We start from the raw sequence: 45,007 nt of genomic DNA on the forward strand, positions 1-45,007 counted from the left end.
CGTGTCGCGCTGCGCGGCCTGAAGGCCCGTGGGCACCACGGCGTGTTCCCCAGGGAGCGCGAAGAGGGCCAGACCTTCATCGTGGACCTCGTCCTCGGCCTGGACACCCGGCCGGCCGCGGCCGACGACGACCTGGCGAAGACCGCGCACTACGGCCTGGTCGCCGAGGAGGTCGTGGCCGTCGTCGAGGGCGAGCCGGTGAACCTCATCGAGACCCTCGCCGAGCGGATCGCCCAGACCTGCCTGAAGCACGACGCGGTGCGGGAGGTCGAGGTGTGCGTCCACAAGCCGGACGCGCCGATCACCGTGCCCTTCGACGACGTGACCGTCACCATCCTCCGGAGCCGAGCATGACCCGACCTTTCGCCAAGGGTCAGAGCGACCCGACCGTCCAGCCGGTCCCCGCGTCCGTCGTCGAGAAGGTCGACGAGGCCGACTCGACCCTGCACAACCCCCAGTGGGCGGTGCTCTCCTTCGGCGCCAACCTTGGCAACCGCCTGGAGACCCTCCAGGCCGCCGTGGACGCCTTCGAGGACACCCCGGGCGTGCGCGTGAAGGCCGTCTCCCCGGTCTACGAGACGGAGCCGTGGGGCGTCGAGCCCGGCAGCCAGCCCGCCTACTTCAACGCGGTCGTCCTGCTGAAGACCACCCTGCCCCCGTCCTCCCTGCTGGAGCGGGCGCACGCCGTCGAGGAAGCCTTCCACCGGGTCCGCGACGAGCGCTGGGGCCCGCGCACCCTGGACGTGGACATCGTCTCCTACGCCGGTGTCACCTCCGACGACCCCGAGCTGACGCTCCCCCACCCGCGCGCCCACGAGCGCGCCTTCGTCCTCGCCCCCTGGCACGACGTGGACCCCGGCGCCGAACTGCCGGGCCGGGGCGCGGTGGCGGAGCTGCTGTCGGCGGTCACCCGCGAGGGCGTCGCCCCGCGCGCGGATCTGGAACTCCGACTGCCCGAGTAGTCGTTAAGGTCAGGACGACCACGGCCGGGACCGGACCGGTCCGGGGGGAGCTGAAGGGACACCGTGAAAGAGCTGCGCATCAGGGTGCTGGCCGGCGTGTTCGTCGTGGCCGGCGTCCTGTCCTGGGCGGGCGCCCGCCTGTGGAACTCGCTCGGGACGCTGCCCGGCGTGCCGCTCGCCGCGCCCATCGTCCTCGCGCTGATCGCCGTGGTGCTCTTCGCCACGGCGCTCTCGCTGCGCGGCCGCTTCAAGGCCCAGCGCGAACGCCGCCCCGGCGCCAAGGGCGTGGACCCGATGATGGCCGCCCGCGCGGTCGTCTTCGGTCACGCCAGCGCCCTGGTCGCCGCCCTCGTCTGCGGCATCTACGGCGGCACGGGCGTCTTCCTCCTGGAGCTGCTCGACCTCCCGCCCCGCCGCGACCAGGCCATCTACGCCGGTTTCTCGGTCCTCGCGGGCATCGCCGTCATAGCGGCCGCCATCTTCCTGGAGCGCGTCTGCCGCCTCCCGGAGGACGAGGACGAGAACAACGGCCGCCCGCACCCGGCGGCCTGACGGCGCGCCGGGCCGGGCTGCTCCTGATCCGCTACCGACTCAGCATCCGCTGCGGACTCAGCTTCCGCTGCGTGCTCAGCGCGCCATGATGAGGCTCATCGCCTCGTTGCGGGTCGCCGCGTCCCGCAACTGCCCGCGCACCGCCGAGGTGAGGGTCTTCGCGCCCGGCTTGCGGATGCCCCGCATCGACATGCACATGTGCTCGCACTCCACGACCACGATGACGCCCCGGGGCTCGAGTATCTCCATCAGGGAGTCCGCGATCTGCGTGGTGAGTCGTTCCTGCACCTGGGGACGGCGGGCGTAGACGTCCACCAGGCGGGCCAGCTTCGACAGACCGGTGATCTTCCCGGAGACCGACGGGATGTAGCCGACGTGGGCCACGCCGCGGAACGGCACCAGATGGTGCTCACAGGTGGAGTAGACCTCGATGTCCTTCACCAGGACCATCTCGTCGTGCCCCAGGTCGAACGTCGTCGTCAGCACGTCCTCGGGCTTCTGCCACAGCCCCGCGAAGATCTCCCGGTACGCCCGCGCCACCCGACCCGGGGTCTCCCGCAGCCCCTCGCGGTCCGGGTCCTCGCCGATCGCCATCAGCAGCTCGCGGACCGCGTTCTCGGCGCGCTTCTCGTCGAACTCGCCGACGGTGCCCTCACCGGCCAGCGTCACGGGGTCGGTCATCTGTTGCCTCGTTCCTGTACGTCTCGCCGCGCGGACATGGCGAAATGCCGCGCCCCCCAGGCTAGAACCCGGGGGGCGCGGCATACATTCCGGCCAGGTGGCCGAAGGATCAGCTATCGGTGCGGTCCTCGGGGGACTGCTCCGTGGCCGGGGCCGGCTCGGCGGCCGTGGACTTGATCGTGCTGATCGCGGCCGTGGAGCCGTTCGCACCGTTGGTCAGTGCCAGCTCCTTGGGGGAGAGCACCGGCGGACGGGTCGAGGGCGTACGACGGGAGGAACCGGTCCACGCGGGCCGCGGCGGGCGCTTGTGGATCGTCGCGAAGATCTCGGCGATCTCCTCCTTGCCCAGGGTCTCCTTCTCCAGGAGCGCCAGGACCAGGTTGTCGAGGACGTCGCGGTTCTCGACCAGGATCTCCCACGCCTCGTTGTGCGCGGTCTCGATGAGCTTCTTGACCTCTTCGTCCACCAGCGCGGCGACCTCTTCCGAGTAGTCGCGCTGGTGAGCCATCTCACGGCCCAGGAACGGCTCGCTGTTGTCGCCACCGAACTTGATGGCGCCGAGCCGCTCGGTCATGCCGTACTGGGTGACCATCGCGCGGGCCACGTTGGTGGCCTTCTCGATGTCGTTCGCGGCGCCGGTGGTCGGGTCGTGGAAGACCAGTTCCTCCGCCGCGCGTCCGCCCAGCATGTAGGCGAGCTGGTCGAGCATCTCGTTGCGCGTGGTCGAGTACTTGTCCTCGTCCGGGAGCACCATCGTGTAGCCCAGGGCACGCCCACGGGACAGGATGGTGATCTTGTGGACGGGGTCGGAGTTCGGCGAGGCAGCCGCGACCAGGGCGTGTCCGCCCTCGTGGTACGCGGTGATCTTCTTCTCCTTGTCCGACATGATCCGGGTCCGCTTCTGCGGGCCCGCGACCACACGGTCGATCGCCTCGTCCAGCGCCTTGTTGTCGATCAGCTTCTGGTCGCTGCGCGCGGTGAGCAGCGCGGCCTCGTTGAGCACGTTGGCCAGGTCGGCGCCCGTCATGCCGGGGGTACGGCGGGCGACGGCGGCCAGGTCGACGTCGGGCGCGACCGGCTTGCCCTTCTGGTGGACCTTGAGGATCTCCAGGCGGCCCTGGAGGTCCGGCGGGTCGACCGCGATCTGCCGGTCGAAACGACCGGGACGCAGCAGCGCCGGGTCCAGGATGTCGGGCCGGTTCGTGGCGGCGATCAGGATGACGCCGCCCTTCACGTCGAAGCCGTCCATCTCGACCAGGAGCTGGTTCAGCGTCTGCTCGCGCTCGTCGTGACCACCGCCGAGGCCGGCGCCGCGGTGGCGGCCGACCGCGTCGATCTCGTCGACGAAGACGATCGCCGGGGCGTTCGCCTTGGCCTGCTCGAACAGGTCGCGGACGCGGGAGGCGCCCACACCGACGAACATCTCGACGAAGTCGGAGCCGGAGATCGAGTAGAACGGCACCCCGGCCTCACCGGCGACGGCACGCGCGAGAAGCGTCTTGCCGGTACCGGGACGGCCGTACAGCAGCACGCCCTTGGGGATCTTGGCGCCGACGGCCTGGAACTTGGCCGGCTCCTGGAGGAACTCCTTGATCTCCTGGAGCTCCTCGACCGCCTCGTCGCAGCCCGCGACGTCGGAGAAGGTCGTCTTCGGCGTGTCCTTGGTGATGAGCTTCGCCTTGGACTTGCCGAAGTTCATGACCCGGGAGCCGCCGCCCTGCATCTGATTCATCAGGAACAGGAACACGACGACGATCAGGACGAAGGGCAGCAACGAGAGCAGGACACCGACGAACGGGTTCTGCTTCGAGGGCGAGACGGTGTACCCGTCCGCGATCTGCTTGTCCTGGTACTTGTTCTGCAGCGTCTGGGCGATCGCCACGCCCTGGTCGCCGATGTAGCTCGCCTGGATCTTCGAGCTGCCCTCGACCTTGACGCCGTCCTTCAGCGTGACCTTGATGGTCTGCTCGTCACCGGTGGTGACCTTGGCCGACTGGACCTTGTTGTCGTTGATCGCGGCGACGACCTGGCCTGTGTCCACCGTCTTGTAGCCGCCGGACTGGCCGACGACCGTCATCAACACGACCACGGCAAGGACGGCCAGCACGATCCACATGACCGGCCCACGGAAGTATCGCTTCACGTCCATCCATACGGAGCGGTGCCGCCCCGTCCCTCCTGCCATAGTGAGTTTGATAAGACAGTTCTTCTGACGGTACCCCAGCATGGGTGCCCGCAGCCGCACGGAGCGGTGCGGACGGACTGTGGTCCGCCTCTCCCTTGCTCCAACGGCGCGAGCCCCGCCGGGGTTCCCGATCTCCGGACGGGCTGATCCGCTCGGGTCAGCCGCCGTAGACGTGGGGCGCGAGCGTACCGACGAACGGCAGGTTGCGGTACTTCTCGGCGTAGTCGAGGCCGTAGCCCACGACGAACTCGTTGGGGATGTCGAAGCCGACCCACTCCACGTCGATCGCGACCTTGGCCGCCTCCGGCTTGCGCAGCAGCGTGCACACCTTGAGGGAGGCGGGCTCGCGCGAGCCGAGGTTCGAGATCAGCCAGGACAGGGTCAGCCCGGAGTCGATGATGTCCTCGACGATCAGGACGTGACGGCCCTTGATGTCGGTGTCGAGGTCCTTGAGGATGCGGACCACACCGGAGGACTGGGTGCCCGCGCCGTAGGAGGACACGGCCATCCAGTCCATGGTGACGGGGGTGGACAGCGCCCGGGCGAGGTCCGCCATCACCATCACCGCGCCCTTGAGGACGCCGACGATGAGCAGGTCCTTGCCCGCGTACTCCGCGTCGATCTTCGCGGCCAGCTCCGCCAGCTTCGCGTCGATCTCTTCCTTGGTGATGAGCACCGACTTGAGGTCCGCACCCATGTCTTTCGCGTCCACCCGCATCACTTTCGGTCGTCCCGCACTTACGGCCGCACTGTGGCGGCCGGCGGCCCCGGCCGCCTGGGAGGGTCGCTCCCGGGGCCGGAACTTTAGCCTTGCCGAATCACCAGTCTGCCACCCTGACGCTGGGCGACGACCTTGCCGGGCAGGTTGATGGCCCCCTGACCACGCCAGCCGGTGATCAGACGGTCGACTTCCTCGATGTGCCGGGCGAAGAGGGAACCGGCCGGAGCGCCCGCCTCGATGGCCGCCCGGCGCAGCACGCGGCGGCGCACGGCGGGGGGCAGCGCGTAGAGCTTGGCGCACTCCAGCAGCCCCGCGTCGTCCCGTACGGAGGACTCCGCCTGACCCGCCCAGGCGTCCAGGGCGTCGGCGTCGTCGCGGGAGAGCTGGGCGGTGCGGGCGAGTGCCTCCACGACGCCCTTGCCGAGCGCCTTCTCCAGCGCGGGCAGTCCCTCGTGGCGCAGCCGGGAGCGGGTGTAGGCGGGGTCGGTGTTGTGCGGGTCGTCCCAGACCGGCAGCGACTGGACCAGGCATGCCTTGCGGGCGGTCTGCCGGTCGAGCTGGAGGAAGGGACGCCGGTAACGGCCGCCGGCCCCCGAGACCGCGGCCATTCCGGACAGGGAGCGGATGCCGGAGCCGCGGGCGAGGCCCAGCAGGACGGTCTCGGCCTGGTCGTCGCGGGTGTGGCCGAGCAGGACGGCGGCGGCGCCGTGGCGTTCGGCGACGGCGTCAAGGGCGGCGTACCGGGCGTCGCGGGCGGCTGCCTCGGGTCCGCCCTCGCGGCCGACGCTGACGGCGACGGTCTCGACGGGGGCGAGGCCCAGCTCGCGCAGCCGGAGGGCGACCTCCGCGGCGCGCAGGGCGGAGCCCTCCTGGAGTCCGTGGTCCACGGTGACGCCACCGGCGCGCACGCCGAGGCGGGGTGCCTCGAAGGCGAGGGCGGAGGCGAGCGCCATGGAGTCGGCGCCGCCGGAGCAGGCGACGAGCACGAGGGGGGCGACCGGGTCGGCGGGCGGGCCCTGGTCGCGGGCGGTCCGGCCGGCCGGCGCGAGGGCGGTGGCCGCCTCGGGGCGGCGGCTGTGTTCGGTGATGACGTCGTGCAGTACGCGGCGGACCGCCAGGCGTATCGCCGCGACCGCGGGGTGGGGCCCCATGTCCGGTTCCCTTCATGGAGTTTCGGGAGTGAGCCCGGGTTCGGTCACTCAGAGTGCGTCGATGGTGACAGAAGCGGGCCCTTCCCCGAGCATCGCACGCCTACGCATGGCTGACGGTCCCTCGGACGGGTGATAGGAGCGGCGTCCGCCTGCCGTCTTCCTGCCGTCCGTTCGAGGGAGTTCATGGGGGTGTGCTTGCTTGTGGTGAGCGGGGTCGGCGCTTACCCGGCTACTCGGTCCTGCCGTGGACGCGGGCGACCCAGTCGGCGGGTTTGGCGATCTCGGACTTCGTGGGCAGCGTGTTGGGCGAGGTCCAGACGCGGTTGAAGCCGTCCATGCCGACCTCGCCGACGACGGCGCGCACGAAGCGTTCGCCGTCGCGGTACTGGCGCAGCTTGGCGTCCAGACCGAGGAGTTTGCGCAGGGCGAGGTCGAGGCGGGAGGCGCCCTTGGCGCGGCGCTGCTGGAACTTCTCGCGGATCTCGGCGACGGACGGCACGACGTCGGGTCCGACGCCGTCCATGACGAAGTCGGCGTGGCCCTCCAGGAGGGACATCACGGCGGTGAGGCGGGCGAGGATCTCGCGCTGGGCGGGGGTCTGCACGAGGTCCACCAGGGAGCGTCCGCCGTCGTCCTCCTCACCCTCGGGGCGGCCGCCCGCGAGGGACTGGGCGGCGTCGCGGACGCGCTCCAGGAAGGTCACCGGGTCGACGTCGGTCTCCGCGAGGAAGGACTGGATCTCGCCCTCCAGGTGGTCGCGGAGCCAGGGCACCGCCGTGAACTGGGTGCGGTGGGTCTCCTCGTGCAGGCACACCCAGAGCCTGAAGTCGTGCGGCTCGACGTCGAGTTCGCGCTCGACGTGGACGATGTTCGGCGCGACGAGCAGCAGCCGTCCCCCGCCGGGGGCGCCCGCGGCGGGGAGGTCGGTGGTGGCGGGGGCGAAGGTCTCGTACTGCCCGAGGACGCGCGAGGACAGGAACGACAGCAGCATCCCCAGCTCGACGCCGGTCACCTTGCCGCCGACGGCACCGAGGACGGCGTTGCCCGCGCTGCTGCCGCGCCGCTCCTGCATCTTCTCCAGCAGGGGGCGCAGGATCTCCCGGAACCCGGCGACGTTGGCGCGCACCCAGCCCGGACGGTCGACCACGAGCACCGGGGTGTCGTGCACGTCCTCGGTCCCCAGACGAGTGAAGCCCCGGACGTGCGCCTCCGAGGCTTTGGCGTGCCGCCTGAGTTCCGCGACGACGGCGCGCGCCTCGTCCCGGCTCACCTCCGGCCCCGGCCGCACGAGCCGAGTCGCGGTCGCCACCGCGAGGTTCCAGTCGACCATCCCGGAAGATGCGGTCCCACCGAAGCTCGTCATGCGTCAACGGTACGCGAGCGGACGCCCTCCGGGCAGGCTGTACGGGGGCTCTGCGTGGGGCACGCGGGGAGGCTGGGGCAGGTGCGCGGGGCGCGTGTCCTGGGGCACGTGGGCACGGGGGCGCGCGGCACGGCCGCGCACCCCGGCGAGCGGGCGGGGGTACCGGACTGCCGACCCGTACCCCCGCCCGCGCGGAGCGCTAACCGCAGCCGCAGGCCGACAGCGCCGACGCCGTGTGGTCCAGGGCCGACTGCGCCGCCTCGGGGTCGGTGGTGTCGGAGGCGAGGAAGGCGAAGGAGAGGAGGCGGCCGTCGGCGTCGACGACCGTGCCGGCGAGGGTGTTGACGCCGGTCAGGGTGCCGGTCTTGGCGCGGACGACGCCTGCGGCGCCGTCGGTGTAGCGCTCGGCGAGGGTGCCGGTGAAGCCGCCGACGGGGAGCCCGGTGAGGACGGGGCGCAGGCCGGGGCGGGACGGGTCGGCGGCCTTGGCGAGCAGGGAGGTCAGGAGGTCGGCTGTCAGGCGGTCGTCGCGGTTGAGACCGCTGCCGTCGTGGAAGGCGGCGCCCTTCATGGGGAGCCCGAGCTTGGTGAGCCGGGCGGCGATCGCCTGGGCGCCGCCCGCGAAGCTGCCCGGGCGCCCGGAGGCGAGGGCGGTCTGGCGGGCCAGTGCCTCGGCGATGTCGTTGTCGCTGTTGGTCAGCATCCGCTCGACCAGGTCGGACAGCGGCGGCGAGGAGACGCTCGCGAGGGTCTGCGCGCGCCCGGTCGCCTTGGAGGGGCCGGGCGGGGTCGCGGTGACCCCGGCGTCCTTCAGGAACCCGGCGAAGGCGCGCGCGGTCTCGGCGGCGGGGTCGGCCACCCGGGTCACGGGTCCGTGGTCGGAGCCGTCGGTGCGGCCCTCGTCGGCGGTGAGCGCGGTGACGGGGGCGAGGTTGTCGTTGACGCCGATGGGGTGCAGGGCGGGACCGGAGAAGAGCGTCGTGTCGTAGGAGAGCGTGATCTTGCGGATGCCTCGCTTCTCCAGGGCGAGGGCGGTGTCCCGGGCCAGGGTGCGCAGGCTCGCCCACTCGCCGGGCGACTTGTGCGCGGTGAGGGTGGGGTCGCCGCCGCCGACCAGGACCAGTTCCCGCGTGTCGGGTTCGAGCGCGGTGCGCGTGGTGAGCCGGTGGTCGGGGCCCAGCGCGGACAGCGCGGCCACGGCGGTCGCGATCTTCGTGGTGGAGGCGGGCGTGAACGCCTTGCCGCTGTCGGCGCCGTAGAGCCGCTTGCCGGTGCTCATGTCGACGACGGCCGCCGCGTGCCCGGCGGAGAGCGCGGAGGCGTCCAGGAGGGGCTCCAGGACCTCCGCGAGCGGCTTGCCGCCCTTCGCCGGGTCCTTCCCTGGGACCTTGCCGGTGTGCGCGCCCGCCGCGGCGCCGCCCAGCGCGCTCAGCACCGGCGGAGCGCTCGGCGCGACGTTCGCGCCGCCCGCCGAGACGTCCTTGCCACCGTGATCTGCGCCACCCGGCAGCTCCAGGGCGACAGCCCGGTCCCGCTCGGCCGTACGCTGACCGGTGGCGTCCCAGGGACCGGCGAGGGCCACCGCTCCGGCGGCCACCGCGAGTCCCGCGGTGGCGGCGCCCGCGGTGTACCGCAGGGTCCGGGCGTTGGGCGTCCGGGCGGTGCGGGGCTTCGCGGTCCGTACGGCGTCCGTCAACCGCGCGATCCGCGGTCGTGCGGCCGCCGTCGCGCGCGCCAGAGGGGCCCGCAGGGTGTTCGCGAGCCGTGCCACCTGCGGTCCTACGGCTCGCCAAGGTCTCAGCTCCGGCACGACCACCAGCCCCTTTCGCGATCACACTCCTGCGTGAGGGACACTTAATCACCAGAACTATGTCCTGATCATGGAGGAGCCACCGGTGGAGTTCGACGTCACGATCGAGATCCCGAAGGGTTCGCGGAACAAGTACGAGGTGGACCACGAGACCGGTCGGATCCGCCTGGACCGTCGCCTCTTCACCTCGACCGCCTACCCGACCGACTACGGCTTCGTCGAGAACACTCTCGGCGAGGACGGCGACCCGCTGGACGCGCTGGTCATTCTTGACGAGCCGACCTTCCCGGGCTGCCTCATCAAGTGCCGCGCGATCGGCATGTTCCGGATGACGGACGAGGCGGGCGGCGACGACAAGCTGCTGTGCGTCCCGGCGACCGACCCGCGGGTGGAGCACCTGCGCGACATCCACCACGTGTCGGAGTTCGACCGCCTGGAGATCCAGCACTTCTTCGAGGTCTACAAGGACCTGGAGCCCGGCAAGTCGGTCGAGGGTGCCAACTGGGTGGGCCGCACGGACGCCGAGGCGGAGATCGAGCGCTCGTACAAGCGTTTCAAGGAGACCGGCGGCCACTGACCTGGCCGGTCTTTCCGCGAGCGGGCCGCGTCACCCCGGCAGGGGGCGACGCGGCCCGCTCGCGTGATCATGCGCATACTGAAGCTAACGGAATGCGTCGTTCAGGAAGCGGTGTGAGGTGTCGGAGGCGGAGGACCGCAAGCCCCGGTCGGACGAGGCGCGGTACGACCCGGAGATCACGTCCGAGTTCGCCATTCCGGAGGGGCTCGACCTGGATCGGGGCGGCGAGTCCGAGACGACCTCGGAGTTCTCCCTGCCCAAGGGCCTTGGGACCCCGCAGACGCCCGCGCCGGAGCCGGAGGGCTCGGCGTTCAACACGCCGCACACCTACAGCGCGAAGCACGCCCCGCCCGCCTTCACCCCGGCGACCGGCGTCCCGATGCTCACCCTGATCACGGACGCCCCGTGGCAGGACCGGATGCGCACCATGCTGCGGATGCCGGTGGCCGACCGCCCCGCCCTGGAGCCGATGGCGCGCGCCGAGGAGGACGGTCCCGCGGTCCCGCGCGTGCTCGACCTGACCCTGCGCATCGGTGAGCTGCTGCTCGCGGGCGGCGAGGGCGCCGAGGACGTGGAAGCCGCGATGTTCGCGGTGTGCCGCTCCTACGGGCTGGACCGCTGCGAGCCCACCGTCACCTTCACCCTGCTGTCGATCTCCTACCAGCCGTCCCTCGTCGAGGACCCGGTCACCGCCTCGCGCACGGTCCGCAGGCGCGGCACCGACTACACGCGGCTCGCGGCGGTGTTCCGTCTGGTGGACGACCTGACGGACGCCGAGGCGCACGTCTCCCTTGAGGAGGCGTACGGCCGTCTGGCGGAGATACGGCGCAACCGGCACCCCTACCCCGGCTGGGCGCTGACCCTGGCCAGCGGACTGCTCGCGGGCGCCGCCTCGGTGCTGGTCGGCGGTGACGTCATCGTGTTCATCGCGGCGGCGGTCGGCGCCATGCTCGGCGACCGGCTGGCGTGGCTGTGCGCGGGGCGCGGGCTGCCGGAGTTCTACCAGTTCACGGTGGCCGCGATGCCGCCCGCCGCGATCGGGGTGGCGTTCGCGCTGGCGCACGTGGATCTGAAGGCGTCGGCGGTGGTCACCGGTGGACTCTTCGCCCTGCTGCCCGGGCGCGCCCTGGTGGCGGGCGTGCAGGACGGTCTGACGGGCTTCTACATCACCGCGTCCGCGCGCCTGCTTGAGGTCATGTACTTCTTCGTCGGCATCGTCATCGGCGTGCTGACCGTCCTGTACTTCGGCGTCCAGGTCGGCGGCAGGCTCAACCCGGACACCGCGCTGCACATCTCGCAGCGACCGCTGCTGCAGATCGCCGCCTCCATGGTGCTGTCGTTCACCTTCGCGATCCTGCTCCAGCAGGAGCGCGCGACGGTCCTGTGGGTGACGCTCAACGGCGGTGTCGCCTGGTCGGTGTACGGCGCGATGCACGTCGCCGGGGGCTTCTCGCCGGTGGCGTCGACGGCTGTGGCGGCGGGTCTGGTGGGGCTGTTCGGACAGCTCATGTCGCGCTATCAGTTCGCGTCCGCGCTGCCGTTCACCACGGCGGCGATCGGTCCGCTGCTGCCCGGTTCGGCGACCTACTTCGGGCTGCTGTCCATCGCGCAGAACGAGATCGACAAGGGGCTGGTGTCGCTGGCCAAGGCGGTCTCGCTCGCCATGGCCATCGCGATCGGCGTCAACCTCGGTTCGGAACTCTTCCGGCTGTTCCTGCGGGTCGGCTCGGCGGGCAAGCGCCGGGCGGCGAAGCGGACCAGGGGCTTCTGAGCCCCGGGTCCGCCGCGCGTCACCGGTCAGGGGGCGCGGTGGCCGCCCTGGTCGTAGCCGTAGGGGTACTGCTGCTGGGGGTCGCCGTAGCCCTGACCGTCGTACTGGGGCTGGTGGTGCTGCGGCTGCTGGTGCTGGTGCGGCTGCTGACCGCCGTAGTACGGGTCCTGGCCGCCCTGCTGTCCGTAGCCGCCCTGGTCGGGGTAACCGCCGTTGCCGTAGGGCTGGTTGGGCTGGTTGCCGTACACGGGCCGGGGCTGCTGGGGCTGCTGGCCGTAGTCCTGCGGCCAGTACTGCTGCTCGGGGTGACCGGGCTGCTCGTAGGGCTGCTCGTGCGGCTCGGGCTCGATACGGCGCAGGCGGGTGGTGGCGTCGTCCATGGCGGGGGGCTGCGGGTACGACTGCTGGGCGGTCCGGACCGGCTCGGGCTGCCCGGGCTCCTCGGCGCGCGCCTTCCTCTCCTTGGAGCGGGCGCGCAGGAACTCGATGGCGATCGGCACGACCGAGATGAGGACGATGAGGATGAGCATCGCCTCGATGTTGTTCCGGACGACCGGGATGTTGCCGAGCCAGGAGCCCAGCAGGGTGACGCCCGCGCCCCACAGGACTCCGCCGAGGACGTTGAAGACCAGGAACGAGCGGTACTTCATGCCGCTGACGCCCGCGATGATCGGCGTGAACGTGCGCACCACGGGCACGAAGCGGGCCAGCACCAGGGACTTGGGACCGTGCTTCTCGAAGAACTCGTGCGCCTTGACGACGTTCTCCTGCTTGAACAGGCGGGAGTCCGGGCGGTTGAAGAGGGACGGTCCGACCTTCTTGCCGAACATGTAGCCCGCCTGGTCGCCGAGGATCGCGGCGACGCAGATCAGCGCGATGGCGCCCCACAGCGGGAAGTCCATGTCCCCGGAGGTGATGAGCAGCCCGCAGGTGAACAGCAGCGAGTCACCGGGCAGGAAGAACCCGATCAGCAGCCCCGACTCCGCGAAGACGACGAGCAGCAGGCCCCAGATGCCGTACGTGTTGAGCAGATTGCCGGGATCGAGCCAGCTCGGGCCCAGTGCAAGAGTCATAACGGTCCGGGCTCCCGAGGGGTGAGGGCGGCTGTGGCGTCATGTGCGGCCGCACAAAACTATCAACGCGTCGTGACCGGCTCAGGTTCCACCGGTGGTTCCAGAATGCACTGTGGGGAGACTGGGGCAAAGCTGTGGGTCATGGGACTCGATGACTACGGCGGCGGCCAGGGGCCCGAGCCGGACGTACTGGTCGTGACGGCGAACGACGTGCCCGGACGCCGGGTGGAGCGCGTGCTCGGCGAGGTCTTCGGCCTCACCGTCAGGTCGCGCCATCTGGGCAGCCAGATCGGCGCCGGGCTGAAGTCGATGATCGGCGGCGAGCTGAAGGGGCTCACCAAGACGCTGGTGCAGACCCGCAACCAGGCCATGGAGCGGCTCGTCGAGCAGGCACGCGCACGGGGTGCCAACGCGGTCGTGGCGTTCCGCTTCGACGTCACGGAAGCCGCCGACCTCGGCACCGAGGTGTGCGCGTACGGGACGGCGGTGGTCCTGGCCCGGGAGTGAGCCAGGACCTGTGCGGCTAGGCGGAGTGCCGGTCGGCGTTGGCGGCAATGGCCGCGTTCAGATGCGCGGCGACACCGGGGCCGAGGGCGTCGTAGTACGCGGTGAAGCGGTCGTCGGCGACGTACATCTCACCCAGACAGCGGTGCATCGGGTACGGACAGTCGTAGAACCAGCGGCCGATGTGGTCGCGGTGTTCCTCCGCGAGGTCCATCGCCGCCGCGTCGGACGGCGGGACGCCGTCGGCCACCAGGGCGGCGTAACGGTGGTTCCAGTCCTCCGACTCGGCGCGCATCCGCTGCCAGTCCGCCTTGGTGTAGCGGGCGGCGCGGCGCTGTGACTCGGCGTACGCCTCGGTGCCGCCCCAGCGCTGTTCCGCCTCCTCCGCGTACTGCTCGGGGTCCTTGTCCCCGAACACCTCGAACCGTTCCTCCGGGGTGAGGTCGATGCCCATCCTGCGTGCCTCCATGGCGTGTTCCACGGCGGCGGCCATCTGCCGCAGCCTCTCGATGCGGGCGGTGAGCAGCTCGTGCCGACGGCGCAGATGCGTGCGCGGGTCCGCGTCGGGGTCGTCGAGCAGGACGGCGACCTCGTCGAGGGGGAAGCCGAGTTCCCGGTAGAAGAGGACCTGCTGGAGCCGGTCGAGGTCGGCGTCGGTGTAGCGCCGGTGGCCCGCGTGGGTGCGCTCCCCGGGGACCAGCAGTCCGATCTCGTCCCAGTGGTGCAGGGCACGCACCGTGACCCCCGCGAACCCCGCGACCTGTCCCACGGAGTACCCCACGTCCCGCTCCCGTCGTCGTACGTCTCCGCCCGGGGACCACGCTCGTCCCTCACGTCGCGTGAGGTGCAAGCCGGATTCCGTTCGGGATGTTGTGTCCGCTTGATCCGCTTATGGTGTGCCCGTGGCCCAGGACACCGCGCGGCAGCCGCGCCCGACCCCACCGGCTCCGGCGCGTGCCCTGCTCCCGCTGATCCTGCCCGCCGTGCTGGTGGGGGTGGTCACGAGCCTGGTCTTCGTCGGCGTGAGCGCGGCGGCGGAGCGGCTCCAGCACGTGCTGTGGGGACCGCTGCCGGACGCGCTGGGGATCGGCCGGTACTCGGTGGCGTGGATGTTCGTCATGCCGGTCGCCACGGGCGTCGCGGTGGGGCTGGTGGTCTGGCTGGTGCCGGGGCACGCCGGTCCCGATCCGGCGACGCTCGGTCTCGACGCCCCCGTACTGCCCCCGGTGGTGCTGCCCGGTCTGGTGGTGGCGACCGCGCTGATGCTGGCCGGTGGTCCGAGCCTCGGTCCGGAGAACCCGATCATCGCCGTGAACGTCGGGCTCACCATGTGGCTGGGCAGCCGGTTCCTGCCGAGGGCGCCGGGTGCGCTGTGGCCGACGCTGGCCGAGGCGGGCACGATCGGGGCGCTGTTCGGCACGCCGGTGGCGGCGGCGCTGGTCATCTCCGAGGCGCTGACCACGCGCCCGCTGCCCGGACGGCTCTGGGACAACCTGTTCGCGCCGCTGACCGCCGCCGCGTTCGGCGCCATGACGACGACCCTGGTGGCCAAGCCGACCTTCGACCTCGGTCTGCCGCCCTTCGGGCGCCCAGGCTGGGCCGACGTGCCCGCCGCCATGGCGGTCGCCTCGGCGGCGGCGCTGCTCGGACTGTGCGCGGTGTACGTCTTCCCGTACGTCCACCGCGCCTTCCGGCGGCTGCGGCACCCGATGCTGATGCTTCCGGCGGGCGGCGTGGTGCTCGGGGCGCTCGCGGCGGCGGGCGGTCATCTGACGCTGTTCAAGGGGCTGACCGAGGTCGCGGAGCTGGCGCGTGACCCGGACGGCCGTACGGCGGGGCAGTACGCCGTACTGGCGGTGGTGAAGGCGGCGGCGCTGGTCGTCGCCGCGTCCTCCGGCTTCCGGGGCGGGCGGATCTTCCCGTCCGTGTTCGTGGGGGCGGCGCTGGGGCTGTGCGCGCACGCGCTGGTCCCGGCGGTGCAGCCCTCGCTGGGCGTGGCGTCGGGCGTGCTGGGCATGCTCCTGGCGATCACCCGGCAGGGCTGGGTGAGCCTGTTCACCGCCGCCGTCCTGGTGTCCTCGCCGGCCATCCTCGCCCTGCTGTGCGTCGCCTCGCTGCCCGCCTGGCTGCTGGTGACCGGACGGCCGCAGATGCAGCTCCACGCGGACGGCACCCCGGTCCGCTGAATCCCCCGTATGGAGGCACGTCGATGGCTCTGCACAAAGGTTCCGGCAAACGCGACGAGCGGAAGGTGTCGGTCAACCCGTTCTTCGGCGAGGCGAACCCCGTCAGCGGGATGACCGAGGCGCCGCCCACGCACCGCCTGCCGGACACCCCGCTGCCGCCCACCACCGCCTATCAGCTCGTGCACGACGAGCTGATGCTCGACGGCAACGCGCGGCTGAACCTCGCCACCTTCGTCACCACCTGGATGGAGCCGCAGGCCGGGGTGCTGATGGCGGAGTGCGCCGACAAGAACATGATCGACAAGGACGAGTACCCGCGCACCGCCGAGCTGGAGCGGCGCTGTGTGGCCATGCTGGCCGAGCTGTGGAACGCGCCCGACCCCTCGTCCGTCATCGGCTGCTCCACCACCGGCTCCAGCGAGGCGTGCATGCTCGCCGGACTCGCCCTCAAGCGGCGCTGGTCCAAGAAGAACGCCGACCGCTATCCGGGCGCGCGCCCCAATCTCGTCATGGGCGTCAACGTCCAGGTGTGCTGGGACAAGTTCTGCGACTTCTGGGAGGTCGAGGCGCGCACCGTCCCCATGGAGGGCGACCGCTTCCATCTCTCCCCGCGCGAGGCGGCGGCGCTGTGCGACGAGAACACCATCGGGGTCGTGGGCGTCCTCGGCTCCACCTTCGACGGCTCCTACGAACCGATCGCCGAGCTGTGCGCCGAACTGGACGCCCTCCAGGAGCGCACCGGGCTCGACGTCCCGGTCCACGTCGACGGCGCCTCCGGCGCCATGATCGCCCCGTTCCTCGACCCCGACCTGGAGTGGGACTTCCGGCTGCCGCGCGTCGCCTCCATCAACACCTCCGGCCACAAGTACGGACTCGTCTACCCCGGGGTCGGCTGGGCCCTGTGGCGCGATGCCGAGGCGCTGCCGGAGGAGCTGGTCTTCCGGGTGAACTACCTCGGCGGCGACATGCCCACCTTCGCCCTCAACTTCTCCCGGCCCGGCGCGCAGGTGGTCGCGCAGTACTACATGTTCCTGCGCCTGGGTCGCGAGGGCTATCGCGCGGTCCAGCAGTCCACCCGCGACGTCGCCCGCCATCTGGCGGACCGCGTCGAGGCGTTGGGCGACTTCCGGCTCCTCACCCGGGGCGACCAGCTTCCCGTGTTCGCGTTCACCACCGCCGACCACATCACGTCGTACGACGTGTTCGACGTCTCCCGGCGGATGCGCGAGCACGGCTGGCTGGTCCCGGCGTACACCTTCCCGCCCGACCGGGAGGACCTGTCGGTGCTGCGGGTGGTCTGCCGCAACGGCTTCTCCCACGACCTCGCGGACCTGTTCCTGGCGGACCTGGCGCGCGAACTGCCCGGACTGCGGCGGCAGGAGCGCCCCTCGACGCGGGACAAGGGGGCGGCGACGGGGTTCCATCACTGACGGGGGGTCCGTCGCTGCGGGTCCCGTCAGGGGCGGCGGGGTCGGGACGGGTGCCGTCCGGCGGTCACCCGGTCGCCTGTTCCGCCTGCTGCCGCTCCAGGGCGACCAGTTCGAAGGCCGTCTGGCCGTCGAGGGACTCGCGGACGATGTCGGCGTGGCCCGCGTGCCGGGCCGTCTCGCGGATCAGGTGCAGACACACCCAGCGCAGCGAGACGCGCTCGTCCGGCGGGAACCAGGGCGCCTCGGGCAGCGGGAAGGTGTCGTCCAGGCTCGGTGCGGAGCGGATCAGCTTCTCCGTGTCGGCGGCGACCTCCTCCCAGTACGCGAGCCGGGAGGCGACCGTCTCGCCCTCCAGCAACTGGAAGCACTCGTGCCAGTTGGACTCGTCCCGGTGGATCGCGGGCGGCTCCTGGCGGGCCCGGGCGATCCAGCTCTGCTCGACCTCCACGACGTGCTTGAGCAGCCCGCCGAGCGACAGCTCGCTCGCGCTCGGCCGGGAGCGCGCCTGCTCCTCGGTCAGCCCCAGCACCGCCCGGCGGATGCCGCCGCGCTGCTCCTCCAGGAACGCGAGGAGTGCCCCGCGCTCGTCGCCCGCCGCTTCGGCTCGTACGTGCGTGACCATGGTCGTCCGCCCTTCTCCGGGTCTGTTGCCCTGACACGGAAGACGCTACGGACCATCGAGGTCAGATCCTGTCCTCGATGGTCCGTGGCGTGGTGTCGTATCGGCGTCGTGTCGTATCGGCCGGAGGTGCCGGTTCGTATCGGCCGGAGGTGCCGGTCGGCTCAGAACGGGAAGCCGCTGCGCCCGTGCTGGACCGAGATCCACTTGGTGGTGGTGAACGCCTCCAGGGTGGTCTCGCCGTTGAGCCGTCCGAGACCCGAGTGCTTCTCGCCGCCGAAGGGCACCAGCGGCTCGTCGTGCACGGTGCCGTCGTTCACGTGGAACATCCCGGTGTCGATGCGCCGCGCGAAGGCCACGCCGCGCTCGATGTCCCCGGTGTGGACCGCGCCGCTGAGCCCGTACGGCGTGTGGTTGACGAGGCGGACCGCCTCCTCCTCGCCGTCGAACGGCACCAGGAAGACGACCGGACCGAAGACCTCCTGCCGCAGCAGGGGCGAGCCTTCGGGCAGACCGGTGAGGACGCTGGGCGCGACCAGGTTGCCCTCGACGGTGCCGCGCACGAGAGCCGTGCCGCCCTCGGCGAGAGCCTGCTCGACCACCTGGGAAAGGGAGTTCGCCTGGGCGGAGTTGATGACCGGACCGATGACGGTGCCGGGGTCGCGCGGGTCGCCCACCGGCAGCGAACGGACCTTGGCGACGAACTTCTCGGTGAACTCCTCGGCCACCGAGCGGTCCACGAGCACCCGGTTGGCCGCCATGCAGACCTGGCCCTGGTGCACGAACCGGCTGAAGACCGCCGCGTCCACCGCGTAGTCGAGGTCGGCGTCGTCCAGGACCACCAGGGCGCTGTTGCCGCCGAGTTCGAGCACCGCGCGCTTGAAGTGGGCGGCGCAGACGGTCGCCACGTGACGCCCTGTCTTGTCGGAGCCGGTGAAGGAGATGACCCGGGGCACGGGGTGCTCGATGAAGGCGTCCCCGATCTCCGCGATGTCGGTGACGACGACGTTGAGCAGTCCGCCGGGCAGCCCCGCGTCCTCGAAGAGCTTCGCGATCAGGGTGCCGCCCGCGACGGGGGTGTTCTGGTGCGGCTTGAGGACGACGCCGTTGCCGAGCGCGAGCGCGGGGGCGACCGACTTGATCGACAGCAGGAAGGGGAAGTTGAAGGGGCTGATCACGCCCACGACGCCCACCGGCTCCCGGTAGACGCGGTTCTCCTTGCCGTCCGCCGGGGAGGGCAGGATCTTCCCCTCGGGGCGCAGCGCCAGGTGGATCGACTCGCGCAGGAACTCCTTGGCGAGGTGCAGCTCGAAGCCCGCCTTCACCCGGGTGCCGCCGAGTTCCGCGACGATCAGCTCGGCGATCTCCTCCTCGCGCTCCTCGATCAGCGCGAGCGCCCGCTCGAACACCGCGCGGCGGGTGTAGGCGTTGGTCGCCGCCCACTTCTTCTGCGCGCGTTCGGCGGCGCGGTAGGCGTCGTCGACCTCCTCGACGGTGGCGACCGTGATCGACGCCAGCTTCTCGTCGTCGTAGGGGTTGAAGTCGATGACGTCCCAGGAGCCGCTCCCCGTACGCCATTCACCGTCGATGTACTGCTGGGCCAGTTCCTCGAAATAGGACGCCATGTGATCCCTCACTCGCTAGCGGACGACACTGCCACGCCGGGTTCTGATCACAGGCAATCGTACTGACGCGGCACGCGGCACGGAGACCCGCGGGTGCCTCAACAGCCGCTTTCCGTCAGGTGAGTTGAAGGATTCCCCGGAGGATGTCACGGCTCTCCGCCGGTCCGGGGCTGTCCTGCTGGAGCTCCTTGAGCGCCTGCTCGTACTGGATGACGTCCTCGCGCTTGTCGAGATAGAGCGCGCTGGTGAGCTGCTCGACGTAGACCACGTCGGACAGGTCGGACTCGGGGAAGCTGAGGAGGGTGAAGGCGCCGCTCTCCCCGGAGTGCCCGCCGAGACCGAACGGCATGACCTGGAGCCGTACGTTGGGGCGCTCGGAGACCTCGATCAGGTGCTTCAACTGCCCGCGCATGACCTCGCGGTCGCCGTACGGGCGGCGCAGCGCCGCCTCGTCCAGGACGATGTGGAACTCGGGGGCGCCGTCCGGGTCGTCGGCGAGCAGATGCTTCTGCCGCTCCAGGCGCAGGGCGACCCGGCGCTCCACGTCGGCGGTGCTCGCGCCCTTCATGCCGCGCCGGACCACCGCGCGCGCGTACTCCTCGGTCTGGAGCAGACCGTGCACGAACTGGACCTCGTAGACCCGGATGAGGTGGGCGGCGCCCTCCAGACCGACGTAGGTGGGGAACCAACTGGGCAGCACGTCGGTGTAACTGTGCCACCAGCCCGCCACGTTGGCCTCCCGGGCGAGGGAGAGCAGCGATTCGCGCTCCGCCTCTTCGTCGACGCCGTAGAGCGTCAACAGGTCTTCGACGTCCCTGGTCTTGAAGCTCACGCGGCCGAGCTCCATCCGGCTGATCTTGGACTCGGAGGCGCGGATCGAGTACCCCGCCGCCTCGCGCGTGATGCCCCGCGCCTCCCGCAGCCGCCTGAGTTGCGAGCCGAGCAGCATCCGCCGCACCACCGATCCGGGCTCTCCCGCGCTCACTTCGCCAGCCTCCCCAACCGTCTTCAGATGCCGCAGTCTGCCACTAAAACACTTCGAGCAGTACTCGTTCGGTTACAGAAACGGAAAGAGGTCAACCGTTTCTCCTATGCCAGGGTCACGGTCCTGGACCGAAGTTGGGCCCAAGATGGCGGAAAAAATGGCCAAGAAGCGGTACGCGCGGGCGCAATTCGGCCGCGTGCACGTGCATCTGCCCTTGCATCTGCTGTGCGCATCCGAAACCATGGGGCCGCGCCACCGCTGCATCGCAACGACCGCGAATTCCCGGGAGTGCCTCGCATGGGAACGAATGGATCGACCATGCTCAAGCCGTTACGGCAGGGCCTTCCCCCACTGGACCCCGGCGCCGTCTCCGAGGCAGCCTCCTGCGCCCTGCCCGCCCGCTACGAAGCGGTGCGCGAGGCGCGGCGCTTCACCCGGGCCACCCTGGAGCCCTGGGACGTGGGCGAGCGCTCCGAGGACATCGCGCTCGTCGTCTCCGAACTCGTCACCAACGCGCTGCGGCACGCCCTGCCCGGCGAGGGCGTGGACGGGAGCGCGGACGGCGCCGCCGGTGCCTCGCCGGTGCGGCTGCATCTGATGCGCTGGCCGGGGCGGCTGGTGTGCGCGGTGCGCGACCCCAGCCACGACACCCCGGTACCCCGCGAGTCCGACGACTTCTCCGCCGAGTCGGGGCGGGGGCTGTTCCTCGTGGACTCCTTCGCGGACGGCTGGGGCTGGCATCCGCTGGCGGGCGCGCTGAACGGCAAGATGGTGTGGGCGCTGTTCCTGCTGCACGCGGGTGAGCCGGCGGACTGAGCGGGACCTCCGCACGCGCGCCGTCCCCGACATCGTTGCCAACGCCCGTGCCGTACGGCTGTGTTGTCAGCTCGCCGTCAGATGGTCGAACTCGCCGTCCTTGATGCCGAGGAGCATCGCCTCGATCTCGGCACGCGTGTAGACCAGCGCGGGTCCGTCGGGAAAGCGGGAGTTGCGGACGGCCACCTCGCCGCCGGGCAGGCGCGCGAACTCCACGCAGGATCCCTGGGAGTTGCTGTGCCTGCTCTTCTGCCAGGCCACGCCGACCAGCAGCGTGGCAGCCATGCCGTTGTACACGTCGTACCCGTACACGCTGTCAACGTAGTGGTCCACAGGTCGCTCCCCGGTGGTGCACTGTCTGATGTGGCACAAAGGCCGTGGTCATTGGTGCTGTGGTCAGTAGATGCTGCGGTCAACCGACCCGGATCATAACCCTGTTCACATGCAGATGAATGAGCAGATGCACGTGCGCGCGGGGTGTTCCCGCGATTACAGCTTTGACGACCGCTTTACCGAAGCCCTTCCCCGCCTGCCCGGGATACGACGGCACATGCCGCCCTGTTCACGCACCAGGAAGAGACGCACCCGGGGCCGTTCCTGTTCCGCGCCGAACCGGCCAATTCCGGCCGCGTGCGCAGGGGTAACGGCTGGTAACTTGCTGCGCGGTCCGCGGGCTCCCGCCCCGGGCGACCCGCTACGGCTTGGGAGCGTGACGTGACTGGGGCTACGGCTACGGCGAGGGGCAAGGGTACGGGCAGGCGCGCGGCGCGCGTGCGGTGCGGTGCGGCGGCGGCCGGGGTGATCGGCGCGCTGGTGCTGAGCGGGTGCGGCGGGGGTGACGGGGGCGACGGCTCCTCGGACGGCTCTTCCACGGCGAGCGCGGCGCCCACGGCTTCGGGTTCCGCGACCGACGGCGGCTCCGGGGGCGGTACGGGCGGTACCGGTGGTGCCGTCTCGGAGATCCAGGGCAGTTGGATCACCACCAGCGGCGGCAAGATCGTGGCGCTGGTGATCACGGGCAAGCAGGCGGGGCTCTTCGCGACCGGCGGCGCGGTGTGCAGCGGCACGGCGGGCGAGGAGTCGGACATGCGGATGATCCGCCTCACCTGCAAGGGCGACTCCGAGCACCGGACCACGGGGATGGTCGACTCGGCGAACAAGAACTCCCTGAAGATCACCTGGTCGGGGCGGCCGGGGAAGGAGACGTACACGAAGGCGGAGGGCGGGACGCTGCCGTCGGGACTGCCGTCGGGGCTGCCTTCGGGACTGGGGCAGTAGGGCTGCGGGGCTGAGGCAGGAAGCCTTCGGAGCGGGAGTGGCAGGGGGGCGCCTGCCGGGTGCGGGCGCCTTCCCGGCGCCCGGCCATACGCGGTCCGGGCACCCCGCGCCCGGCGCGGACCCGAATCCTGCCTGAAGCGGTGAATCCGCCGGGGGCGCGTACTCGGGGTGCGCGCGCAGGGGCGATGATGCGGGGAGACCGTCACGACCCTCGATGGGACCAGTTCATGCGCGCCATTCCGCTCACCCTCACCGCCCTCGCCGCCGCTCTCGCCCTGACCGCCTGCGACAACGGCGGCGGCAGCGGGACGGGCGGCTCCGAGAGCAAGGCAGGCGCGGCCTGCGCGGCCGGTTCGGTCTCGCTCCAGGTCGGCTCCGCGAGCGTCGCCCCCGCCGCCGGGGACAGCGGCCAGGTGCCGGTGAGCATCACCAACCAGAGCGCGCCCTGCGTCCTGGACCACTTCCCCGGCGTCACCCTCCACCAGGGCGGTCGCACGGAGAAGCTGCCCGTCCAGGAGGGCGCCACCGCGCAGAAGCTGAAGCTCGCCAAGGGCGACTCCGCGAGCTTCACCATCAGCTACGTGCGCGGCGCGGACGCCGGTGCCAAGGACGCGAAGGGCGCCACCGTGGAGATCACGCTGCCGGGCGGCGGCGAGCCGCAGAGCTTCCCGTGGAAGTACGGCCCGGTCGCGGCCAAGGCGGGCAAGACCACTCCGGACGCGTCGGTCAGCGCCTTCCAGCAGGTGGGCGACTGACGAAGCCCTCCCGGACGGGCTCCGGGTCGTCAGTCCAGTCGGCGCCGGGCCCGTACCTGCGCCTCGTCCGCCGCGCGGGCGCCCTCCGTCCACCCGGCGGCGTCGCTTACGCCGCGCAGCCGGGTCGTGGTGGTCTCGGGGAACAGCCGCTCCATCCGGTCGGTGACGGCTATGTCCCGGGTGGCCAGGACCGGCAGCAGGTTCTGGGTCACCTGGGTCCCGGCCGCGGCGGCGAGCCGGTCACCGACGCGGTGCGCGTAAGCCGCGAGGAACGACTGCCGGAAGGTCTTGGTGCGCTTGCGTCCGCCCGCCCGCTGCGCTGCCTCCGCCTTGGCCATCGCGTGCGTGGCCTGTACCAGCAGCGAGGTGTACAGCAGCTCGACCGCCTCCAGGTCCGCCTCGAAACCGACGACCGTGGAGAAGGCGAACGGTTCGTTCCACACCGCGCGGCAGTGGTTGGCGCGGGCGACCGCGTCGAGCAGGACCGCCTTGGCCTGTTCGTACGGCGGCTCGACGCCTATCCGGCAGGCGCCGGGGGCGTCCGGCGCGGGCGCGGCGGCGGCGAGCAGCGCCTCGTCCACGCTGTAGCGCGCCGTCAGCTCCTGCGCCTTGGCGGTCAGGGCTTCCGCCTCCTCCGGGTAGGGGGTTGCCTCGGCCTTGGCGAGCAGGGCGCGGATCCGGCCGAGCGTGCGCGACGCCTCGGGGCTCGTGGCCCGGCGGGGCTCCTCCAGCGGCTCCAGGGCGGGCAGCCGCAGCAGCAGGCGGTACAGCTCCAGGACGGCGGTGGCGTGCGAGAACCGGTCGCTTCCGCGCGCGGGGGCGGACGTGTGCTCGCTGAGGGCGTCGAGCTGCGCGGTCCAGCGGTGCCCGCGCGGGCGGTCGTCGCCCGCCTGCGCCCGGATCAGGGCGGCGACGAGCCGTATGTGGAGGTCGTCCAGCTCACGCCGTACGAGCCGCACGACGTCGGCGGGCTGCCAGCCGCGTCGCCACGCCGTGGCGACGAACTCCTCGCCGCGCCGGGCGAGTTCCGCGTCGGCGGCGGGGTCGGCGGCGAGCAGGGAGGCGCCGGTGTCGAGCCCGGAGTCGGTGTCGTCACAGAGGGCGGCACGGAAGGCGCGCTCGACGGTGCTGGCAGTGCTGGTCACGTCGTCGATCGTGCCATGCCGGACCGACAGCCCGCCAAAAGTTGTCCACAGGCTGTGGACAGACGATTCCAGGCGACTCCTTGTCCGAAAATCCGCCGCACCTCCGAACGCGTGTCAACCTTCGGTTGACAGTGAGAGGGTGTCAACTTACGGTTGACACATGGCGACCAACCCCAACATCACGTCATCCGTGCGCCTCGACGACCTCATCGCGGCGATCAAGAAGGTGCACCCCGAACCCCTCGACCAGCTCCAGGACGCGGTGATCGCCGCCGACCACCTCGGTGACGTGGCCGACCATCTGATCGGTCACTTCGTGGACCAGGCACGCCGCTCGGGCGCCTCCTGGACCGACATCGGCAAGAGCATGGGCGTGACCCGGCAGGCGGCACAGAAGCGGTTCGTCGCGAAGGAGTCGGCGGACCTCGACCTGAGCCAGGGCTTCAGCCGCTACACCCCGCGCGCGCGGGCCGTGGTCATGGCCGCGCACAACGAGTCCGTGGCGGCCCGCAATCCGGAGGGCCGCCCCGAGCACCTGGTCCTCGGTCTGCTGGCCGAGCCGGAGGGCCTGGCGGCGAAGGCGATCACCGAGCAGGGCGTCCCGCTGGACGCCGTACGCCAGTCCGCGACCGCCGCGCTCCCGCCGGAGGCGGAGGACGTCCCGGACCTCATCCCCTACGGTCCCGACGCCAAGAAGGTCCTGGAACTGACCTTCCGCGAGGCGCTCCGCCTCGGCCACAACTACATCGGCACCGAGCACATCCTGCTCGCCCTGCTGGAGCACGAGAACGGCGAGGGCGTCCTCAGCGGGCTCGGCATCACCAAGGACGCGAGCGAGCGATACGTGAACCGGGTGCTGGCGGCGATCCTGGAGCAGCGCAAGGAGGCGTCGGCGGCGGCGGAGGCTGCGGTGCATCCAGACGACGCGGAGGGGAACGCAGCGCAAGGCTGACCGGGTACGGCGGGCGGCTCCGCACGGCGCCGCCCGCCGCCCTGCTCCCGTAGCCCAGTCCCGTTGTCAGACCCCCCTGGCACACTCACGTACATGGCCGACCGGTGGGCGCTCGCTCCGGCCGAGGACGGTGGCGTGGACGTCGCCCCCCTCGGTCCGGACGGGCTGCCCGCCGGTCCGGTGCGTCGCGAGAGTGATCTCGCGCAGGCGGTGCGGAGCCGCCCGGAGGTGACGCGCTGGGTGTGGCGGTCGACCGCCGAGGTCTACCCGCGACTGCTCGCCACGGGGGTGCGAGTCGAGCGGTGCTACGACGTCGAGGACGCCGAGACACTCCTGCTGGGCCACGAGGGGCGACACGGCGAGCCGCGCTCGGCCGCCGCCGCCCTGGCCCGCCTCCGGGGCGGCCCCGTGCCGCCCGACCCACCGCACCGCCCGGCGGACCGGGGCGCGCAGTCCTCCCTCTTCGAACCGGCGGCCACGCACATGCCGCTCCAGGACCTCCTGGAGGTCTACGCCGACCAGCAGCGAAGACACGACCGCACCACCCACCCCGACCGGATGCACCTGCTGACCACGGCCGAGTCGGCGGGGATGCTGGTGGCGGCCGAGATGAACCGTGCGGGGATGCCCTGGAGCGCCGAAGTGCACCGCGAGATGCTGCACGACCTGCTCGGCGAGCGGTACGCGGGCGGGGGCGAGCCGCGCCGCCTCGCGGAACTGGCGGACGAGGTCTCGACTGCCTTCGGCCACCGGGTGCGCCCCGACCTGCCCGCCGAGGTGGTCAAGGCGTTCGCCAAGGCGGGCATCAAGGTGACCTCCACCCGCCGCTGGGAGCTGCGCTCGGTGGACCACCCGGCGGTGGAACCCCTCCTGGAGTACAAGCGGCTGTACCGCATCTGGGTGGCGCACGGCTGGTCCTGGCTGCGCGACTGGGTGCGCGACGGCCGCTTCCGGCCCGAATTCCAGGCGGGCGGCACGGTCACCGGTCGCTGGGTGACGAACGGCGGGGGCGCGCTGCAGATCCCCAAGGTGATCCGGCGCGCGGTGGTGGCCGACCCGGGCTGGCGGCTGGTGGTGGCCGACGCCGACCAGATGGAACCGCGCGTCCTGGCGGCGATCTCCCGCGACCCGGCCCTCATGGAGGTGGCGTCCCGCGAGAGCGACCTTTACCAGTCCGTCTCCGACCGCGCCTTCTCCGGCGACCGCGACCAGGCCAAGATCGCGGTGCTCGGCGCCATGTACGGCCAGACCTCAGGTGACGGCCTCAAGAACCTCGCCGCCCTGCGCCGCCGCTACCCCGCCGCCGTCGCCTACGTGGACGACGCCGCCCGCGCCGGTGAGGAGGGGCGCCTGGTCCGCACCTGGCTCGGTCGCACCTGCCCGCCCGCGATGACGTCCCCGGACGCGGCGGAGGAAGCGGGCATCCCCCTCGACGACTCCCCCGCCCCCGACGGCGGCGGCGCCCGCGCCCGCGGTCGCTTCACCCGCAACTTCGTCGTCCAGGGCAGCGCCGCCGACTGGACCCTCCTCCTCCTGGCCGCCCTCCGCCGCGCCTGCGCCCCCCTCGCCGCCGAACTGGTCTTCTTCCAGCACGACGAGGTGATCGTCCACTGCCCCGCGGAGGAAACCACCCAGGTGATCCAGGCCATCCAGCACGCCTCGGCCCTGTCCGCCCGCCTCACCTTCGGCGACACCCCGGTCCGCTTCCCGTTCACCACGGCGGCGGTGGAGTGCTACGCGGACGCGAAGTGACGACCCTTCGATCCCTGCACAGCCCCGATTCCCCCTGACGCCAGTCGTGTGGTGGTCCCACCACACCCGCACCCCACGGTGATTCCGTGGCTCCCTCCCGACGCGAACCTCTCGGGGTGACCCGGCAACCACCATGGCCCTCAGGTGTGTGTCCGGTACACCTCCCGCCTGCCGGACGTGGGACGTCAGTGTTGAAGGCACAGTCACATGCTGACGAGCGGGGGAAGCATGAACGCGAAGGTCGTCTCCAGCCATCGAATACGCGAAGTCACCCAGGACGTCACGCACTTGGGCGACGAGTTCGGCACTGCACTCTTCGCATCGCTGCGACGCAGCGACCAGCGGCTGAGAGCCCGGCACTATCTGAGTGGGCTGCTGGCCGCAAAGGGGCGCAAGTCGATCCGGAACATCGCGACTCTCGTCGGCGGGGCCGCTGCCGAGCAGAGCCTGCACCACTTCATCAGCAGTTCCACGTGGGACTGGTCACCCATACGGGAAGCTCTCGCCGACCATGTGACGCGGGTGCTGGCGCCGCGCGCCTGGGTCGTACGCCCCCTCTTCATCGCGAAAGCAGGTGAGCACTCGGTCGGAGTGGAACGACAGTTCGCTCAGGAGTACGGGCAGATGCTCAACGGCCAGCTGGCCTTCGGCGCCTGGGCCGCGACCGAGGGAGCCGGCGTCCCTGTGCAATGGCGGTTGCACCTGCCCGACTCGTGGCTGGACGACGCGCGCAGGCGTCGCAGGGCGGAGATTCCCGACAACGTCCGGTGGGAGACTCCGGACGAGTGCGCGACCGTCACCGCGCTGACCGCGACAGGGCGGTGGGAGGTACCCAGGCGCCCCGTGGTGCTGGACACCCATCCGACCGACCTCGCCGGCGTCATGCGGCCCTTCGTCGCAGCCCGAGTTCCGGTGCTCACCCGGGTCAACGGTGGCGCCCGCCTGATCGTGGCGGACCCCGCGATGCCCGGGTACCGGGCGGGCGCGCTCCCGGCCCGCCAGATCATGGAGTCCATACAGGGTCTACGCCGCCCGCTGGAGACTCCCCAGGGATCAGTACGGCCCACCACGCTCTCGACGGCAGTCCGAGTACGGCTTCCCGGACCGGCCTCCGGACCTGAGCTACTGCTGATCGGTGAGTGGCACGAACGCGCGAAGGCACCGACCGCCCTGTGGCTGGCGTCGCGCGCGTCGGCACAGGTCGGCGACCTTGTACGGCTGACCTGGCTCGCGCGACGCGTCGCACAGGACGAGAAGCGGATCGGCGAACAGGTGGGTATCCGGGACTTCGAGGGGCGCTCTTTCCGGGGCTGGCACCGACACATGACCCTGGCTTCCATCGCCCACGCGGTGACGGCGGTCCCGCACTTGGCGAGTGAGTCGGACGAACCGTGTTTCTCCGCGGGGCGACTCTCCGCCTGACACTTATGAGGACGACTCCGACGGGGCCGACCCTCCGCTGCCCCGGGTCGGCCCTGTGCTCCCGTGCCGGTGCTGCAAGGTGCGCCGCGTGCGATGCAGCCGAAGAGCAAGCTGGATTTCGAGGGCACGTTCCGGCCCCTGCCAGTCCTCTCCGAGGAGTTCGGTGAGGCGATCCAACCGTCTGGACACCGTGTTGGGATGCACGTGCAGGTCCGACGCGGCGCGCGTCGGACTGGAGGAGGAGGCGAAATAGGCTTCAAGCGTACGGATCAGCTCGGTGAAACGCTGGGCGTCGTAATCCAGTACCGGGCCGATCACGGACTCGATGTAGTCGCCGACATCGTGAGTTTCCGAGAGCAGGACGCCAAGGAATCCCATCTGCTGCGGGGTGGCGACACAGCCCAGGTTGCCCAGCTCGGTGAGCGCTTCCAGGCAGCTGAGAGCCTCGCGGTGGGCCCGGGCCACGCGCCCCGGGCCCGAGACGGGTCCGGCCGCTCCGATCGTCACGGGGTGACCGACGAGCGGCGTGAGTTCTCTGGACACCGCCGTGGCCGCGCGCAGTGGATCCTCACCGGGAACGAGCAGCGTCACACAGCCGTCCCGGAACCTCGTGAGCCCGGACACACGATGGGCGTACGACGATGCCCATGCCGCGGCTCGGCCTTCCGAACCGCCCTCCGGTCTGGCCACCACCATCACATGCGGTTCGTCGATGGCGATGCCGAGTCGGCGTGCCCGCGTGATCAGTTGGCGTGGCTGCGACCGGATGTCGCTGAGCAACTCCTCCAGCAGTTCGTCACGGATCTGGTCGTGGGCGACGGTCGACGTGCGTTGCAGCAGCAGGATGAGAGCCACGGCCCGGGCGGTGAGCTGGAGCAGTCGTACTCCGAAGCCATCGGTGAGGGGTTCGTCGGGGACCAGCAGAATGGCGCCGAGGTTCTCCCCGCCGGCCGTGACCGGTGCCACCCAGCCACCGCTCTCGGACATGGGTACGGGGCAGCCCGCGGCGTGGGCGTCATAGGTCCACCGGAGGACATCGTCCTCAACGAGTACGGGCGGCGTACCGGTCACCACGACCGTGCGCCCGACACAGTCCCTGACGACCAGAGCCCCCGACAGTTCCTTGGCCGCCGCTTCGGCGAGAGTCTGCGGATCGCATCCGTCGAGCACCAGGTCGATCAGCCGGATGTAAGCGGCCTCGACGCGACGTTGCACGCTGAGGCTGCTCCTGGCACGGGAGGTGTCCAGTTCCAGCTCGGTCACCTCGGCTCGAGTCTCCTCGAGCAGCCGGACGCGCTCGATGGCGACGCCCGCGAGCTTGCCGAGCGAGCGCATGAGACTGATCTCGTCCGGCGTGAGGTGCCGTACCTTCCGGTCGGCCCCGTAAAGAGTGCCGAAAACCGTGGTGCCGTGGCCAAGGGGCACCGCCAGGATGGCATGCAGGCCCTCGGCCCTTACGACGGAATCGATGTCGGGGGAGTGCGGAATCTCCTTGTCGGCAAGGTAGTCCGGGCTCCAGGCGGGCGCCCCGGTCCGCTGCACCAGGCTGCCGAGGCCAGAGTCCTCGGAGGTTTCCAGGCCGACGCTGCGTGAGGTCGTCTCCCCCTCCGCCGCTCGGATGGAGGAGAACCCGGCATCGGCACTCGTGTGCCGCAGCCCTATGTACGCCATGTCGAAATTCAGCAGCCGACGTGCTCGCCGCGTGATCTCATGCAGGAGCGCGTCCATCCCGTGCACCAGGGTGAGATCGTGAGCGGTGTCCACCAGCGCGGCCAGTCCCGCCTCGCGCTGCTGCGCGTGACTGATCAGAGCTTGGACACGCGCGGCCAGTCGTACGGCTTGATCGAGCTCTGCGCGGCTGGTGTCGGACGCCCCTTCACGCCGGGCGTCGCGCAGCAGTTCCTCGAACCGCGCTGCCGGCGCCCGCTCGGCGAGCAGTTCCAGCACTGCCATCACGTCCGGCGAGGCGGCCGACCCCGGTCCCCCCGTCATTAAACCCCCCGTGATCAGGCATGTCGTCGCCTGAGAGCCTAAGCTCGAGGCACGACGGCTGCAATCGTTCGCCCGATACGGTCGCACAGGAGTTCGCTGGATGGTGGCCGTCTCACCACTCTGCGTGGTCAGGTGTGTGGTGCCGCCACCTGCCGCTCGTCCGGGTCGGCGCGGAAGGATCGGGCCGGGGCCCGTAGGCACCGGGACGTGAAGAGTGACCGGGAACGCCACAGGCGCTTTCTCCGGAGCACAGAGGGGAACGTCGGGACGGGATGTCCGAAATCAAGAGCTATCTGCGTTCACTCGAGCGCAGCCGCGACTCCATGCGAGCCGAGAACCGGCCCAAGGTCTTCTCGCTGCGCGGACGGGAGTGGGACCTGTGCGACACGGTCTTCGCACCCCTGCACGCGGGCACCACCGAGATTGTTCTCGACATACTCGGCCTCTCCGACCCCACGCACCCGTGGCGGGGCACTTTTCTGGAGATCGGCTGTGGCACCGGAGTCGTCGCCGTGACAGCGGCACTGGCGGGCTGCGAGAGGGTCATCGCCTCGGACATCAACCCGGCCGCGGTGGCCAACGCCGCGCTCAACGCGCGGCGGCACGAGGTCGCCGACCGGCTCCAAGCCGTGCACAGCGACCTTTTTGAAGACCTGCCCGCGGAGCTCCGCTTCGACACCATCATCTGGAGCTCTCCCTACGTCCGCGCACCGGAGGACTTCCAGTTCGGCACTCCCCTCGAACGCGCGTATGTGGACCCCGGATACCAGGCGCATCACAGATATGTGGATGAGGCCCCACGCCGGCTGACAGACGGCGGCAGGGCTCTCCTGCACTTCAGCAGTCGGGGAGACATGGAGGGACTGCGCCGGATCGCCGAGGAGACGGGACGCCGGCTGCGCATACTCAGCAGGAGTGTGGTGGTCGACAGGGACGATCTGGTCGAGCATTTCCTGGTGGAAGTACGTGCCGACGGAAAGACGCCTGAGACACGCGACACGACTGGGCGCGAGGAAGCGTCCGGGGCCAGGCACGCGCGCACGATGCCTCAGCCCGCCTGAACCACCGTCAACAACCGCTCCCACACAGCACGTTCCCTTTCGATCGCCGCGACCTCCAGGTCCCGCGCGATCGAGTCGAAGGTGACGCCCACCCGTCCGAGTTCGTCCAACGTCCGGCAGGCGGAGCCATGCTCGCCGGACAGCGTGTCGCCGTGGAATCCCTCACGGTGCCGCAGTTCTTCGAGTGCCGCCTGGGGAAGCGCGTGGGAGGTCATCCAGGCGATGACCCGCTCGACCCGGTCCAGTGCGGACCGAGGGGATTCCGGTGCGTTCTCCGAGGTCCAGAGGAGCCGTTGGGGACGGGCCCCCTCGGCCACGAGTGAGCGCCAGTCGGAACAGCCGAGGCTCTCCTCATAGCGGTGGTAGACGAGCTGGGCGACGGCCACCCCGGCATACCCGCGCAGCACTGCGGCGTGGGGCCTCGCCGGACCGTCCAGCAGGGCATCGACACCCGCGTTCAGGTGGCCGACGTCCACGGAGACGAGGGAGGCGACGGCGGACGCCGTGTGCCCGTCGGCCGTGGCACGTTCCAGGCCGCGGAAATAGGCATCCACCGCCTGGACATACCGTGGAACGGAGTAGACGGAGGCGATGTGCACCCCGACCCCGTGCGCCAGCAGTTCGCCGACGGCGACGAGACCTTCGCCCGTGGCCGGGATCCTGATCAGCAGGTTGGGGCGGTCGACCAGCTCCGCGAGCCGCTTGGACCGGCCTGTCACCGCCTCGGCGTCCGAGGCGAGGCCGGGCGCGATGCCGAGCGAGACCCAGCCCTGCATACCGTTCGTCGCCCGGAACACGGGTTCCAGAGCCGTACAGGCCGCCCGGGCGTCCTCGGCGAGGAGTGCGTAGACGCGTTCCTCCGCGGAGGCGGCCGTGGTCGAAAGCCGGTTCAGCTGATCGTGATAAGCGGTGGTGTCGGTCATCGCCCGCACAACGGCCGCGGGCCGGGAGACAACCCCACCCACCAGCCCTTCGGCCACCAGTCTCTCCAGGCTGCCGTCGAGCAGCCGGCCACGGTGGAAGTCGTCCAGCCAGAGCCCGACCCCCTCCGCCGTGAGCTGTTCCAGCACACCACCGCGTTTCGAGCGCGACCAAGTGGCCAATGACTGCCTCCACTTCAGCAGCCGGACAGACGTAAAGGGCAGCCGTCATCCTACGGCCTCGAATTACACGCCCATACATTGAGTGATAACGACCGAGTTACCGAGCGGTCACATCGCGGACACCTGACAAAGTAAGCGGTGCGAGTTGCATGTCGGATCGCCATGTGTTCACAAGGGAAAAGATGTTGCACCTGACAAACTAATCCCACCGATGTTGCAGACGACGAGAGCGGCGTGTGAGGCTCCCGGCCAACTGGTGCGTGAGTGAATGCAGCGTTCTCTGGAGGCATCTTGACCGCGGGGCTCGACGGACGATCGCCGGTGATTCGCCGGGAAGGCGAGGGAATTTCTCGGCTCTGGGGGAAAGGGTCGGTGGTCACCACCAAGCTCTCCGCCGAGGAGACCGGAGGCGCATTGGGAATCACGCACTTCAGCGCGGTGGCGGGCGAGCGCGCACCACGCCATACCCACACCCTCGAGGATGAGATCTTCATCATCGAAGGAGGGGAAGTCCGTCTCACCGTCGGAGATCGCGCCGAAACCATTCACGACGCCGGAGTGCTCTTCCTTCCGCGCGGCATACCGCACTCCTATCTGGTGGAGAGTGAGACCGCCCGCTTCTACGTCATCACCACACCCGGCGGATTCGAGAGGTTCTTCTCGGAGGCCGGATATCCGACTGAACTCGGAAGTTCGGCACCGGTTGCCGAATCGTGGTCCGTCGACCGCACCGTGGAATTCGCGGAGAACCTCGGCCTCGGCATGGTCTGGGGCGGCTGACCGCTCCGCATCGCCGGCCTTGTGCGACTGCCCAGAATCTTGTATCGACAGAGAAAGAGAACGCGAGTTCCATGAGAAGACGAAGCGTCCTGACCGGTACGGCCGTCGCGATAGCCGCCACCGCCCTGGAAGGCGGTCCCCTCACCACCGCCGCGACCGCTGCCTCCGCCACCACTGATGCCGACGCCGTCACCGTCCTTCCGAGTGATCCGCGCTACGCAGACCTGGTCATCGGCAACAACACGCGCTGGGTCGCCCAGCCCGACTCGGTCCGGCTGGTGCGCACCACCGAGCAAGTGGTGCGGGCCGTCCAGGAAGCCGTGGACGGCAACAAGCGGATCTCGGTGCGCAGCGGAGGCCACTGCTACGCCGACTTCGTGTTCAACTCCACGGTGCGGGTCGTGATCGACACCTCTCTGCTCGACACCGTCGCGTACGACGAGAAGCTCAACGCCTTCGAAATAGGCGCGGGTTCGACGCTTCTCCATGTGTACGACTCCCTGTTCAAGGGATGGGGCATCACCATTCCGGGCGGCATGTGCTACTCGGTGGGGGCAGGAGGCCACATCAGCGGCGGCGGCTACGGAATGCTGTCCCGACGACACGGTCTGACCGTCGACCACCTTTATGCCGTCGAAGTCGTCGTGGTCGACGCGAGCGGCAAGGCTCGCAGCGTGGTGGCCACCCGTGAGGCCGACGACCCCAACCGCGACCTGTGGTGGGCGCACACGGGCGGTGGCGGCGGCAACTTCGGCGTCATCACGCGGTACTGGTTCCGCAGCCCTGGCGCCACGGGCACCGACCCCGCTTCGCTGCTGCCCAAGCCCCCGAAGGAGGTTCTCGTCAGCGCGGTCGCCCTTCCCTGGAGCGAGCTGGACAAGGACTCCTTCACCTCACTCGTGCAGAAGTTCGGTGCCTGGCACGAGAAGAACGGCGCGGCCGACTCCTCCGCTGCCTCGCTGTGCAGCTTCCTGATGATGAATCACAAGTCGAACGGAAGCATCGGGCTGCTCACTCAGATCGATGCCACCGTCCCCGACGCGGAGAAGGTGCTCGACGACTTTCTCAGCGAGGTCACCTCAGCACTGTCCGACAACGCTGTCCGCCCGATGTCCGAGCCGGTCGGAGAACTGAGCGCGCTGCCGGACCTGTTCACGCCGCAGCGTCTTCCGTGGCTGCACTCCGTCAAGCTGCTGGGCACGAGCAACCCGACCCTGACGAATCCGTCTCTGCGCGGCCACCACAAGTCCGCCTATCTGCGCAAGAACGTCACCGGGGCACAGGCCGCCGCGATGTACCAGCACCTGACGCGCACCGACCACGAGAACGCCGCGTCCATGGTCGTTCTGCTCTCCTACGGCGGGAAGATCAACTCGGTGGGCTCCGGCGACACCGCCTCCGCACAGCGTGACTCGATCTTCAAGGGGCTCTTCCAGAGTTTCTGGTCGAGCGCCGCCGACGACGACGCGAACATCGGCTGGGTGCGCGACGTGTACGGCGAGGTCTTCTCCGCCACCGGCGGATATCCCGTACCGGGCGCGGCCACGGACGGCTGCTACATCAATTACCCGGACGCGGACATCACCAACACGAAGGTCAACACCACGGGCGTGCCCTGGTCCACGCTCTACTACAAGGGCAACTACCCGCGGCTGCAGCAGGTCAAGGCCGCCTACGACCCTCGGAACACCTTCAGGCACTCGCAGTCCATCGCCCTTCCCGACCACACGTGAGGCGAGCCGTGCAGCAGCATGACATCGCTGCGGCCGAACGGTCCGACCCGGCCCGAACGGCTGCCGAAGCCGCACGCGACAGGAGAAGGAGTCTCGCCTTCTCCCTGCTCGCGTCCGTCCAGTTCGTACTCATCCTCGCGATGAGCGTGCTCAACGTCGTCCTCCCGGACATACAGAAGGAGTTCGGGCTCGGTCGCGCTGAACTCGCCTTGCTGTCGGCGTCCTACGGCATGTCGTTCAGCGGGCTGCTGCTTCTGGGCGGCCGCCTGTCCGACCTGTACGGAACCCGCCGCGTCTTCCTGCTGGGTACCGCGGTGTTCGGCGTCAGTTCGGCACTGGCTGGAATGTCCACGGGGCTGTGGATGCTGCTGATCGCGCGCTTCGTCCAAGGGGCCGGTGCCGCGATGGCCGTACCGGCCGCGATGTCGCTGGTGAGCGTCGTGCATCCCGAACCCGCCCGGCATGCTCGGGCCATGGCCGTATGGGGCGGCCTCGCCGCCTCCGGCGGGACCGCCGGGATGCTTCTGTCCGGGGTGGTGGCTTCGTCGAACTCCTGGCGCTGGGCGTTCGTCGTGCCTGTCGTCGTGGCGGCCACGACCCTCGTCGCCGCCCCGAAGCTGATCCCCGAGGGCGTGGCTCCCCGCAGCGGTCGGCTGGACGTTCTCGGAGCCGTTCTGGTCACCACGGGTATCGCACTGCTCAGCTACGGTCTGGTGGAGGCACCGGAGCGCGGATGGACCTCCCCGGTCGCGCTGGGCACCCTGGCCGGCGGTGGTGCGCTGCTGCTGGGCTTCCTCGTCGCGGAGGCACGCGTACGGCAGCCGCTCCTGCCGCTGTCCTTCCCCGCGTCGCCCCGCCGGGCGGTGGCACTCCTGGCTGTCTTCCTGGGCGCCGCCGGAATCACCACGATCTTCTTCATGCTCGCGCTGTACTTCCAGGAGGTCCGGGGCTATTCCGCGCTGGAGACATCGGCGGCGTTCCTGCCCTTCGGCCTGACTCTGGTCGTCAGCGGCCTGTGTGTGGGCAGGCTGGTGCAGCGCTTCGGCCCACGCGCGGTGCTGGTCGTGGGGCTCGCGCTCGCCGGACTGGGGCTGGCGGCGCTGGGCAGGCTCGGCACAGACACGCCGTACGTCGGTGTGGTGCTCGCCGGACTGGTGCTGTTCCCGGCCGGGGCGGCGCTCGTCTTCGCCGGGTCCACCGTCACGGCGACCACCGACGTCCCGCAGGATCAGGCCGGTCTCGCCGGGGCGGTGGTCAACACCGCGCTCGAGGCCGGGCCCGCCATCGGCCTCGCCGTCCTGGTGACGCTGGCCACAGGACACACCACTGATCTGGTGCACACGGGCAAGAGCGCGGCATCCGCCCTGACCGCAGGCTACGGGTTCGCCTTCACCGCTGCCGCCGTGGCGTTCGAGGCCGCCGCGCTGTGCACGTTCGTCCTGCTGCGCCCGCGCCCCTCCGGAGACATCGGCTGAAAAGCCGACCCCTCCCCTCGCGGGCTCACTGTTTTCCATCACTACGACATGCGCCAAGGAGCATCCACATGACCGCCCGTTTCAAGGACAAGGTCGTTGTCGTCACCGGGGCCGGCTCCGGCATCGGCCGAGCAAGCGCCAGGGCGTTCGCCCGTGAGGGCGCCACGGTGGTCGCCGCCGGCGCCCGACCGGAGTCCATCGAGGAGACCGTGCGGCTCGTCGAAGAGGAGGGCGGCATCGCGAACGCCGTCGTCGCCGACGTGACCCGGCCCGAAGACCTGGAGCGCCTGGTGCGCACCACGGTGGAGAGCCACGGCGGCCTTCATGTCGCGCACAACAACGCGGGTGTCTTCGGCAAGCCGACGCCGGTCGGTGACCTGGACCTGGCCGTGTGGCAGTCCGTGCTGGACGTCAACCTGAACGGCGTCCTGTTCAGCATGCGGCAGGAGATCGCCCACATGCGAGCGCATGGTGGTGGCGTCATCGTCAACACCGCCTCCAACATCGGCTACCACGGTCGCCGCCCCGGCATGGCCGCCTACGCCGCCTCCAAGGCCGCGGTGAGCACGCTCACCCGCGTCGCCGCCCTGGACCACATCAAGGACGGCATCCGGATCAACGCCGTCAGCCCCGGAGCCACCGACACCACCATGTCCCTGCGGCCCGGCGAGACCGACGCCGATCGTGCGGCCCGGCTGGCCACGGCCGTCCCGATCGGCCGCGTCGCGACGACGGACGAGATCGTGAACGCCGTGCTCTGGCTGGCGTCCGACGAGTCGAGCTTCGTCGTGGGCCAGGATCTCGTCGTCGACGGCGGTGTCACCAGCTGATCCTTTCCCCGTCTCTCCGCTGAAATGCGACGTCCCGGCTTCATGGCTCATCAGGCCACGGCGCCGGGACGCATGCTTTTTCGGAACTTCACAACTCATCCCAGTAAATTCTTTCCGCTCCGCCGGAACATGACGAAGTAACCACTCTCCCCTTCACGGGCATTCCACATTTCCGCACAATCGATGAAAGCACCTCACGAGTTCAACCGAATGAATCCTTCTTCATTCCCACGAGAGGAACCGAGTTGGACAGCGAGCTCGCTCACATCGAATCGCTCCCCGCTCTGCAGCAGCCCGATTGGCAGGATCATCCGGACACGGAGCGAGCGAGGCGGGAACTGAGCACGCTGCCGCCGCTCGTCAACGCTGCCGACGTGACCCAGTTGCACGAGCACCTGAAGGCGGTCGCCCAGGGCCACGCGCAGGTCGTCCAGGCCGGTGACTGCGCCGAGGACTGGGCCGAGAACGGCCGCGTGGACGTGGCCCGCAAGGCGGCCGTGCTCGACCTCCTGGCCGGCGTCATGCAGGTCAACGCGGGCAAGCCCGTGGTGCGGGTGGGCCGACTCGCCGGCCAGTACGCCAAGCCCCGGTCCAAGCCCACCGAAACGGTCCAGGGGATAGAACTTCCCGTTTACCGAGGTCACATGGTGAACGACCCGAACCCCGACCCGGTCCTGCGCCGGCCCGACCCCCGACGCCTGCTGACCGGCCATCGCGCCGCTCACGGGGTCATGGAGCACCTCGGCTGGACCGGGAGCGTACGGCGCGCGCAAGCCCCCGTGTGGACCAGTCACGAGGCTCTGCTGCTCGACTACGAGCTGCCCATGCTGCGCCGACAGGACGACGGCAGCCTGCTGCTCGCCTCGACGCACTGGCCCTGGATCGGTGAACGGACCCGGCAGGTGGACGGCGCCCACGTCGGGCTGCTGGCGGCCGTGCGGAACCCGGTGGCCTGCAAGGTGGGACCGTCCATGGCGCCGGAGGAACTGCTGCGTCTGTGCGAGCGGCTGGACCCCGGCCGTCTCCCGGGTCGGCTCACACTCATCGCGCGCATGGGCGCCGGCGTCGCGCCCGGGAAACTTCCCGGGCTGGTCGCGGCGGTACGCGACGCCGGGCATCCGGTGATCTGGCTGTCCGACCCGATGCACGGCAACACCGAGTGCGGGCCCGACGGCCTGAAGACCCGCTTCGTGAAGAGCGTCATACGCGAAGTGGAGGAATTCCAGGAAGCCGTGTCGCAAGGCGGTGGAATTTCCGGAGGTCTGCATCTGGAAACCACGCCGGATCATGTCACGGAATGTGTCGCCGACATCGCTTTCCTGGGTTCGGTCGGGGACAAGTACACCAGTTTCTGCGACCCGCGCCTCAATCCCCGACAGGCCGTGGAAGTCGCCTCCGCCTGGCGTCGCCGAAAAGGAGATTCTCACTGATGCGGGAAAAGATCGTGCTGGTCACGGGAGCCGCGGGCGGAATCGGTGAAGCGGTCGTCCGCACCCTGGGCGAACGCGGTGTCCGGGTCGCCGCCGTGGACAGGGAAAGTGCCCGGCTGAGCGAGATGGCCGGAAAGCTGGCCGCCGAAGGACTGCGGGTAAGGGCGTTCCCCGCCGATGTCACGACGAGCTCCGACGCCGATCGCGTGGTGGCCGACGTCGAGAACACTCTGGGCCCGCTCGACCATCTGGTCAACGGGGCCGGTGTGCTGCGCCTGGCAAAGACCCGGGACCTCACCGACGCGGACTGGGCGGCAACGTTCGCGGTCAATGCCACCGGTGTGTTCTTCATGTCGCGTGCGGCGGTCACCCGCATGATCCCGCGTCGTTCCGGGGCTGTCGTGACCATCGCCTCCAACGCGGCGGGCACGGCGCGCATGGACATGGCCGCGTACTCGGCGTCCAAGGCCGCGGCCACCATGTTCACCAAGTGCCTGGGTCTCGAGGTCGCCCAGTACGGCATCCGGTGCAACGTGGTCGCCCCGGGCTCCACCGAGACACCGATGCTCACGTCCATGTGGAAGGACGACCAGAGCCGCACCTCGACCCTCGAAGGCTCGCCCGACGCCTATCGCGTGGGTATACCGCTCGGCAAGCTGGCCCGCCCTTCGGACGTGGCCGAGGCGGTGGCGTTCCTCCTCTCGGATCAGGCCTCGCACATCACCATGCACGACCTCACCGTCGACGGCGGCGCGACCCTCGGCGTCTGACGACCCAAGCGATACGAGGAAAACCATGCCAGGGATACCCTCCATCCAGCCCTACCCCATGCCTCAGGCCGAGGAGCTGCCCGTCAACACGGCGGCGTGGCAGGCCGATCCGGACCGCGCCGTGCTGCTCGTCCACGACATGCAGCGGTACTTCCTCCGGCAGTTCCCCGAGACGGAAACGCCCGGCGCCGATCTCGTGCGGAACGCGACCCTGATCCGGGAGCAGGCGGTCGCCTCCGGCATGCCCGTCGCGTACACCGCGCAGCCGGGCGGCATGACGGACGAACAGCGCGGTCTGCTCAAGGACTTCTGGGGGGCCGGTATGCGCGTCGACCCGGCCGACCGGCAGGTGATCGAGCCGCTCACACCGGGCCCGGACGACTGGCTGCTCACCAAGTGGCGCTACAGCGCGTTCTTCCGGTCCGATCTGCTGGACCGGATGCGTGCCCATGGACGCGACCAGCTGATCCTCTGCGGGGTGTACGCGCACATCGGTGTGCTGTCCACCGCGGTGGAAGCCTTCACCAACGACATCGAGACGTTTCTGGTGGCCGACGCCGTCGCCGACTTCACCGAGGCATACCACCGGATGGCCCTCGACTACGCCGCCGAGCGTTGTGCCGTGGTCACCACGACCAAGTCCGTGATCGGGGAACTGCGCCGATGAACAAGGAGAACCCCGAGGCGGGACACGCTCTCCTCGACCGCGTCCTCGGGTCGCGTCCGCCCGCCTTCGCACTGCTGCACCGCCCCGAGGCAGGCGGCTCGGACCGGCTCGAGGTGCTGACGGGAAGGACGTCCACGGTCGATTGCGTGGACCGGATTCCCCTGGCCGCGACGTCCGATCCGGACGCCGGGGCGCGCCAGGAGGTCCTGGCGCTGATCCCTTACCGCCAGCTGGCCGAGCGTGGCTTCACCTGTGCGGATGACGGCGAGCCCTTGATCGCGCTCACGGTGGAGGAGCAGGGTTCCATCGCGGTGAACGACGCGCTGCGGCGGCTGCCGGATGTGCCGGTCACGCTCAGCGGAGCCGGCTTCGACCTGGACGACGACGAATACGCCGGGATCGTCCGCAAGGTGATCTCCGACGAGATCGGGACCGGCGAGGGCGCGAACTTCGTCATCAAAAGATCGTTCGTCGCCGACATCACCGACTACACGGTGCACAGCGCCCTCACGTTCTTCCGGCGGCTGCTGGAGCGGGAGCAAGGGGCGTACTGGACGTTCGTCGTACACACAGGCGACCGTACCTTCGTCGGCGCCTCCCCCGAGCGGCATGTGAGCCTGCGCGCCGGCCGGGCCGTGATGAACCCGATCAGCGGCACGTACCGCTATCCGTCCTCCGGCCCCACTCTGCCGGGCGTGATGGACTTCCTCGCCGACCGCAAGGAAGCCGACGAGCTGTACATGGTCGTCGACGAGGAACTGAAGATGATGGCGCGGATCTGTGACCCCGCTCCTCGCGTGGTGGGTCCGTATCTGAAGGAAATGGCGCGGCTGGCGCACACCGAGTACTTCATCGAGGGCGCGAGCGACCACGACCCCCGCACGATCCTGCGGGAGACCATGTTCGCGCCGACCGTGACGGGAAGCCCCCTGGAGAGCGCCTGCCGGGTCATCAACCGGTACGAGCCCCGCGGACGCGGCTACTACAGCGGCGTCGTCGCTCTCATCGGAGAGGACGAGCGGGGACGCCGCACGATGGACTCGTCGATCCTCATCCGGACCGCCGACATCGACGCGTCGGGCCGGCTGAACATCGGCGTCGGCGCCACCCTGGTACGGCATTCCGACCCGGACTCGGAGGTCGACGAGACCCGGGCCAAGGCGGCGGGGCTCCTCGCCGCACTCGGCACCGACGGCTCCGCGCGCTTCGCCGAGCACCCGCGCGTACGCCAGGCCCTCGAGCAGCGCAACGCCTCGATCGCCGATTTCTGGATCGGTGAGAGCTCCCGCCAGGCCGACCAGAGCACGGAACTGGCCGGACGCCGGGTCCTGGTGGTGGACGCGGAGGACACCTTCACCTCCATGATCAGCCATCAGCTGCGGGCCATGGGGCTGAAGCCGACAGTCCGGCGCTTCGACGAGCCGTACTCCTTCGACGACCACGAGCTCGTCGTCATGGGCCCCGGTCCCGGCGATCCACGCGCCACGCGAACCCCCAAGATCGCGCACCTGCGGACCGCGCTCAGCACGCTCCTCGACCAGCGCCGCCCCTTCCTCGCCGTCTGTCTGAGCCATCAGGTGCTCAGCACCCTGCTCGGTCTGGACCTGGTGCGCCGGGAGCTGCCCAACCAGGGCGTTCAGCGGGAGATCGATCTGTTCGGAACGCCCGAACGGGTCGGCTTCTACAACACGTTCGCCGCACGCAGCGCGCTCGATGTCGTCGACGTCCCCGGCGTGGGACTCGTCGAGGCGAGCCGGGATCACGGCACGGACGAAGTCCACGCGCTGCGTGGTCCCGGCTTCGCCTCGATGCAGTTCCACCCGGAGTCCGTACTCACCCAGGACGGGATACGCATCGTCGGTGACGCGCTCATCGGGGTGATGCGCTCATGCGGGCAGTGATCGCGTGGTGGGACCTCGGCCGGTCCGAGCAGACCATCGCCTCGCTCCGGGATTTTCTGCGCGACGAGGCCGTGGACCGCTTCTCCCAGGTACGAGGGCTGCGCCTGAAGGTGTGGATCTCGGACGAGCGCACCGACCGGTGGGGCGCCGTCTTCCTGTGGGAGTCGGCGGAGGCCGCGGCCGCCCCCATACCGGCCAGAGCCGCCGAACTCATCGGCTATCCGCCCACCGAACGGCACGTCTTCGACATCGAGGCGACCACGGAAGGTGAGTACGACACCGTCCGGCTGGCCCGTCTGGGCCTCGCCTTCACCAGCTGAGCCAAGCTCCCCGACGTGCCACGTGCCGGAGGACGACCATGACAGACACGCCCGCACACGCTGCCGGGAGAGCGGCTCGCATCCCCGGTTCCAAGAGCATCACCAACCGTGCCCTGCTGCTGGCCGCGGCCGCGACGGGCACTTCTCGGCTGCGGTCCCCGCTCGTCAGCGCCGACACCGTCGCCTTCCGTACGGCGCTGGAGAACCTCGGGTGCCGGGTCGAAAGGCAGAGCCACGACCAGGTATGGGAGGTCACCGGTGCCGGATGCGGCCCCACGGGAGATGCCCACGTCTGGTGTGAGGACGCAGGAACGGCTGCTCGCTTCCTGCCGCCCTTCGTCGCCACCGGTCACGGCCGGTTCGTGTTCGACGGCAGTGCCCAGCTCAGGGCTCGTCCGCTGGGTCCGCTGGCCGAGACGCTGACCGCGCTGGGAGGCACGGTCACGACCGGGCCGAGCGGCGGCCTGCCCATGACCGTGGGGGCCGATGGACTCGACGGCGGCGCGATCACCGTGGACTCCTCGCTGAGCAGTCAGTTCCTGTCCGGACTGCTGATGGCGGCCCCGCTGATGCGATCACCGGTGGCCTTCACGGTCGACAGCCTGGTCAGCCGTCCGTACATCGCCATGACGCTGGCTCTGATGCGCCGGTTCGGCGCGAAGGTCACTGAACGACCGGGGGACGTCATCGAAGTCCAGCCGGGTGGCTACGGCTCCGCGACCCTCACCGTGGAACCCGATGCCTCCACCGCCTCCTACGTCTTCGCGGCCGCCACGGTCACGGGTACCACCGTCACGGTGCCCGGGCTGGGCCGCGGCAGCCTCCAGGGCGATCTGCGCTTCGTCGACGTACTGCGGCGGCTCGGAGCACGGGTACAGGTCACGGAGTCGGCCACGGTCGTCGCGGGGGACGGCCGGCTGCGCGGAGGTTTCTCCGTCGACATGGGGGAGATCTCGGACACCTTCATGACCCTCGCGGCCATCGCTCCTCTCGCGGACGCGCCCATCACCGTGCGCGGCATCGCCCACGCCCGTCTCAAGGAGTCGGACCGTATCGCCGCTGTCGCGCAGAACTTGCGCGCCCTCGGGGTGGACACGGACGAAGGCCGGGACTGGATCACCATTCACCCCGGCAGTCCGCTGGGCACCCGTATCGCCTGCCGTCGCGATCATCGAATCGGCATGGCCTTCTCCGTCCTCGGACTCCGTGTCCCCGGAATCACGCTCGACGACCCGTCCTGCGTCGGAAAGACCTTCCCCGGGTTCCACGAGGAGCTGCGACGGCTCTTTCCCCCTACCTCTCGACCAGCTTCCCCACTGCGACAAGGATCACGATGAAGGCAATCATTGCCGGGGGCGGTATAGGCGGCCTCGCGGCGGCACTGAGCATCGCGCACCACGGCCACCAGGTCGTCGTGCTCGAACGAAGGGACACCTTCAGCGAGTTGGGCGCGGGCATCCAGCTGGGTCCGAACGCCTTCCACGCCCTGGACCACCTGGGAGTCGGCGCGGCGGCGCGGCGGCACGCCGTGCACATCGACGAGTTGCGGTTCATGGACGGCACCACCGGTCAGCGGGTGGCGAGCATGCCGCTCACCGGCGCGTACCGCACCCGCTTCGGCAACCCGTACGCCGTCGTGCACCGAGGTGATCTCTATCAGGCCCTCCTCGACGGCTGCGTCGCGGAGCGGAACATCACCCTGAACACGAAGTGTTCCGTGTCCGGGTACGAACAGGACGCGGAAGGGGTCACAGCGGTCACCGACACCGGACGGCGTGTCACCGGCGACGTGCTCATCGGCGCCGACGGCATCCGATCCGCCGTGCGCGCTCGGCTCGTAGGGGACGGCGCGCCACGCGTGTCGGGCCACACGATCTACCGGTCCGTGATCCCCATGGACCAGGTTCCCCCGGAACTGCGCTGGAACACCGTCACGTTGTGGGCCGGACCCAAGTGGCACTTCGTCCACTACCCCATCGGCGGAGGGAAGTTCCTCAACCTGGCGGTCACCCGGGACGACGGGGCAAGCGAAGTCGTGGTCGGCAGGCCCGCCGAGCGGGCTCATGTCCTGTCCGAGTTCCCCGCGCTGAGCGAGACCGCCCGCCAGCTGCTGGAACTGGGGGCCGACTGGAAGGAATGGGTCCTGTGCGACCGCGATCCGGTCGAGCGCTGGACGGACGGCCGCGTCGCCCTTCTTGGTGACGCCGCCCATCCCATGCTCCAATACGCGGCCCAGGGCGCCTGCATGGCCCTCGAGGACGCCGTCCTCATCGGACAGCTCCTGGCAGAGGCCGAGGGGGACGTCCCCCAGCTCCTGGAGAAGTACAACGCCGAGCGGTACGAGCGCACCGCGAAGGTGCAACAGGTGGCCCGTGCCATGGGTGAGCAGCTCTACCATCCGGCCGGGGAGGCCGCCGCTGCCCGCAACTCGATGCTGTCGGCCTTCACGATCGACGAACTGTACGACGAGGTCGAGTGGCTGCACGGAGCTCGTGTCGGCGGATCCGGGGGGCACCGTTGAGCAGGCTGCGTTGGCTGACCGCGGGGGAGTCGCATGGCCCCGCACTCGTCGCGACGCTGGAGGGACTTCCCGCCGGCGTGCCGATCACCACCGAGATGGTGGCGGATCA

The 45,007-nt window shown here is 70.2% G+C and carries 42 protein-coding genes (1 of these 42 only partly in view); 27 read left to right on the top strand and 15 right to left on the bottom strand.

Annotation, left to right across the window (positions count from 1 at the left end):
- The 3 genes from folB to IF655_RS26150 all read left to right on the top strand — a co-directional run.
- Nucleotides 1-354, top strand: the 3' portion of a protein-coding gene (gene folB, locus IF655_RS26140; RefSeq protein WP_199587583.1) for a dihydroneopterin aldolase. The gene continues 6 nt to the left of window position 1, outside the view; the window shows 354 of its 360 coding nt (coding positions 7-360); the start codon falls outside the window, past its left edge; it ends in the stop codon at nt 352-354.
- Nucleotides 351-962, top strand: coding sequence for a 2-amino-4-hydroxy-6-hydroxymethyldihydropteridine diphosphokinase (gene folK / locus IF655_RS26145; RefSeq protein ID WP_199587584.1), 612 nt, complete (start codon nt 351-353; stop codon nt 960-962). Before folB ends, folK begins: the two co-directional genes overlap by 4 nt.
- Nucleotides 963-1,025: 63 nt before the next feature.
- The gene (locus IF655_RS26150; RefSeq protein ID WP_199587585.1) at nt 1,026-1,514 is read left to right on the top strand and encodes a DUF3180 domain-containing protein; all 489 of its coding nucleotides are present in this window, start codon (nt 1,026-1,028) and stop codon (nt 1,512-1,514) included.
- Nucleotides 1,515-1,589: 75 nt separating this feature from the next.
- Here IF655_RS26150 and folE read toward each other — a convergent pair whose 3' ends face one another.
- The 6 genes from folE to dacB all read right to left on the bottom strand — a co-directional run bounded on the left by folE (nt 1,590) and on the right by dacB (nt 9,386).
- A complete protein-coding gene (folE, locus tag IF655_RS26155) occupies nt 1,590-2,195 on the bottom strand; it encodes a GTP cyclohydrolase I FolE (RefSeq protein WP_199587586.1) in 606 nt (201 codons plus the stop codon).
- Between the two features lie 109 nt (nt 2,196-2,304).
- Complete coding sequence (ftsH, locus tag IF655_RS26160) at nt 2,305-4,344, bottom strand: ATP-dependent zinc metalloprotease FtsH (protein WP_199587587.1); 2,040 nt, start codon at nt 4,342-4,344, stop codon at nt 2,305-2,307.
- Between the two features lie 193 nt (nt 4,345-4,537).
- Entirely contained in the window at nt 4,538-5,098 is a 561-nt protein-coding gene (gene hpt / locus IF655_RS26165) for a hypoxanthine phosphoribosyltransferase (RefSeq protein ID WP_018547991.1), read from the bottom strand.
- Between the two features lie 86 nt (nt 5,099-5,184).
- Nucleotides 5,185-6,252: a tRNA lysidine(34) synthetase TilS gene (tilS, locus tag IF655_RS26170; RefSeq protein ID WP_199587588.1), complete on the bottom strand. Its 1,068-nt coding sequence runs from the start codon at nt 6,250-6,252 to the stop codon at nt 5,185-5,187.
- A 229-nt stretch (nt 6,253-6,481) separates the two neighbouring features.
- Complete coding sequence (locus tag IF655_RS26175) at nt 6,482-7,582, bottom strand: zinc-dependent metalloprotease (protein WP_199587620.1); 1,101 nt, start codon at nt 7,580-7,582, stop codon at nt 6,482-6,484.
- 232 nt (nt 7,583-7,814) lie between these two features.
- On the bottom strand, nt 7,815-9,386 hold the full coding sequence (gene dacB, locus IF655_RS26180) for a D-alanyl-D-alanine carboxypeptidase/D-alanyl-D-alanine-endopeptidase (protein WP_199587589.1): 1,572 nt from the start codon (nt 9,384-9,386) through the stop codon (nt 7,815-7,817).
- Nucleotides 9,387-9,510: 124 nt separating this feature from the next.
- Between dacB and IF655_RS26185 the strand changes: the two genes are divergently transcribed.
- Nucleotides 9,511-10,002: an inorganic diphosphatase gene (locus IF655_RS26185; protein ID WP_018547987.1), complete on the top strand. Its 492-nt coding sequence runs from the start codon at nt 9,511-9,513 to the stop codon at nt 10,000-10,002.
- A gap of 118 nt (nt 10,003-10,120) precedes the next feature.
- Nucleotides 10,121-11,773 (top strand): threonine/serine exporter ThrE family protein, encoded by a 1,653-nt coding sequence (locus IF655_RS26190; RefSeq protein WP_199587590.1) that lies wholly within the window; start codon nt 10,121-10,123, stop codon nt 11,771-11,773.
- A 26-nt stretch (nt 11,774-11,799) separates the two neighbouring features.
- Here the strand turns inward: IF655_RS26190 and IF655_RS26195 are convergent, their stop codons facing one another.
- Entirely contained in the window at nt 11,800-12,846 is a 1,047-nt protein-coding gene (locus tag IF655_RS26195; protein WP_199587591.1) for a DedA family protein, read from the bottom strand.
- A gap of 141 nt (nt 12,847-12,987) precedes the next feature.
- Between IF655_RS26195 and IF655_RS26200 the strand changes: the two genes are divergently transcribed.
- On the top strand, nt 12,988-13,353 hold the full coding sequence (locus IF655_RS26200; RefSeq protein WP_161149100.1) for a YbjQ family protein: 366 nt from the start codon (nt 12,988-12,990) through the stop codon (nt 13,351-13,353).
- A gap of 16 nt (nt 13,354-13,369) precedes the next feature.
- On the opposite strand, the gene IF655_RS26205 is transcribed toward IF655_RS26200, so the two are convergent.
- Nucleotides 13,370-14,131 (bottom strand): MerR family transcriptional regulator, encoded by a 762-nt coding sequence (locus tag IF655_RS26205; protein ID WP_199587592.1) that lies wholly within the window; start codon nt 14,129-14,131, stop codon nt 13,370-13,372.
- Nucleotides 14,132-14,252: 121 nt separating this feature from the next.
- Between IF655_RS26205 and IF655_RS26210 the strand changes: the two genes are divergently transcribed.
- A complete protein-coding gene (locus IF655_RS26210; protein ID WP_199587593.1) occupies nt 14,253-15,536 on the top strand; it encodes an ion channel protein in 1,284 nt (427 codons plus the stop codon).
- Between the two features lie 23 nt (nt 15,537-15,559).
- A complete protein-coding gene (locus IF655_RS26215) occupies nt 15,560-16,966 on the top strand; it encodes a glutamate decarboxylase (protein WP_199587594.1) in 1,407 nt (468 codons plus the stop codon).
- A gap of 64 nt (nt 16,967-17,030) precedes the next feature.
- Here IF655_RS26215 and IF655_RS26220 read toward each other — a convergent pair whose 3' ends face one another.
- The 3 genes from IF655_RS26220 to IF655_RS26230 form a co-directional block, all read right to left on the bottom strand.
- Nucleotides 17,031-17,588 carry a DinB family protein gene (locus IF655_RS26220; protein WP_199587595.1) on the bottom strand — a complete coding sequence of 186 codons (558 nt, stop codon included), beginning with the start codon at nt 17,586-17,588 and terminating at the stop codon, nt 17,031-17,033.
- A gap of 161 nt (nt 17,589-17,749) precedes the next feature.
- Nucleotides 17,750-19,210 carry an aldehyde dehydrogenase family protein gene (locus IF655_RS26225; protein ID WP_199587596.1) on the bottom strand — a complete coding sequence of 487 codons (1,461 nt, stop codon included), beginning with the start codon at nt 19,208-19,210 and terminating at the stop codon, nt 17,750-17,752.
- 115 nt (nt 19,211-19,325) lie between these two features.
- The gene (locus IF655_RS26230; RefSeq protein WP_199587621.1) at nt 19,326-20,159 is read right to left on the bottom strand and encodes a helix-turn-helix transcriptional regulator; all 834 of its coding nucleotides are present in this window, start codon (nt 20,157-20,159) and stop codon (nt 19,326-19,328) included.
- Nucleotides 20,160-20,492: 333 nt separating this feature from the next.
- Between IF655_RS26230 and IF655_RS26235 the strand changes: the two genes are divergently transcribed.
- The gene (locus IF655_RS26235; RefSeq protein ID WP_242488941.1) at nt 20,493-21,011 is read left to right on the top strand and encodes an ATP-binding protein; all 519 of its coding nucleotides are present in this window, start codon (nt 20,493-20,495) and stop codon (nt 21,009-21,011) included.
- Between the two features lie 66 nt (nt 21,012-21,077).
- Here the strand turns inward: IF655_RS26235 and IF655_RS26240 are convergent, their stop codons facing one another.
- A complete protein-coding gene (locus tag IF655_RS26240; RefSeq protein WP_199587597.1) occupies nt 21,078-21,344 on the bottom strand; it encodes a DUF397 domain-containing protein in 267 nt (88 codons plus the stop codon).
- Nucleotides 21,345-21,782: 438 nt separating this feature from the next.
- Here IF655_RS26240 and IF655_RS26245 point away from each other — a divergent pair, with 438 nt between their 5' ends.
- Entirely contained in the window at nt 21,783-22,289 is a 507-nt protein-coding gene (locus IF655_RS26245; protein WP_199587598.1) for a hypothetical protein, read from the top strand.
- Between the two features lie 227 nt (nt 22,290-22,516).
- On the top strand, nt 22,517-23,044 hold the full coding sequence (locus IF655_RS26250; RefSeq protein WP_199587599.1) for a DUF4232 domain-containing protein: 528 nt from the start codon (nt 22,517-22,519) through the stop codon (nt 23,042-23,044).
- Between the two features lie 29 nt (nt 23,045-23,073).
- On the opposite strand, the gene IF655_RS26255 is transcribed toward IF655_RS26250, so the two are convergent.
- A complete protein-coding gene (locus tag IF655_RS26255; RefSeq protein ID WP_199587600.1) occupies nt 23,074-24,189 on the bottom strand; it encodes a DUF2786 domain-containing protein in 1,116 nt (371 codons plus the stop codon).
- A 160-nt stretch (nt 24,190-24,349) separates the two neighbouring features.
- Here IF655_RS26255 and IF655_RS26260 point away from each other — a divergent pair, with 160 nt between their 5' ends.
- The 3 genes from IF655_RS26260 to IF655_RS26270 all read left to right on the top strand — a co-directional run bounded on the left by IF655_RS26260 (nt 24,350) and on the right by IF655_RS26270 (nt 28,315).
- A complete protein-coding gene (locus tag IF655_RS26260; protein WP_199587601.1) occupies nt 24,350-25,141 on the top strand; it encodes a Clp protease N-terminal domain-containing protein in 792 nt (263 codons plus the stop codon).
- 93 nt (nt 25,142-25,234) lie between these two features.
- Entirely contained in the window at nt 25,235-26,893 is a 1,659-nt protein-coding gene (locus IF655_RS26265) for a bifunctional 3'-5' exonuclease/DNA polymerase (RefSeq protein WP_199587602.1), read from the top strand.
- 228 nt (nt 26,894-27,121) lie between these two features.
- On the top strand, nt 27,122-28,315 hold the full coding sequence (locus IF655_RS26270; RefSeq protein ID WP_199587603.1) for a transposase: 1,194 nt from the start codon (nt 27,122-27,124) through the stop codon (nt 28,313-28,315).
- Between the two features lie 3 nt (nt 28,316-28,318).
- Here the strand turns inward: IF655_RS26270 and IF655_RS26275 are convergent, their stop codons facing one another.
- Nucleotides 28,319-30,268, bottom strand: a complete 1,950-nt coding sequence (locus tag IF655_RS26275; protein ID WP_199587604.1) for a helix-turn-helix domain-containing protein — start codon at nt 30,266-30,268, stop codon at nt 28,319-28,321.
- 311 nt (nt 30,269-30,579) lie between these two features.
- On the opposite strand from IF655_RS26275, the gene IF655_RS26280 reads away from it, so the two are divergent.
- On the top strand, nt 30,580-31,368 hold the full coding sequence (locus tag IF655_RS26280; protein WP_199587605.1) for a 50S ribosomal protein L11 methyltransferase: 789 nt from the start codon (nt 30,580-30,582) through the stop codon (nt 31,366-31,368).
- Here the strand turns inward: IF655_RS26280 and IF655_RS26285 are convergent.
- Nucleotides 31,356-32,438: a transaldolase family protein gene (locus IF655_RS26285; RefSeq protein ID WP_307815068.1), complete on the bottom strand. Its 1,083-nt coding sequence runs from the start codon at nt 32,436-32,438 to the stop codon at nt 31,356-31,358. The genes IF655_RS26280 and IF655_RS26285 overlap by 13 nt on opposite strands.
- A gap of 405 nt (nt 32,439-32,843) precedes the next feature.
- On the opposite strand from IF655_RS26285, the gene IF655_RS26290 reads away from it, so the two are divergent.
- The 12 genes from IF655_RS26290 to IF655_RS26345 form a co-directional block, all read left to right on the top strand.
- Nucleotides 32,844-33,251: a cupin domain-containing protein gene (locus IF655_RS26290; RefSeq protein ID WP_199587607.1), complete on the top strand. Its 408-nt coding sequence runs from the start codon at nt 32,844-32,846 to the stop codon at nt 33,249-33,251.
- 71 nt (nt 33,252-33,322) lie between these two features.
- Complete coding sequence (locus IF655_RS26295) at nt 33,323-34,984, top strand: FAD-binding oxidoreductase (RefSeq protein ID WP_199587608.1); 1,662 nt, start codon at nt 33,323-33,325, stop codon at nt 34,982-34,984.
- 8 nt (nt 34,985-34,992) lie between these two features.
- Nucleotides 34,993-36,459, top strand: a complete 1,467-nt coding sequence (locus tag IF655_RS26300; protein ID WP_307815069.1) for an MFS transporter — start codon at nt 34,993-34,995, stop codon at nt 36,457-36,459.
- 68 nt (nt 36,460-36,527) lie between these two features.
- Complete coding sequence (locus IF655_RS26305) at nt 36,528-37,289, top strand: SDR family NAD(P)-dependent oxidoreductase (RefSeq protein WP_199587609.1); 762 nt, start codon at nt 36,528-36,530, stop codon at nt 37,287-37,289.
- 245 nt (nt 37,290-37,534) lie between these two features.
- On the top strand, nt 37,535-38,719 hold the full coding sequence (locus IF655_RS26310) for a 3-deoxy-7-phosphoheptulonate synthase (RefSeq protein WP_199587610.1): 1,185 nt from the start codon (nt 37,535-37,537) through the stop codon (nt 38,717-38,719).
- Complete coding sequence (locus IF655_RS26315) at nt 38,719-39,489, top strand: 2,3-dihydro-2,3-dihydroxybenzoate dehydrogenase (protein ID WP_199587611.1); 771 nt, start codon at nt 38,719-38,721, stop codon at nt 39,487-39,489. The genes IF655_RS26310 and IF655_RS26315 overlap by 1 nt, the downstream gene beginning before the upstream one ends.
- 25 nt (nt 39,490-39,514) lie before the next feature.
- Nucleotides 39,515-40,156 carry an isochorismatase family protein gene (locus tag IF655_RS26320; RefSeq protein WP_199587612.1) on the top strand — a complete coding sequence of 214 codons (642 nt, stop codon included), beginning with the start codon at nt 39,515-39,517 and terminating at the stop codon, nt 40,154-40,156.
- Entirely contained in the window at nt 40,153-42,057 is a 1,905-nt protein-coding gene (locus IF655_RS26325; RefSeq protein WP_199587613.1) for an anthranilate synthase family protein, read from the top strand. The genes IF655_RS26320 and IF655_RS26325 overlap by 4 nt, the downstream gene beginning before the upstream one ends.
- Entirely contained in the window at nt 42,045-42,377 is a 333-nt protein-coding gene (locus IF655_RS26330) for a hypothetical protein (RefSeq protein ID WP_199587614.1), read from the top strand. Before IF655_RS26325 ends, IF655_RS26330 begins: the two co-directional genes overlap by 13 nt.
- A 38-nt stretch (nt 42,378-42,415) precedes the next feature.
- Nucleotides 42,416-43,714 carry a 3-phosphoshikimate 1-carboxyvinyltransferase gene (aroA, locus tag IF655_RS26335; protein ID WP_199587615.1) on the top strand — a complete coding sequence of 433 codons (1,299 nt, stop codon included), beginning with the start codon at nt 42,416-42,418 and terminating at the stop codon, nt 43,712-43,714.
- On the top strand, nt 43,711-44,898 hold the full coding sequence (locus IF655_RS26340) for a 3-hydroxybenzoate 6-monooxygenase (RefSeq protein ID WP_199587616.1): 1,188 nt from the start codon (nt 43,711-43,713) through the stop codon (nt 44,896-44,898). Before aroA ends, IF655_RS26340 begins: the two co-directional genes overlap by 4 nt.
- Nucleotides 44,895-45,007, top strand: a 113-nt coding sequence (locus IF655_RS26345) for a chorismate synthase (protein ID WP_199587617.1), incomplete at its 3' end; no start/stop codon positions are given. The genes IF655_RS26340 and IF655_RS26345, both read left to right, overlap by 4 nt.

This window comes from Streptomyces sp. DSM 110735, from assembly GCF_016482685.1.
Classification (GTDB): domain Bacteria; phylum Actinomycetota; class Actinomycetes; order Streptomycetales; family Streptomycetaceae; genus Streptomyces.

Excerpts from the sequence above, each read along its gene's own strand:
- IF655_RS26275 (WP_199587604.1), bottom strand. The coding sequence starts at position 30,268 with ATGGCAGTGCTGGAACTGCTCGCCGAGCGGGCGCCGGCAGCGCGGTTC.
- IF655_RS26260 (WP_199587601.1), top strand. The coding sequence starts at position 24,350 with ATGGCGACCAACCCCAACATCACGTCATCCGTGCGCCTCGACGACCTC.
- IF655_RS26305 (WP_199587609.1), top strand. The coding sequence starts at position 36,528 with ATGACCGCCCGTTTCAAGGACAAGGTCGTTGTCGTCACCGGGGCCGGC.
- IF655_RS26175 (WP_199587620.1), bottom strand. The coding sequence starts at position 7,582 with ATGGTCGACTGGAACCTCGCGGTGGCGACCGCGACTCGGCTCGTGCGG.
- tilS (WP_199587588.1), bottom strand. The coding sequence starts at position 6,252 with ATGGGGCCCCACCCCGCGGTCGCGGCGATACGCCTGGCGGTCCGCCGC.
- folK (WP_199587584.1), top strand. The coding sequence starts at position 351 with ATGACCCGACCTTTCGCCAAGGGTCAGAGCGACCCGACCGTCCAGCCG.
- IF655_RS26235 (WP_242488941.1), top strand. The coding sequence starts at position 20,493 with ATGGGAACGAATGGATCGACCATGCTCAAGCCGTTACGGCAGGGCCTT.
- IF655_RS26315 (WP_199587611.1), top strand. The coding sequence starts at position 38,719 with ATGCGGGAAAAGATCGTGCTGGTCACGGGAGCCGCGGGCGGAATCGGT.
- ftsH (WP_199587587.1), bottom strand. The coding sequence starts at position 4,344 with ATGGACGTGAAGCGATACTTCCGTGGGCCGGTCATGTGGATCGTGCTG.
- IF655_RS26220 (WP_199587595.1), bottom strand. The coding sequence starts at position 17,588 with ATGGTCACGCACGTACGAGCCGAAGCGGCGGGCGACGAGCGCGGGGCA.
- IF655_RS26280 (WP_199587605.1), top strand. The coding sequence starts at position 30,580 with ATGTCCGAAATCAAGAGCTATCTGCGTTCACTCGAGCGCAGCCGCGAC.
- folE (WP_199587586.1), bottom strand. The coding sequence starts at position 2,195 with ATGACCGACCCCGTGACGCTGGCCGGTGAGGGCACCGTCGGCGAGTTC.
- IF655_RS26320 (WP_199587612.1), top strand. The coding sequence starts at position 39,515 with ATGCCAGGGATACCCTCCATCCAGCCCTACCCCATGCCTCAGGCCGAG.
- IF655_RS26325 (WP_199587613.1), top strand. The coding sequence starts at position 40,153 with ATGAACAAGGAGAACCCCGAGGCGGGACACGCTCTCCTCGACCGCGTC.
- IF655_RS26215 (WP_199587594.1), top strand. The coding sequence starts at position 15,560 with ATGGCTCTGCACAAAGGTTCCGGCAAACGCGACGAGCGGAAGGTGTCG.
- IF655_RS26225 (WP_199587596.1), bottom strand. The coding sequence starts at position 19,210 with ATGGCGTCCTATTTCGAGGAACTGGCCCAGCAGTACATCGACGGTGAA.
- IF655_RS26295 (WP_199587608.1), top strand. The coding sequence starts at position 33,323 with ATGAGAAGACGAAGCGTCCTGACCGGTACGGCCGTCGCGATAGCCGCC.
- aroA (WP_199587615.1), top strand. The coding sequence starts at position 42,416 with ATGACAGACACGCCCGCACACGCTGCCGGGAGAGCGGCTCGCATCCCC.
- IF655_RS26195 (WP_199587591.1), bottom strand. The coding sequence starts at position 12,846 with ATGACTCTTGCACTGGGCCCGAGCTGGCTCGATCCCGGCAATCTGCTC.
- hpt (WP_018547991.1), bottom strand. The coding sequence starts at position 5,098 with ATGCGGGTGGACGCGAAAGACATGGGTGCGGACCTCAAGTCGGTGCTC.
- IF655_RS26270 (WP_199587603.1), top strand. The coding sequence starts at position 27,122 with ATGAACGCGAAGGTCGTCTCCAGCCATCGAATACGCGAAGTCACCCAG.
- IF655_RS26265 (WP_199587602.1), top strand. The coding sequence starts at position 25,235 with ATGGCCGACCGGTGGGCGCTCGCTCCGGCCGAGGACGGTGGCGTGGAC.
- IF655_RS26230 (WP_199587621.1), bottom strand. The coding sequence starts at position 20,159 with ATGCTGCTCGGCTCGCAACTCAGGCGGCTGCGGGAGGCGCGGGGCATC.
- IF655_RS26340 (WP_199587616.1), top strand. The coding sequence starts at position 43,711 with ATGAAGGCAATCATTGCCGGGGGCGGTATAGGCGGCCTCGCGGCGGCA.
- IF655_RS26250 (WP_199587599.1), top strand. The coding sequence starts at position 22,517 with ATGCGCGCCATTCCGCTCACCCTCACCGCCCTCGCCGCCGCTCTCGCC.
- IF655_RS26200 (WP_161149100.1), top strand. The coding sequence starts at position 12,988 with ATGGGACTCGATGACTACGGCGGCGGCCAGGGGCCCGAGCCGGACGTA.
- IF655_RS26330 (WP_199587614.1), top strand. The coding sequence starts at position 42,045 with ATGCGGGCAGTGATCGCGTGGTGGGACCTCGGCCGGTCCGAGCAGACC.